Raw genomic sequence first — 56298 nt, 5'->3', positions numbered from 1 at the left:
CGTGGCCCGAGGACCGGTGCGAGGTCGGCGGCGACGGTCAGCTCGCCCCGGCCTGCCGCGGCGTTCGCGAGGGTGGCGCGGTAGACGACATTGCGGATGCTGTCGGTGAGGTAGGCGCTGCCGTCGGCGCCGAAGGCGAGGTCGTTGACGAAGCGCGGGCGGTCGTCCGGGACGTCGAACCGGGCGAGCAGGGCACGAGAACCGGTGTCGTACACCATGACTCCCGCGGTCGAGTCGATCACCCACAGTCTGCCGTCGCGGTCCACCCGTAGTCCGTTGGTTGTCTTGCGGCCGTCGGCGCCTGCCGGGAGGAACACCTCGGCCGTCGCCGCGTCCGCTCCCGCGCGGAAGACGGTGCCGTCGGCGTAGGAGCCGACGTAGCTGGTTCCGGTGCGTGGATCGAGCGCGATGCCCTCGGGGTAGACGGCCGCGCCGGGCAGTCCATATGCGGTGCTCAGGACCGGTGACGGGGCCGGGTCGTCGGTGCCGCAGGCGGTGAGGGCGAGGCAGGCGACGGCCATCGCGAGGGTCCTGATCATGATTTAGCCTCTCGTTCATGTAACGCAACACCTCATAGAACGAGCAGAAATGTAGATTAGAGTTCTAATGTTCGTCAAGGGTGATACTTCGAAATGGGCGGATACCATGCAGCCATGACGTCCATGCCCTCGACCGAGAGGCTGGGCACGTTTCTCAAGCGTGCCGAGCAAGCCATGATCGCGGCGAAAACAGCCGCGCTCAAACCGGTCGGGCTGACGGTTCCACAGTTCAGCGCACTGATGTACCTCGCCGAGAACCCAGGCATCTCGGCTGCCGCCCTTGCCCGGCTGGCGGGGGTGACGCCGCCGACGATGAACACCGTCCTGACCAATCTGGTGGACCGTGGCCTGGTCGAACGCTCACCGCACGAGTGGCACAGGAATGTCCTCGAGACGCGGCTGACCGAGGCGGGCCGGGAAGTCACCCAGGCGGCCGACGCACGCGCGATCGCGGTGGAACGCGCCGCGGCCGCCCACTTCACCGCCGAGGAGTTCGCCACGCTGACCGCGTTGCTGACCCGCACGGCACAGGCTTTCGAGGAAGCCCGCCAGGATCTTTCGTAGCAAACGCGGAGAGCCCGCCGGAGGGGTCCGGCGGGCTCTCTGGGGCGAGCGGGTCAGCGTTCGGCCGCGGCCTTGATCTTGCGCAACGTCTCGTGCATACCCGAGACGAGATCGGCCTCGAACTTCTCCTCGCCGCCGGCGAGCTTGATCACCGGGCCCATCCAGCCGGGAATTCCCTTGGGGTCGAGGGTGCGTCGCTCCACGAGGCGGGTGCCCGCGGCGGTCGGCGCGAGCTCGTAGCTCCACACGGTGTGGTTCTCGTTCATCCGGAACGCCAGCGCGGTGTTGGGGACGAACCGCACGATGCGCGAACTGGTCGGCCAGACCTTCCAGCCGTCGCGGTTGAAGTTGATGGTGCGCGCCCCTTCGCGAACCCCGCCGATCGCCAGCATCTTGACCGTGGTCGGGCTGAACTCCGACATCCGGTTCAGGTCCGCGAGAATCGACCAGACCTTCTCCGGCGATGCGGCGATGTCGATACTTGCTTCGAGATTGTTCGGCAACGGTGCCTCCGGGGTGTGCGTGACGTACGGTCACACCGAGCATAGGGTCGCCACCCCGCCAGAGCCCTCCGCCCACAGTCGGATTTTCCGCCGCCCTGGTTTTCGGGGGCTTGTGGGTTCTCACAGAAAAGTGGGGGAAATTCCTTTAAAACACCTCCTATTCACATTCTCCTTCGGTATCGTCCGAGACGGCAAATCGCCAGTGACAGAAGGTCACAGAGTGTCAACTTGGAGTGCACCATGCTTTACAACATCACCGAGTCCAACTCCGGCAGCAGCGGCGACGGCGGCATCCTCGCCCTGCTGATGAGTCTGCTCACCAGCTCGATGAGCACCGGTTCGGCCCAGACCTCCGGTAACTGAGCGCATCTGAAGCAAACTTCCGGCTAACGCGCGGTAAGCCGGGAGGGCTGTCGTTGGGCCCGATCCATGACGAGGGGATCGGGCCCTTCGGTATTGTCAGCGACAATGTCACAGGATGCGAATACGGGACGAATGTATGCCGGGCAGCCCGTAGAGGACCGGCAACGCCAGCGGCGTGCGCGTTTTCTGGAGTCAGGCCTGACGGTCTTCGCGCGCGACGGGTACGCCAACAGCTCGGTCGGTGCCATCTGTAAGGACGCCGGACTGTCGTCGCGGCAGTTCTACGAGGAGTTCACCGGCCGCGAATCGCTGCTACTCGAGCTGTACGAGCAGATCGACCGCGAATCCCGCGAGGCGGTGGCTACCGCCCTCGCGGCGAAGAGCGACGCCAGCGCGATCGACCAGATCGACGCGGCCGTACGCGCTTACGTCGAGACCATCGGCACCGATCCGCGCAAGGCGCGGGTGGCGCTGGTCGAGGTGGTCGGCGCCGGGCCCAAGGTCGAGAAGTTCCGCCTCGAGCTACGCCGCGTGTGGGGTTCGCTGCTGGCAGGCGCCGCCGAGGACGCGGCCATGCACGGCGAAATACCTTCGGGCGATTACGAGTTGCGGGTGCTGGCCATCATCGGCGCGGTGAACTATGTGGTCGACGGTTGGAGCGGTGCCGATCCGCGTCCGCCGCTCGACGATGTGATCCAGGTGCTGAGCCGGGTGATTCTCGGCGCGGTCGGGGCTTGATGGCGCGGGTCGAGACCGTCCCGATCCAGGTGCCCGACGGCACCACCCTGCCCGTGCGGCTGATTCCGGCGCGCGGGCCGCACCGTCATCCGGTAACCCCCGACGCCCCGCGTCCGGTGATCGTGATCGTGCCCGGTCTCGCCGTGCCCGGTGAGTTCTACGAATACTTCGCCCACCAGCTGGCCGGGCGCGGATTCGATGTGGCCATCGGCGAATTGCGTGGTCAGGGCGGTAGTACTCACCGTCCCGGTGCCGAAAGTACCTACGGTTACCACGAATTGGTCGCCGTGGATTTTCCGGCGATGCTGCAGGTGGTGCGTCACCGTTTTCCCAGCAGCACCCCGTACCTGCTCGGGCACAGCATGGGCGGCCAGCTGTCGGTGCTGTACGCGGCCCGGGTGCGCGGCAGGCTCGGCGGACTGATCCTGATCGCCTCCGGCACACCGTATTACCGCGGCTACCGCGGCGTGCTCGGCCCGGGGATGCTCGTCGGCACGGCCGCGGTGGCGGTCGCGTCGAATCTCGCCGGTTTCTGGCCGGGTGACATGCTGGGCAAACGGGCATACGGCCGCCAGTCCAAGGTGCTCATGTCGGACTGGGCCCGCCTGGCCCGGACCGGCCGCTTCGTTCCGGTCGGCGCCGATATCGATTACGAGGAACGCGTCGCGCGGCTGAAGTTCCCGGTGCTGTCGATCACCATCGAGGGCGACGAGATGACCCCGCAGACCTCCGCCGACCATCTGCTGAGCAAGATGCCCGCCGCCGAGATCACCCGCTGGTTCGAGCCGGAACCGCTGGGCCACAACGGCTGGATCACCAACCCGGACTCCACCGTCGACGCCGTCGAGAAGTGGCTACGCGACCGCTGAGACGCGGACACAGACGATCGAATCGTGCGGGAACAAAACCGGTTCGCTGAATACATATATTCGTCATACTGGTCCATATGCGACGAATGGAGAATCGGTGACCGACCCGGGTTCGGCGGTGCTCGTGCGTGCGCTGGCGGCCGACGCCTCGCACACATCCGAATCGGTGCGGGCGGTGACGGCGCGGCTCATCCGCGACGGTTCCCTCGCCGAGGGGATCCGGTTGCCGACCATCCGGGAACTGGCCCAGCACTGCGGTCTGAGTACCCGCACGGTCGTCGCGGCCTGGGGTGAGCTGCGCAAAGAGGGGCTCATCGCCACCAATCGCCGGGGCGGCACCGTGGTGGCCGCGGCCGGGGGAGTCCCGCTGGGGCGCCCGCTCGCCGAGCGCGACCTGCTCACCGGCAGCCCCGACTACGCCCTACAGCCCGACCTGGCGCCCGCCATGCTCGCCGGGCTGCACTCCCACGACCTGAACCGTCCCGGCCGCGACTACATCACCCACCGTTTGCGCACGGCGGTATGTGACGGCTGGCCTTTCCCCGCCGAGGCGTTCGTCGCGGCGGGTGGCGGCTCGGAGGGTTTGTTCCTCGCCGTGGACGCGGCGGCCCCGGACGGTGCGCTCGTCGCGGTGGAGGAACCGGTGATGCCAGGTTTCCTGGATACGCTCACCGAGGTCGGGTATCGGGTGGTCGGGATCGCCGCCGACGGGCAAGGGGCGCTGCCGGATTCGCTGGCCGAGGCCTTGCGCCGGAATCCGGCGGTGGTGGTGTTGCAGCCCGAGGGCGCGTACGCGACCGGCGGTTCGCTCTCGCAGCAACGGGCCGGGGAACTGGCCGAGGTGTTCGCGGCGGCGGAGGTGGAGCCGTGGATCGTCGAGGACGATGCGGTGGGACCGCTCGCCGCGGCGCAGGCGCCCTCCCTGGGGAGCTGGTACCCGGAGCGCTGTGTGCGAGTGCGCAGCTACTGCAAGGCCTTCGGCATGGATATCCGCACCTGCGTGATCGGTGGCAGTGCCGAACTGGTCGACCGTGCCATCCGGGCCAGGGTGCACGGTATCGCCGCGAACAGCCGCATCCTGCAGAACGCCCTCGCGCATTTGATCACCGATCCGGGCGCGGCCGCGCTCATCGACACGGCCCGCGAACGCTACGCCGCGCGGCGGGCCGGTTTGATCGCGGCACTGGCCGAACGCGGGGTGGCCGCCGAGGCCGGGACGAACAGCCTGGTGGTGTGGGTGGAGGTCGCCGACGAACAAGGTGCGCTGCTCCGCTGCGCACGGCACGGGGTCGTCGTCGGGTCGGCCACACGATCGCATGTCGCGCCGGCACGCGCTGCCATCCGGGTGGCGGTTCCCCAATTGCCCGACGATCCGCGACGGCTCGCCGAACTCGCGGCCCTGCTGGCGGACGCGGCTGCGTCGACCCACCGCGAATTCCTCGACTGACCTGGCCGCAGACGGCCGGGCATCCGCCGTCATGCAGCGCTCGATCGCGTCACCGAGGGCTCGCGGACTACTCGGGTCTCAGGCCGTCCTGATCGCCTGGTTCGTCGACAGGGCCGCGATCCGGGTCAGGCAGTCGAGGTATCGGGGGTGGTGGACGGCGAGCGGCACGTAGTAGAGCACGTCAGTGGCGACGGGTCGGTCCGGGTCCTCGGTGAGCCGGGCGGTGATCTGCTCGTTCGAGCCGATGAGGATCCTGTTGTCCGTCAGATACTTTCGCAGGTCCGTGGGCTGCGGGTAGTAGCGTGGGCTCAGTGCGATGTCTGCCTCGAGGAGCGCGAGGGAATCGCGCTCGCTGTCGCCGGGGAGGACCGCCACATTCGTTCCGATCCGTGGCGTTCCCCGGGAGGAATCGAGGTAGGCGTCGACCAGTTCGGTGACACTGCCACCCGCACGTGCTTGTGAATTGCCGTGCGGCAGCAGCCCGTCGCCTGCCGCCGCTATCCGGCGGGCCGTGTCGATGTTCCCGGTGGACTGCCAGATCCGGGACCGGAGGGTGCCGGGCGGTGGGTAGAGGGCGATGTCGTCGCCGACCTGTCCGCTGTCGAGGATACGGTGGAGTTCGGCGACCCGCCGGGTGTAGATCGTCTCCCGTTCGGCATCGGACACACCGAATCCCGCGTAACTGGTGGCGGAATGCCCGAAACCGAGCCCCTTGCCGAGGCCGAGTTCGAGCCGTCCGCCGCTGAGCGCGTCGGTGACGGCCGCGTCCTCGGCGAGACGGACCGGGTGCTCGAAAGGCACTGTCACCACACCGGTTCCGAGCCGGACGCGATCGGTGTGCTGAGCGGCGGCGGCCACGAACGGGAACACCGAGGGCAGCGCCGCGTGATGGGCCTCGAAGTGCCGTGCGGCGAACCAGACGGTGCCGAAACCGAGGCGTTCCGCGTGCACCGTGATCTCGATGGTGCGGCGGTACACCTCGGCAACCGGTGGACCGCTGCGCAATTGGACGAACAGGGCGCGATTCACAGGCCGTAGTGCCCTCTCAGCGTCGTGGTCTCGTACTCGGTGCGGAACAGTCCACGTGCTTGCAATTGCGGGACGACATGGTCGACGAAAACATCCAGCCCACCGGGCAATTCGTCGAGCATCAAATTGAAGCCGTCGGCGGCGCCCTCGGTGAACCAGTCGGTGATGAAGTCGGCCACCTGCTCGGGCGTGCCGACGACCTTGGCATGCACGCTCCCGGAGGCGAGAAGCCGTGCGGCGCCCCGCGTATCGGCGTCCGCTGCGCGCACATTGTCGAGCAGGACCGCGCGCTGGCCGCGTGAGCCGGCGTCGCTGTTCTCGTCGGGGATCTTGTCCCACGGGAACGGGCCGTTCAGGTCGAGGGCGTCGGGGGAGATGCCGAGACGGTCGGCCAGGTTGGTCAGCTGCACGTCGTCGGGGATCAGGTCGATGAGGTCGCGTTCGCGTTGCTTTGCCGCGGCTTCGGTCTCGGCGAGCACGATGATCAGGCCGGGCAGCAGTTTCACGCTGTCCGGATCGCGGCCCGCCGCGGCGGCGTGCTGTCGCAGTTCGGTGCGTCGCGTGGCGGCGGAGACGGGGTCGACATGCGCGGAGTAGATCGCGTCGGCGGTCCTGGCGCCGAGCTCGACGCCGTGGCTCGACGCGCCCGCCTGGATCAGCACCGGTTTGCCGTGCGTCAGCGGCGGCGACTTCAGCGGGCCCGCCACCCGGAAGAACTTGCCCACATGGTCGATCGGACGGACCACCTCGGGATCGAGGTAGCGTCCCGTCGCCTTGTCACCGACGAGTGCGTCCGCCGGGACCGAATCCCACAGCGCCGTGACGACCTCGAGGAATTCGGCGGCCCTGGCATACCTCTCGGCCTTCGGCAGCGCTTGGTCGAGGGAGTAGTTGCGGGCGGCGTTGTCACCGCCGGTGACCACGAAGTTCCAGCCGACCCGCCCGCCCGACACCGACGAGAGCGCGGCGAACGAGCGCGCCAGGTTGTAGGGATCGTTGTAGGAGGTGGTCGCGGTGACGATCACCCCGATCCGGCTGGTGTGCGCGGCCAGCACGGCATGGGCGACGAACGGTTCGAGCAGGCGGCTCGGCGCGGTCCAGTCCTTGGCCTGGATATCGGGGGAATCGGCGAGGAACACCGCGTCGAGCAGGCCGCGCTCGGCGGTGCGCGCCACGTCGAGGTAGTGCTCGATCTCGACGAAATGGGCCGCCGGTTCCGGTGCGCGTCGCCAGGGGCTGCCGATGGCGCCGCCGGGAATCAGATTCGCGTTGAGAATGACATGTCTCGGCATGAGGGTTCCTAGGATTTCGTCAGGGCGACAGAGGGTTCCGTTGCGAGCGGACGGGCGGGATCGGCGACCCACTGCGACAGGGAGCCGGGATAGAGAGCGATCTCGATGCCGAGCGTCGCCAACACGAACACCTGTAGAGCCGCCGCCATCGCGCTGCCGCAGTAGCTGGCAGCCGGGGTCCCGGCGTCGAGACCTAGGCGGTGGTAGCGGGCGCGCAGCGTTGCCTCGTCGAGAAGCAGTCCGTCGTCGTCGAAGTCGTCGAAGACCGGGGCGCTGAGGGCGCCGGGGATATGGCCCGGATACTCGCCCCCGCCGTGAAAATGGGTCCGGGGACGCGCGTCGAGGAGAGTGCCGCGGCTGGGAAGGCCGGCGACAGTGAAGGTTTCGACCACGGGCAGGGATCCCGGCCGGGCAACGGCCGCGCAGGGAGGACCTGACGTGACGGGCGTGCCGGATGGACGTGGTGCGTCAGACGTCCCAGACGTGCTGGACACGGTGCATGCGCTGGACGTGCTACGACTCCCGGCCTCGTCGGGTTCGTCGACGCTATCGCCCACGCGAGCGTCGGGCTGGCTGCGACCTCTGCGCCGCGGCACCTCGAGCCGATCCGCGGTGAGTCCGCCGCCCGCCGCCTGCCAGGCGCGTAATCCGCCGTCGAGGATGCGGACGTCGGTCAGGCCGGCCCAGCGCAACACCCACCAGGCGCGGGCGGCGGCCACCGAGCGGGCGTCGTCGTAGACCACCACCGTGCTGTCGTCGTGAATTCCCCAGCGGCGCAGTGCTTCGGTGAGGGCCTCCGCGTCGGGTAAGGGGCGGGCGCCGGAGTCGGCGGTCGGGGTACCGGACAGATCGGTGTCGACATCGGCGAACTGCGCGCCGGGGAGGTGTTCGCGCTGGTAGTTCGCGCGCTCCCCGGTCGTGCGGACGTCGAGCAGCACGAGCCGCGCGGGCGGGGCGTCGCGCAGGTCGACCGCGGAGACGAGGTGGGCGGCACGGTCGCCGGGCATCGGGGTCCTTTCGCCGATTCGGTGTGTTCGACCGGCCGAGAATATGTAGTCCGAGGGTGGGAACACATATTTGGAGTCCGCCTGACTTTTTGTGTTCCCGTGGGTGTTTGGCCGACTTATGTTTCTCCCGCCGGGTCGTCGGAACCCGGGAGATGGGAGGTCGGCCGTGACCAGCCGGATCGTCGACGCGCAGTGGGTACGGGATCGCCGTGCGGACGCCGTCGTCATCGAGGTGACCAATGCTCGCGGGCCTGCCTCCATCCCGGGTGCCCGCTCGGTCTACTGGAAGGACCTCCTCTGGGACCGGTCCCGTCGAGAGTTCCCTACCGCCCGCGAGCTGGCCGACCGTCTTCACTCACTTGGCGCCCACGCCGACGCCCCGCTCGTCTTCGCCGGGGACCCACCGCAATTCGCGGCCTACGCACTCTGGGTCGCCGCAGCGGTCGGGATCGGAGGCGACCTGCGCTACCTCGATGGATGCACCGCCGCGTGGCCGCACGACGGGCCGGTGATCGGCATCGCCCGGTCTGTCGGCGCTGGTAGCCGCAACCGAGTGGGTGCCGATGCCGCTGGTCAGCGGTGGGCACTGGACGTTGTGAGCGAGGGAACCGCTTCTCGAACGGCCGATGTCTCGCGCACACCGCTTCCCCTGGCGTCGCCGCGGTTCGCCGAGGTGGTCGTGGACAGGGAGCAGGTTCGCGCCGCGATCGACTCGCCAACCGTGCTGCTGGACCTGCGCTCTCCCGAAGAGTTCGCGGGACTCCGTGTTTCACCGTCGTCGGAGCCGGTCGACCACGGCGCCGAGCGGCACGGACACATTCCCGGAGCGTTGAACCTGCCCGCACAAGACCTGCTCGACCCTGCGGGCCTGCTCCGACCGGCCGACGAAATCGCGGCGCGCATAGCCGAACTCGGCATCGCCGATGCCGACGACATCGTCGCCTACTGCCGGCTGTCCCACCGAGCCGCACTCGGCTGGCTGGTCTTCACCTACCTCCTCGGCGACCACCGCGTCCGCGTCTACGACGGCTCTTGGACCGAATGGGGCAGCCTCGTCGGTGCCCCGGTGCACAACCCTGCCGATACCGGGGTGCTGACCTCATGACGACACGATCGAACACCGAGTCATTGTTGGGAACAATGGTTTCGCCGACGGTGACACCTCGCGCCCCCGAGGATGCGACGGCAGCACCGGTAGTTGCGGCACCACACGCAGCGGGCACGACCGAGTCCGGAGCGGAATCGGTGCCGGTCGCGTCGAGTTCCCCGGATACCACGTCGAATCGCCGGCATGCCGAACCGACCAACGGGGCCGCCGCGCAACGGCGTGCGGGTTTCATCAGGCGTGGGAGCTGCGGCTCGGCGAGATCGAAGATTGTGGCTCTGCGCATAGTCGGGGTGTTCCTGTCGGCCGCCGGAATGATGTGGGCAGCAGTCACTTTGGCGTTCCTGGCGGTGCACGTCGCACCGGGTGATCCGGTGACCGCGATCATGGGCGAGTCGAGTGATCCGGCCCTGCGGGAGCGGATCGAGCGGGACTGGGGTCTGGATCGTCCGCTGATCGTGCAGTACGGCCTTCATCTGAGCCGGTTGTCGCACGGTGATCTCGGCTATTCGTATGTGCGCGGTGAACCCGTGGCCGACATCCTGTTCGGCGAGCAGTTGGTGACCAGTGCGCAGCTGGCGGGGTTCGCGCTCCTGATCGCGGTGGTGCTCGCGCCGTTGCTCGCCGTGCTCACCGCGGGTCGGCGTGATGTGTTCAGCCGGGCGACCGCCACGCTGGAGGTGGTCGTCGCCTCGGCGCCCCCGTTCTGGACCGGTCTGGTGCTGATCTGGGTGTTCGCGTTCACGCTGAAAGTTCTTCCGGTTACTGCGGGCAACGAATTCCAGCGACTCATCCTTCCCGCCGTCACCCTGGCCTTGCCGATCGCCGCTGTCCTCGCGCAGGTGATGCGGGAGGGGATCGAGCGGGCGCTGGAACAGCCGTTCGCACTCACCGCCCGGTCGCGTGGGATCACCGCCACGCAGTTGCGGCTGCGGCACGGGCTGCGGCATTCGCTGATCCCCGCCGCCACGCTGGCGGGCTGGGCAGTGAGCGGGCTGCTCACCGGGACGGTCGTGATCGAGGAGGTCTTCGGGCGGGCCGGTATCGGCCGGGAGACCATCGCCGCCGTCACCCACTCGGATGTGCCGGTAGTCCTCGGCGTCGCCCTGCTCACCGCCGCCATCTACCTCACCGTCACGGTCCTCGTAGACCTCGCCTACCTGTGGATCGACCCCCGCCTCCAGGAGCCGACCCCATGACCGACACCGCACCCGCCTTGAAATGGCCGCTCAGCGTCGCGGTTTCGTCGGCTGTGCTCGCCTCGGCTGCCGTCGCCGCACTCGCACCGGACCTGCTGTCGGGCAGCGACCCACTGCACACCGACCTGCTCGCTGCCCACGAATCACCCTCTCTCGCACACCCCTTCGGCACCGACCAGCTCGGCCGTGACGTGCTCACCCGCGTTGTGCACGGCGCTCGGCTGTCACTGTTCATCGGGGTGACGGCGACGGCGTTGGCGGTGGCGATCGGGGTGACGCTCGGATTGATCGCCGGGATCGGTAATCGGCTCGTCGATGCTGTCGCGTCGCGGGCGTTCGACCTGCTCGGGGCGTTTCCGGAGATCCTGCTCGCCCTGGTGCTCATCACGTTCACCGGTACCGGCACCGCGAACCTCATCCTCGCGATCGGTATCGCCGCCGCCCCTCGGTTCGCGCGGGTGATGCGGGCCGAGACCCGGGCGGTGCGTGGCAGCGAGTTCGTGGCGCAGGCGGGGCTGCTCACGCGATCACGGGCGCGGATCGTGGTCCGTCACATCCTGCCCAACGCGCTGCGCTCGCTGCCGGTGGTGGTGACCCTCGGGCTCGGCACGAGCATCCTCGGCGCCGCCGCGCTGAGCTTCCTCGGCTTCGGACCGGAACCACCTGTCCCGGAGTGGGGTTCGATGCTGGCCGAAGCGCACGGTGATCTGCGGATCGCCTGGTGGTCGGTCGTCTTCCCCGGTGCCGCCGTCACCGTCGTCGTCCTGGCGACGACCGTCCTCGGCCGCTACGCCGGCCACCGTTTCGAGCGAAGGGCGCAGCTGTGACCGACACCCTGATCCAGGTCCGGAACCTGCGCGTCGAATTCGATGGGCGTGCGGTGGTGCGCGGCGTCGATCTCGAGCTGCGCCGCGGCGAAATCCTGGCCATCGTCGGTGAATCCGGGTCCGGAAAGTCGGTGACCACCCGCAGTCTCGTCGGTCTCGCGGGTGGCCGGGTCAGCGCCGACCGCCTCGACCTCTTCGGCGCCTCGGCCCTCGACCTCTCCGAACGGCAGTGGCGTGGAATACGCGGTGCCCGGGTGGGTTTGGTGTTTCAGGACGCCCTGGTCGCGCTCGACCCGTTGCGCACCATCGCCGACGAGATCGGCGAGTCGCTGAGCGCGGTCCCACGCGACGAGCGCAGCGACCGCATCGACGGGCTGCTGCGTTCCGTCGGCATCGCCGACCCGCAGGTCCGCAAGCGGCAGCGCCCGTTTCAGCTCTCCGGCGGACAACGTCAGCGCGCCCTGATCGCCTCGGCGCTCGCGGCGGGCCCGGACGTGATCATCGCCGACGAACCGACCACCGCCCTCGACGTGACGGTCCAGAAGCAGGTGCTCGAGCTGCTGGCCGAACAGGTCGCGGGTGGTCGGGCCATGATCCTGGTCAGCCACGACCTGGCCGTCGTCGCCTCGATCGCGGATCGCGTCCTGGTGATGCGGGCAGGCGAGATCGTCGAGGCGGGGTCCACCCGCGAGGTCATCGAGCGACCCCGGCACGAGTACACCCGCGCGCTGCTCGCGGCCGTACCGCACGGCAGTGCCCGCGCGCGGGTCACCGTGCCGGTCTTCACCGCGGCGGGGCTCACGAAGTCGTACCGGGGAATTCCGGCGATCTCCGATATCTCCTTCGAAGTCGGTGCGGGTGAAGTGCTCGGGGTGGTCGGCGAATCCGGCTCGGGTAAGTCGACCGTGGCCAAGATCGTCACCGGCCTGATCGAGCCCGACAGCGGCGAGATGCGCTTCGGCACAGAGTCGTTGACGCGCAAGACCCGCAAGCCGGGTGAGCTGGGGCTGGTCGCGCAGGACTCCGTCGGTTCCTTCGACCCGCGCTACCGGGTCGGCGAGATCATCGCCGAGAGTGTCGCGCTGCGTGTGCCGCGCACCGAACGTCGAGCCGAGGTGCTGCGCCTGCTCGACGCCGTGCACCTGCCCGCCGACACCATCGACCGCCACCCACGCGAACTGTCCGGCGGGCAACGTCAGCGGGTCAATATCGCCCGCGCGCTCGGTGCCCGCCCGCGCCTGATCGTCTGCGACGAACCGGTGTCGGCCCTCGACATCTCGGTGCAAGCCCAAATCCTCGACCTCGTCGCCGAACTCGCCGCAACCGAAGACGTGGCGATCGTGTTCATCTCGCACGATCTGGCCGTCATCCGGCAGATCTGTCACCGCGTGCTCGTCCTGAATCACGGCGTGGTCGTCGAATCAGGCACGGCGGACGACGTTTTCCACCACCCCCGCTCGCCCTACACCCAAGCCCTGCTCGATGCCGTCCCGCGACTGGCGGTCCCGGCTCCCACAGAAAGCTCCTCGCGTGCGTAATCGCCTCACCCGACTGTTCACCGCGCTGCTGCTGGCCACCGCGCTGGCCGCGAGCGCCTGCGCCGCCGACCCCGAACCCGGCGGCGGCGGTGGTGGCCCGACCACTCCGCCGCAGGCAGGCGGCACCTTCACCATCGCCTTGCCCGCCTATCCGTCGCGCGGCCTCAGCCCGCACTACGGCGCGGCCTTCGATGCCTCCCAGGTGCTGCGCAACAGCTTCGACAGCTTGATCGCCGAGGACCGTGACGAACAGTTCCACCCCTGGCTGGCCACGGAGTGGACCATCTCGCCGGACGGCCTGGTCTACGAATTCGCCCTGCGCAAGGACGTCACCTTCCACAACGGCGAGAAATTCGACGCCGCGGCGGTGAAGGCCAATATCGACGCCTTGCGCAACCCCGACTACCCGTCCTGGACGGTGCTCGGTCTGCTGCAGTACTCGAGTGTGAGCGCGGTAGACGTGCTCGACCCATACAAGGTGCGCATCACCCTGAGCACCCCGCGCGCCGATTTCCTGTCCACCCTCGGCGGGCTCAGCGGCGCCATCGTCGCCCCGAGCAGCCTGCAGGCCGACAAGCAGGCGCTGACCAGCGGTGCGGGTTTCGTCGGTTCCGGCCCGTTCGTGCTCGACAAGGTGGTGCAGGGCCAGGAACTGCGGTACCGGAAGAACCCCGCCTACAACTGGGCTCCCGCCACCGCGAAACACCAGGGCGCCGCCTACGTCGACGAACTGGTCGTGAAGTTCGTCCCCGAGGCGGCCACCCGGGCCGGATTGCTGCGCAGTGGTGAGGTGAACGCCATCGGCACCGTGAAGGCCACCGATATCGGATTGTTCGACGGGGTCGGCGGATTCCAGTACGAGCAGATCGGTTCGGCGGCCTCGCCGTGGGTCATCATGCTCAACCTCACCCACGGCGCCACCACCGATGTGCGCGTGCGCCGCGCCATCGCCAAGGGTGTCGACATCGCCGCTGTCACCAAGAGCCTCACCAAGGACACCCAGCAGCGCGCGTGGAGCCTGATCTCCCCGGACAGCGCCTACTACGACCCCCAGTTCGAGAACAAGGGCGGCCCCGATCTCGACGCCGCGAAAGCGCTCCTCGCAGAGGCAGGTTGGACCGGCACCGATGCCGAGGGCTACCGCACCGACAGCACCGGCAAGCGGTTGACCGTCCGGCTGGTCGCCACGAACCCCACCTACCCCGAGGACGATTTCCTGAAGGCCTGGCAGGCCGAATTGCGCCAGAACCTCGGCATTCAGGTGGAACTGCAATTCGTCGACAACGCCCAGATCTACGACCTGCTGGCCCGCAACGACTACGAGGCCTTCCCCCGTCAGGTCGGCGGCCTCGACCTGTCGCTGCAGTTCAACCGCGCCTACGGGTCGACCACTCCCGACCTGAAATACGGCCAGATCGACGGCATCACCATCGGCTCCATCGTCGGCGGCTCGAAACTGGCCGACCCGCAGGTGGACCGGTGGCTCGTCGACGCGACCAAAGCCACCGATCGCGAACAGCGCAAACAACTGTTCAACCGCATCACCGCCCACCTTCTCGACAATGCCGTCGCGATCCCCCTCTACACCGACCGCAACAGCGTCGCCGCCGACGCGACCGTGCACAACCCGACCTCGCTGTTCGATGCCCCTCGCAACAGCGTCAACGGCTGGGCTTACGACATCGCCGTCCGCTGACCAGCATCCACCTCCCGGAAGGCTCGATCATGACCGTCGCCACCCCCACCCTCACCTTCGACCGCAATATCCCGCGCGGACTCGTGCACCGCGAATCCATCGCCGAGGTATTCCTCACCGACGCCCAACCCACCCCGGACGGCGCGATATTCGCCGCCCAACTACCGCGCAACCATTCCTACTTCAGCGATCATCGCGGCACCGCCACCACCTATGACCCGCTGCTGCTGATCGAAGTGTTCCGTCAGGTCGCCATCTATTACGCGCATTCCTTCGTCGGGGTGGCGCGCTCGGAGAAGTTCATCTTCGGGTCCGCCGATTTCACCATCGCCGACGCCGACACCCTGCGCATCGGCCAGTGCCCCGGGCACTGCGTCATCGAGGCGCGCGTGATCGCCGACAAACGACGCGACGACCAGGTCATCGGGCTCACCCTGGAAATGGTCGCCGAGATCGAGGGTCACGAGGCGGCCAGGGAGATCATGGTCTACCAGTGGATGCCCGCGGCGGTGTGGAACCGGATCCGGGTGCGTGGGCGTGAATCGCTCGGCCTGCCCGCCGAGCCGAGTATTCCGCCCCAGCCGCCGGTCGCCCGGATGCGCCCGGGTTCGGTGGGCAGGCACAACCCGCGCAACGCCATCCTCGCCAACCCGGTGCTCACCGGGGAGGAGCTGACCGCGCTCACCATCATCGACACCGATCATCCGTCGCTGTTCGACCACGCCCTCGACCACGTGCCCGGCATGCTGCAGTTCGAGGCGGCCCGGCAGGTGGCGATGGCGGCCGCCAACGCCGTTCTCGGCCTGGACACCAGCCGCATGGTGATGCACCGGCTCGGCATCGAATTCACCAAATTCGGGGAATTCGAACGGGATACGATCGCCCGCGCCACCGTCACCGGTGACACCGACGGCGCCCGCGCCCGCGTCAGCCTCACCCAGGGCGCCGATGTGATCGCCGCCGGTGACGTGGAACTGCGTTTCCGTCCCGCCGACATCAGGACGATGGTCCAGTGAGCGCGCCGTTCGTCTGGTTCGATTTCGGCGGCGTGCTCTCCCCACCGCTCGACGAGCTGTTCCAGCGCTACGAACAGGTGGCGGGCATCCCCGTCGACCTGTTCAAACACGCGATCGCCGAGGTGGGCGCCCAGTACGGGCTGGCACCCCTGGCCCCGATCGAACTGGCCCTGCTCGACGAACGCACCTGGGTGGCGAAGCTGCACGCGGTGCTCCGGGCCAAGGCACCCGAGCTCGACTTGTCGCGCAGCGAACCGGATTTCGGCAGGCAGTGGTTCGCCGGGCACGAGGTGAACCACGCCGTCCGCGATTTCGCCATCGAGCTGGCGGGCGACGGCGTCCGCGTCGGCGTGCTGAGCAACAACGTCGTCGAATGGGAGCCGTACTGGCGCACCATGATCGACCTCGACGACCACCTCAGCGCCCTGATCGATTCGTGCAAGGTCGGCTTCCGCAAACCCGACCCGGAGATCTTCGCCCTCGCCGCGGAGACCGCCGGTGTCTCGCCGGAAGACTGCGTCCTCGTCGACGACTTGGCCGAAAACTGCGCGGCTGCAAAGGAAGTCGGATGGATCGCTGTGCAATACCGCGACGCCGACCAAGCCGTCGGCGAGGTGCGCAAGGCCTTACGCGAGGGCTGGTGAGTCCACCACAACGCCGGATCACCACCACGGCCCTCGCCCTGATCCTGCGCAGGAGCAGCGCGGGCCGGATCGACCGAGCCTGGTGGTCGATCCGGTGGGATGGTGCACGCGGCGAGGTCGGACCGGCGGAGCGGTTCGGCGGCGCGCGCAGGGCGGAATCCGTTCGGCTCGAATGGGTATCGCGCGGTAGCTCGTTCGTCCCGGCTGGTTTCGACTCGGCGTTGCGCTCACAGGGCGCTCGCGAGGTAGCCGTCGGGGCGGATCACCGCCGAGGTCCAGGGCTGATCCGGGGTCACTTTCGCGGTGACGAGCAGCGCGTCGTCGGGTGCGTTCGGGACAGGGGTGTGTTCGTCGGGCCGGATCGCGACGAACCGGCCCCCGTGCAGCAGTTCCGCGAGAGTGCTCACCTTCCCGTTGTTTTCGGTGAGGACGAGGTCGTGCTGGAAGCCGGGCTGGAATTGCCCGCTGATGAGGCCGGCGATCCCGTCGTGGACGGCGGGCACCGCGAGCATCGCCAGCACGGCGTCGCGGACCTGCGGGTTCGCGGGGTTCATCATCCGCGATTGCAGGACGGTGTTGCCGACGATCGCGGCGGCGTGCGCGACGCGTTCGCGGGAGTAGTCGGCCAGGACGGTGGGTCGCGCGCGTACGGTGAGGACGCGGGCGAGCCGCCAGCCGAGGGCGAAGGCGTCCTGCATGCCGGAGTTGAGTCCTTGGCCGCCGAGCGGGTAGTGGCTATGGGCGGCGTCGCCCGCCAGCAGCAGCCGCCCGTCCCACATGCTGGTGCGGTAGCGGCCGTGGTCGCTGAACCGGGTGAGGTGGCTGACCCGGCTCAGCGCGGGCTCGGCACCGAGTACGTAGGCGAGGCGTTGCCGGTACTCGGCTTCGGTCGGTTCGGGGCGATGCTCGAGGGGTCCGCTGAAGTCCATCGCGATGATGCGCGCCTGGCCGCCGGGGTTCGGGTTGTGCATGGTCCAGCCGGTCGGCGTCGGATTCCAGCCCGGCGGGATCTGGCCGGGTACATCCGAAACAGCCAGCCCAGCAATCGCATTCATCGTCGCCGGGTACACCTCGGCAGGGAAGTTCCCGGTGCGTGCGACAAGACTGCGCGCACCGTCCGCACCGACCACGTACTTCGCCCGAATCGAGAACCCGGCATCGACCTGAGCCGCGACCTCATGTTCTCCGACATCCAATCGGTTAACCCTGTGCCCCCGCAGGATTCGAGCACCCAGCGACCGCGCCCGGTCCTCGAACGCCGCCTCCAACCGAGCCTGCGGGATCCCGGCAATGGGCGCGGGCTCCACGCTCGGCGAACTCAACGTGAGCACCGGTTGCGCTGCGAACTGGAAGGGGCTGCGGTGCACACCCACCGGATTACGGGCGATGGCATCGGGCGGGACCGACGGGATGTACCCGCGCCGGGCCAGCAGCGACAGCGTGCGGGCGTGCACGGTCCCGGCGCGCGGGCGCAGGTCGAGCTCGGTGCGCGACTCCACGACAACCACGTTCACCTGCTGCAAGGCCAGCTCCGCGGCGACGAGCATGCCCACCGGACCGCCGCCGACCACCAGGACATCGGTCTCGATCGCGTGCGGTTCGGTGCTCATCGGCTGCTCCTGGGGCGGGTAAGCCGCATCCGCGACTTCCGGTTGTACGAGAACTGTCGTAGCTACTAATATCATCGTACCTACCGATCGGGTAGTACCTAATTCGCGTACCGGAGCCCACCGAGGGAGATCCATGTCGACCGCAACCGAAACCCAAGCTCCACCCAGTTCCGCCACGCTGCCCGTGGTCCTGGCCGCGCAGTTCGTCACCCCGATGGCGATCGCGGGCACCGCCATCGCGCTACCGCTCATCTCCCGTGATCTCGGCTCGAATCCCACTGCGCTGCAATGGGTTGTCAACGGGTTCAACATCGCCTTCGCGCTCACCACCCTGCTGTGGGGTGCGGTCAGCGACCGGATCGGGCACCGCCGTACCTTCGGCATCGGCACCGCGCTGGTGGTCGTCGGCAGTGTCGGCAGCGTCGTGGCGCCCGCGCTGATCGTGCTCGACCTCGCCCGGGTGATCGCCGGCGTCGGTGCGGCGGCCATCCTCACCGGCTCCACCGCACTGCTGTCCAGTGCTTACGAAGGTGCGCGCCGCACCAAGGCTTTCGCCATCTTCGGGACGGTCAACGGGCTCGGCCTCGCCCTCGGGCCCACCATCTCCGGCCTGCTCATCGCGGTGGTCGATTGGCGCGGAGTGTTCGTGGTGCACGCGGTGATCCTCGCGGCCGCGGGCCTCGGGACGCGCCTGCTACCCGCCGCCGAACCCGGCACCGCCGAACACGGCCCGGTCCTGGACCTCGGACTCCTGCGCAACCGCGAATTCCTGGCGATGTGCCTGGTTCCGGTGGCCGGGTCGATCGGTTTCGTCACCCTGCTCACCTACCTGCCCTCGGCGCTGAGCGGCATCACCGACCTCTCGCCCGGCACGTCCGGGCTGCTGATGCTCGCGATGACCATTCCCGTGTTCATCGCGCCGGTAGCCATCGGTCATCTGGTCACCCGGTTCCCCGCCCTCACCATCGGCCGGGTCGTCTACCTCAGCCTCGCGGCGCTGATTCTCGGCAATATCGGCGTGCTCGCGCTGGACGAGGGCCGGTCGGTGCTGTGGATCGTCGTGCCGATGGTGCTGCTCGGCCTCGGTTTCGGGCTGCCCATCGGACTCGTCGACGGGCACGCGCTGTCGGTCGTTCCTCCTGAGCGCGGTGGTACGGCGGCCGGTGTCCTGAACTTCTTCCGCATCGGGAGCGAGGCCGTGTTCGTCGCGGGCTACGCGATCGTGCTGTCCGCGGTGGTCGGCAGGCAGCTCAGTGGAGCCGCCGCGCACGACACCGCCGCGGGCCAGTTCGGTCACCCCGACGTCTACCGCACCGCGTTCACCACCACCGTCGGCGTGCTCATCGCCCTGCTCGTCGCACTCACCCTCGCCATCATCGTGGTCCGCCGACAGGCGCGCCCGGAAGGAGTCACCTCATGACACACGCCATCGACGCCGTCCGGGTCGATCTCGACGGCATCGCGAACATCAGCCCACGCACCATGATCGAGCCGGTGGCCGAACGCTCGCGCGGCGGGTTACCGCAGGTCGTGCTGCCCAGCGGCCACACGGTCGTCCACGTGACCAGCTACCGCGACGTGCACGCGGTGCTCACCGACCTCAGCTTCGCCCGTGCGGAGACCAACGTCGAGGACGGACCGACCTTCCTGCCGACGATCATGCCGACGGAGATGCTGCTCAACCTCGATCACCCCGGGCACGGCAGGCTCAAGGGCTTCGTCGCCTCGGCCTACAGCGCCGCGACGATCGCCCGCCGCGCACCCGCGGTGCAGCGCGTCCTCGACGGGACCGTCGCGAATCTGCGGGCCCAGAAGGCAGGTGCCACAGCCGATCTCGTGCAGACACTGCTGGACCCGGTGACCATCGGCGTGAACGTCGACTACCTCGGCATCCCGACCACCGACATCGCCTACTTCCGGCACCTCTCGCGGCAGATGCAGCTGGCCCACGACACCGACGTGCCCGCCCTGCTCGCCGACTTCTGGACCCTCTACCACTACATCGAAGACCTGGTGGCCCGGCGCCGCGACCTCGAACCGGGCCTCATCCTCGACCTGCTCGACGCCCGCGACTCGGTCTCACCCCCGGTCACCGACGCCGAGTACGCGGCGATCCTGCTCGGCTCGATCGTCGGCGGCGATCAGAACATCCTGTCCGTCATCACCAAGATCGCCTACGTGGCCCTGGCCCGGCCCGAATTGTGGGACCACCTGGTGCGCAACCCCGACACCATCCCCACGGCGATCGAGGAATTCCTGCGGCTGCTGCCGCTGGGGCGCATCTCCACCTTCCCTCGGGTCACCACCCGGGAGATCACGCTGTCACAGGGCGTGCTGCACCCCGGCGACATCGTGTACGCCGACGCACACTCGGCCAACCGCGACCCCGACGTGTACCCGGACCCGTCGGTGCTCGACCTCGGCCGCGACGGAAAACGGCACCTGCAATTCGGGTACGGCATGCATCACTGCATGGGCGCGGCGCTGGCCCGGATGGAGATCATCGAGGTGATCCGGCGGCTCGTCACCGAGTTCCCCACCTTGCGGCTCGCTGTACCGGAACACGAGATCGTCTGGGAGACAGGAGTTCTCGTGCACCGGCCGGTATCGCTTCCGGTCAGCTGGTAGCCGGGGCGGCCGGATGACGGTCCGCTGCGAGGATGGCGGCAAGGAGCCCCGGAAACGCGGTTTCCATGTCGTCGCGCCGCAGCTTCGTCATCCGGCCGTTGCCCACATCGCGCTGCCAGATGAGCCCGGCCTTGCGCAGCACCCGGAAATGGTGGGTGCGGGTGGACGGCGCCCAGGGCATCCCGAACACGCTGCAGAACTGTTCGGCGCCCTCGGGCTCGGCGTAGAGCTGGGCGATCACGCTGCGCCGGTTGTCGTCGGCGAGAGCGGCGAGCACGGTCGACAGGTCGAACTCCTCGATATCGGGATGACCATCGGCATCGGCCACGATGCACTCCTTCCGCTCGAACCTACGACAACCATAGTACCTATCTAGCGCCCGCGACCCTCCATCAGCATCTGCGTGAAGAACTCGTACACCAGCGCCGACAGGTACGCCGATTGTTTGTTGTCGGCCGCGCCGCCGTGTCCGCCCTCGATGTTCTCGTAGTACCAGACGGTGCGGTCCTGGGACTCCAGCAGTGCGGCCATCTTTCGCGCATGCCCCGGGTGGACCCGGTCGTCGCGGGTGGAGGTGGCTAGCAGGATCGGCGGGTACTGCTTGTCCGGGTCGGTGTTCTGGTACGGCGAGTACTCGCTGATGAACGCCCACTCCTCGGGCTTGTCCGGGTCGCCGTACTCCGCGATCCAGGAGGCGCCTGCCAGCAGCAGGTGGTAGCGCTTCATGTCCAGCAACGGCACCTGGCACACGATGGCGCCGAACAGCTCCGGGTAGCGGGTGAGCATCACGCCCATCAGCAGACCACCGTTGCTGCCGCCGATCGCACCGAGCCGGTCGGCGGTGGTGATGTCACGGGTCACCAGGTCGCGGGCCACGGCGGCGAAGTCCTCGAAGGCGCGGTGGCGGTGCTCTTTCAGTGCGGCCGTGTGCCATTCGGGGCCGTACTCGCCGCCGCCACGGATATTGGCCAACACGTAGGTGCCGCCCTTCTCGAGCCAGCCCATGCCTGCCGAGCCCAGATACACCGGTGTTCTGGATACCTCGAAACCGCCGTAGCCGTTCATGATTGTCGGGCCGGGCGTTCCGCGACGGTCGCGGTGGCGGATTACGAAGTAGGGGACCGCGGTTCCGTCGTCGGAGGTGGCGAAGAACTGCTCGGTTTCGATGCCGTCGGCGTCGAAGTACGCGGGTGCCTGCTTCAACAGCGCGGGAGTTTCGCCGACCGCGCTGTTCAGGAGGGTAGTCGGGGTGGTGAAACCGGTGGTGGTGAGCATGAATTCGTCGCCGCCTTCCAGCGGGTCGAGATTGCTCACGGAGGTGCTCGACATCGCGGGGGTATCGGGAAGGTCGGCGCTCGCCCAACCGTCGGGGCCCGGGGTGAGGACGCGCAAGCCCGTCTGCACATCGCGCAGGGTGGTGAGGATCAGATGGTTCTCCGTCCAGCCCCACGATTCCAGCGAGGTGTGCGGATCGGGGGCGAACAGTACCTCGAATTGCCTTCCACCCGCGAGGAAGTCATTGATATCGGTGACCAGCAAGCTGCCCGCCGGGAAGGTGGTGTCGGCGGGTGCCCACTCGGTCTTCAACCGCACCAGCAGCCAGTCGCGGTACCAGTCGACGTCGGCGTCGGTCGGCGTTTCCACCAGCCGCCATTCGCCGTCGATGAGCAGGGAGACCTCGGAATTGAAGAAGTCGGTCGATCGATGCAGATAGTGCCGTTCGTAACCGGGGTGCCTGTCGTATCCGGCGCCGATCGACACATCACTCGGCTTGCCCTCGAAAACCGTTTCGGCGGCGGCTAGTTCGGTGCCGCGCCGCCAGCGCTTCGCGATGCGGGGGTAGCCCGAATCGGTGAGTGACCCCGGTCCGAAATCGGTGCCGACGTAGACGGTGTCGGCGTCGATCCAGCCGACCCGTGACTTGGCCTCGGGCAGGAAGAACCCGCCGTCCTCGGGGGCGACGAATTCTCGTGTGGTCATGTCGAATTCGCGTTCGACCGTGGCATCGGCACCACCCCGCGACAGGTGGATGATGGCGCGTTCCTGCGACGGCCGAAGCACCGCGGCCCCACCCCACACCCAGTTCTCCCCATCGGCCTCGGCGAGCGCATCCACATCGATCAGCACATCCCACTCGGGATTCTCCGTCGCATACGACTCGAACGTCGTCCGCCGCCACAACCCGCGCGGGTGCTCGGCGTCACGCCAGAAGTTGTACAGCCACGGTCCGCGTCGCGCGGGATAGGCGATCTTGGTGTCGTCGTCGAGCATCGCGAGGATGCGCTGCTCGAGGTCGGCGAACCGTTCGGTGTTCGCGAATCGGTCCGCGACCACCTCGTTGCGGGCACGGGCCCAGTCCAGCGCCGGTTCGGCGGTTACGTCTTCGAGCCAGAGGTAGGGATCGGTCACATTCTGCTCAACGCCGCTCATCCCCACATTGTTGCCGACCCGGCTCACCAATAGTGCGCGACGTCTATCACCACGCGTGCCGGGCCTTCGAGGGTGAACACACGGAACGGCAGCCGGGCGCGTACGCCGAGCCCGAGGGTGGTCTGCCCCTCGAACGAACCGGCCCAGGCGACCTGACGGAAGGTCTGGTAGCCGTTCACGTTCACCAGGTCGCTGCGGCTACTCGGCAGGTAGGTGCTCGCGCCCGCGTCGTCGTGTGCGGGGGCCAGCACGGTGACCTGCAGGAACGCGCCACCGCGCAGCGGGACGCTCGCACCGGAACCGTCCTGGGTGACGGTGCCGACGTAGCCCACCCGGTAACCGGACACCGGCCCGGCGAGGTCGATCACGAGACGGTCGTAGCAATCGTGCCGGCCCGCGCGCACATCGCGCACGACACCCGACGAGTAGTTCGGACTCGACTTGTCCAGCGAGCCCCACGCGAGACCGCAGTAGGAGGGGATCGCCGCGGCGGGCAGTGTCGACAGGCCGACAGCCGCCGCGAGACAAGCGAGCAGGACGAGGAAGCGACGCATGTCGCACCGCCTTCGGGCAGGGGGACGCAGTACTGATTAATCGGACGAATCAGACATCGCGTTAGCGTCGGTCCGGTGCCGATAGCGTTGCGAAACGTAGGATCGCAGGTCACGGATAACGATGGGGAGGTGTGTCCATGCTCTGGGAGCAGCATTGCTGTCTGCCGTTGTTGCCGACGGCGCGGGTCGCGGATCTGGCGCGCTACCCGCTCGGGTCGTATCTGTCGGTGAATGTCGGGTATTCGGGGGAGACCAAGGCCGACTCGCTCGCCCTGCTGCGGTTGTTCCGTGAGCAGGCCGCCGACGACCCACGGTTCCGGCTGGTCGATCGGGTGAGTGATATCGGTGCGCCCGAAGTGATTTCACTGGCATTCGATCTCGAGGACTCGGCACCGCTCGACGGCGACCTCGACAACGTCGCGGTGTTCTACGAACTCGGCGTGCGCTCCCTGCTGCCCACCTACAACCACGCCAACGCGGCAGGCTGCGGCTGCCTCGACACGGTCGACACCGGACTCACCGCGTACGGAAAAGACCTGGTGCGCAAGCTCAACGAAGTCGGCATGTTCGTCGACGGCTCGCACTGCTCCCGCCGCACCGGCCTCGACCTGGCCACCCACACCGCCGCCCCGATGATCTACAGCCACTCCAATTTCGCCGCCCTGTGGGCACATCCGCGCAATATCACCGACGACCAGGCTCGCGCCTGTGCCGCGACGGGCGGGGTGATCGGCATCAACGGTGTCGGCATCTTCCTCGGTGAGAACGCCCCCGATGCGCGAGCCGAGCGCCTCGCCGCCATGGCCGACCACATCCGCTACGGCGTCGACCTGGTCGGCATCGACCACATCGGCATCGGCTCCGACTACTCCTTCGACGGCGACCAGTTCAACGCCGAGATCCACGAGAACCCCGCCGCGTTCTCGGCGGACTACACCGCCTGGGGCCCTTTGCAATGGACCCCGCCCGAAGACCTCCTCGGCGAGACCCCCGGCATCCCGAGCCTCGACGACCTCCTCGCCGACCGTGGCTTCACCCCCACCGAGCGCGCCGCCCTCTTCAGCGGCAACTTCACCCGCGTTGCCACCCAGGTCTGGCGCTGACCTGGACAGTCGATCACCACGCTCCGGTGGCGGACGGCACTCGGCCGATGCCGCCACCAGCGCGTGGTGATCTTGGTCCTCACGCGAGGTGGACGAGCATCTTGCCGGTGTTGGCGCCGGTGAGGACGCCGAGGAGGGCGGCGGGGGCTTGGTCGAGGCCCTCGTAGGTGGTTTCGGCGGTGCGGAGGGTGCCGTCGGCGAGCCAGGCAGCGGCCTTCGGGATGTACTCGGCGAACAGGGGGAGGTAGCTGGTCACGAGCATGCCCCGCAGGGTGAGTTCCTTGGTCGCCGCGAGGTAGAGGTCGGGGCTGGAATGGGTGGTCGTGCCGTTGTAGCCGCTGATGGCGCCGACCAGGGCGATGCGGCCGTGCTGATTGAGCGCCTCGATCGCGACCTTCAGGTGTTCACCGCCGACGCTGTCGAGGTACACGTCGATGCCGTCCGGTGCGGCTTCGGCGAGCTGCGCGGCGAGGTCACCGGCGCGGTAGTCGATCGCCGCGTCGAAACCGAACTCCTCGAGCACCTTTCGCGTCTTGACCGGGCCGCCCGCGGAACCGATCACCCGCTTCGCCCCGAGTGCCCTGGCGATCTGTCCCGCGACGCTGCCGACCGCGCCCGCTGCGGCCGAGATGAACACGGTGTCGCCTGGTTCCACCTTCGCCACGTCGGTCAGGGCGGCGTAGGCAGTGAGGCCGGTGGTGCCGAGAGCGCCCAGGAAGCGCTGTGGGGCAGCGAGTTCGGGATCGATGGGAGTGGCCGATGCCGCATCGACGACGGAGTGTTCGCGCCATCCTGCGAAGTGCGTCACCGTGGTCCCGACCGCGATCTCCGCTTTCGACGCGATCACCTCACCGACCGCCGAACCTTCCAGTGCCGCACCGATTTCGAACGGCGCGATGTAGGACGGCTTGTCGTCCATCCGGCCGCGCATGTACGGGTCGACCGACATCCAGGTGTTGCGCACCAGGATCTGACCCTCGGCGAGTTCGGGCAGCTCCCGCTCCACGAGGGCGAAGTCGGTGGCGACCGGCGCACCGTTCGGGCGGGCGGCGAGGTGGATTTCGCGGGTATGCGTCGGAATGGTCATGATCTAGCCTTCTTTCGAGGTCAGCCGGTGTTTTCTGACCGGTGAAGACCACGTTATGGCGGTCCGATCGCCGTTCCCAGGTCCGCGCACGCCACCACCCGGTCCTTACGCGCCAGGACCTGACAGGCCGGGTGCCGCGGGTCGCCGCACCAGGCGAGCGAGAGGATTCGCACCGACGAGTTCCGTGCGCTCGGCACGTCTGTATCGATGACAACCGTTTCGCCGGTGGGCGTCCCCGTTGTCGTCGTCACCCATCACGCCCCCGACGACGCCGCGCAGCGTTGGCCGAACATCACATTCGTCGGGGGCGTGGCCACCGCCGTCACCGAGGCCAAGCGGATCGCGGGGGACAAGAACGTCACCATCGCCAGTTCGACAAATCATTCAGCAGGCTCTCGACCTCGGCCTGAGCTACAAGGTCCGTCGCTGAACGACCACCGCCCGGCCCCTGCGCGACAGGACCGGGCGGTGGCGATCCGGGCTAGTCGGCCACGGGTGCGGGCACGAACTGTGCGGGCTTCTTTCGGGCCGCGAACTTCTCGTAGAGGAAGAAATATCCCTTCACGTATTGCCCCACGAGAATCGCGTTGATGATCGTTCCTTCGCGGATGAAATGTGGTGCGCCGAGGAACACCAGACCGATACCTGCCGAAAGCGCGAGCAGGGTGCAGTCGAAGACCGTCTTGATATTGCCCCATTTGCGGCCGGTCATCTGCTGGATGGTGTTCACGAACAGATCGATCGGCATCAGGATCAGATTCGCGCGGATCATCAGGAACAGGCCGAGCGCAAGCATCGCATCGGCGAAGACCAGCAGGACCAGGTTGGCCGTGTACGGCTCGAGATGGATCCATTCGGTGAGCCACAGATTGAGATCGAGGAGCAGGGCCAGGACCAGCGCCGGGATCATCGAGAGCAGATAGCTCGCCTTGAAGGCCTTCGGGCGGACCAGGAAGGTCAGCACGAGCATGATGACTTCGAGGATGAGGTTGTAATTGCCCTGACTCAGCGGTGTGAAGACCAGCGTCATGGTGCGGGTGAGGCTGCTCTGCGGGGAAATGCCGATCGCCGCCCTGATGGCCAGGCTGAGGCCGAGGGTGAGGATGTATATCCCGGCCACGTAGGTGATCCAGCGGCGCACCTTGTTCCCGTTGTCGATGACTGCCGCGTCTTTGTCGTGTTGCATAACGGTGGATCCCTTGCTCTGCGGTAGCCGAGGCTATTTCATGAAGCCGAAGCGGTCGAGCGAGATGAACAAAGTCAGCAGTTTGTTGACCACCGGTTCACCTTCGTTCTTGTTGCCGAGAACGGCCAGGGCGTTGTCGATCGCGCGGGTGGCTTCGACGAGTTCGGCGAGGTCCATATCGGCCATCACGCCGTAGAAGTCGAGCGGCAGCACAGCTTTCACCGCACCACCCTCGGTGACGACGCAACCGCCGACGAGACCGTCCAGGTGCTGGACGCTGCCGCACATCTCGGCGCTGTCGGCACCGACGACCACGAAATAGGCCTTCGGCGCGGGCCAGAACGTAGCGACCGCGCCGCCCTCGATCGAGACGCCTTTGAACAGTCCATTCACGATGTGCCGCTCCCCGTCGGCATAGCGCTGCACGACGGAGATCCGGTTGAGCCGCACACCCTCGTGCTCGGGCACGATCGAACCGTCGCGCACAGGCATCCAGACTTCCTGGGCGAACTTGAGGTGCCCGCGCCCGTAGACGTCGAAGAGCAGGACTTTCGCCCGCGTGCCGTCGTCGGAGACCTCGAGCGGTGTGAGGTCGAGCTGCTCGGGAAGCAGGTCGTCGAGACCGGGACGCGGTTGTTTGGCCAGCACCGAATAGTCGATGCGGACCGGATCGAGCAGCCGGCGGTCCTTCGCCATCAGCTTGCCGCCCTTGAAGACATAGCGCGGATTGATGCGCGAAAGGCTGTCGGTGAGCACGATGTCGGCGAACCGTCCCGGGCTCAGCGAACCGAGATCGCGATCCTTGTGGAAGGAGCGCGCGGCATACAGGGTGCCCATCTTGATCGCCTGAATCGGCGGCATCCCCATTTCGACGGCCAGCGAGATCACCCAGTCGATATGGCCCTGCCGCAACACCCGGTCCACCGAGATATTGTCGGCGCAGAGCTGGAAATTCTCGGCGGGCCAGCGACGTTTGACGATGGCGCGCAACATGGTTCGAATCACCTCCGGACTGCCGACCCCGAATTTGATCTGGGTGTTCAGGCCGTAGCGGATGCTTTTCTCGATATCGTCTTCGTTCCACACATCGTGGTTGTTGTCGACGCCGATGGCGGGCATGTAATTCAGCAGGGTGTCCGACAGCGCCGTCACGCCCCAGTGGCAGTTCACGAATCCCGCGTTGGCCCGGCCGAGTGCGGACTTGCGGAAATCCTCGGCATTGCCGGTCATATACGACAGGTGGGCGAGTTCACCCAGGCCGATGACCGGATCCATCTCCAGCATCGCCTCGGTGACTTCCGGTGTGGTCTTCTTCCCCGGTGCGAACGCGTAGAGCCGGTACGGGAGCTTGTCGTGGTCGGCGAACAGTGCCCGTGCCGCGTCGACGGCTTCCTTGCCCGCCGCACTGGCGAAGTCGAGCGTCTCCCCGAAAACCGTCGTGGTTCCGCTCGGCACGATCGCCTCGCCGAACGCCGCCGGATGTGCGAGCTGGGACTCGAAGTGCAGATGCACATCGATCAGGCCGGGTATCGCGTAAAGGCCACCACCGTCGAAGGATTCGCGGTAACGAATGGTGTCGTCGGGATTCAGCGCGATGATGCGTTCGCCGTGCACCAGCAGGGAACCGGGATAAACGGTTTCGCTGTGCACGTCGAGTATGTGCAGATTGTGGAGCAGCAGGTCGGCTTCCCGCCTGCCCTCCAGGATGTCGAAAATCGTTCGGACATGGGTTTCCTGATCGGCGACCGCGGCGGTTCCGGTGAAGGAGTCGGTTGTCGAATTCGATTGGGGCATCGGCGTCCTCATCTCGATATGTGTGCCTGTATTGATTGGACGCGACCGGCACTGTTGCCCACAAGCATTCGTTTTCGCACGACGTGTACTCAATTCTCGTACACTCTGCCGAGGAGGTGCGTGATGCTCCATTCACGATTGCTGCACTACATCGACGAGGTGGCTCGGCTCGGGTCCATTCGTGCGGCAGGCGCCCGGCTGCACGTCGCGCCCTCGGCGATCAACCGGCAGATCCTGCTGCTCGAGGCGGAGCTGGAACAGCCGCTGTTCGAGCGGTTGCCTCGCGGTATGCGCCTCACCCCGGCCGGCGAGGCGCTGGTCGCCCATATCCGGCAGACGCTGCGCCAATACCGGGAAACGGTCACCGATATCCGGGACCTGCGCGCCCTCGGCAGCGGCGAGGTGGTCATCGCCACCATGACGGGCCTGGCCAGCAGCGTCGTCGCCACCGCCGCCGCGAGCTTCCGGGCTCGGCACCCGCAGATCCGGATCTCGATCCGCACCATGTCGACCCTCGACATCGTCGGGGCCATCGAGAACAGCGAAGCCGACCTGGGCCTCGGCTTCAATATCCCCGCCTCGGCCCAGCTGGAGGTCTGCTGGCAGATGAACACCCGGCTGGGAGTTGTTGTCTCACCCCATCATCCGCTCGCGCCGATGGACACCGTCCCGCTCGCCCAGTGCACGCCGTTTCCGTTGATCTTCGCCGACCGGTCCATGGTGATCCACGGCATCGTCGCCGAAGCATTCACCAATGCGGGCCTCGATATCCAACCGGCTTTCCACACCAATTCCATCGAAACGATGAAGCGGCTCGCCATGTCCGGCGACGCCATAGCCTTCCTCAGCGAATTCGACATCGCCGAGGAACTCCGCGACGGGCGGCTGCTCTTCCGTCAGGTTCGAGACGCGTTCAGCCTCAACATCATCTCCCTCGTGCGCCGCGAGAAGCACGCGCACGGGCTGGCCGGCTTTCTGCTCGCCGACGAGATCGGGAAGACCTTGCGGCCGGGTGCGTCAGCGCGCGACGGTGGGCGGGGTTCCGGTCCAGCGGTGGAAGGCTTTGCGGAGGGCGCGGTCGTCGGTGAAGGCCAAGTGGCGGGCGATGGTTGAGGTGGTGAGGCCCTGGGAGAGCATGGTTTTCGCGCGCTCGTAGCGGAGGCGGTCCAGTTCGTCGCGCCAGGTGGTGCCCTGTTCGGCGAGGTGGCGTTGCAGGGAGCGTTCGCTCATGGCCAGGGCCTTCGCGACGCGGGCGAGGGTGGGGTCGGCGGCGTCCAAGGCAGACGCGAGGGCGATGCGGAACGCGTCGAGGGGGTCGGCGACGGTGCGTGCGGACGCGAGGACGAGGTCGGCGTGGCTGCGCATCAGGTCGGCGAGCATCGGGTCGGCGCGGGGGAGTGGGGCGTTGGCATCGTCGGCGTGGAACGTGATCGAGTCGGCGTCGGCACCGAATTCGATGGTGCGCGTACCGAATACGTCGATCAGGTGATGGTGGTCCGGTGGCGCCGGATGGCCGAAGGTCACCTTCGCCGGGACAAGCGGGCGGCCGGTCGCCTCGCGGGCGCGGCGCAGGTAATAAGCCAGAACGTATTCGTTGACCGTCGACGCGACCACCGGGTCGCTCGCCGATGTGCGATAGCCGATGGTGAGATCGGCTTCGCCGGACAGGTCGAAACCTTCGGCAGCCGCGGTAACCAGGCGGTGGTACGGCTGGGCAGCGCGCAACGAATCCACCAGTGTCGCACCGGTTGTCACCAGGTAATCCCAGGTGTTCAAAGTGCCGAGCGGTGCGGCCTCGGCTACCGCGGCGCCCGCGCCGGGCCGCGCGATGAGCTCCCACAGCTGAAGCAGCGAACTCATCGGCAGCCGATTCAGCTCACCACGCAACACCACGTCGTCGGTGCCGGGTACGCGCACCAGCTGTTCCTCGGCCACCCCGAACCGCCGCGCCGACTGAACCAGCAGACGCACCAGATGGACCGAAACGGTGCCGTCGACCCGGCTGCCGATCTCCGCTCGGCCCCCTGATCCCGCGCCGCTCACCCCGCCGACAGTACCGTTCGGTCCGCCTCGATCGAGGTCGGGCGCGGCCAGTTGTGGCCCGCCGAACGCTCGAGCGCAACCCGCGCCACCACGTTCGCCGAGGTCACGTGGAGTCCGCGGTCAGTCTTTGGAGTGTCGACCCCCGTCAGGGACGGGCGGCGCACCGGGTTCACGAAAGGTCAAGCGTGGCGGCTTGTAGATGCGGGATACATACGCGTAGCGCATGTCTCGTCCTCCCGGACGGGACACGACTCCATACTTGGCCGGATCACCGGCGAACCAGATCTCGCGAGTGCCATGGTTGACCAGTTTTCCCCGGTCCCACGCCCACGTGCTGAGCAGGAGTGTGCTCACTGTTTCGCCGTGCGGGCCGAGCAGGTCCACCCACTCGTAGCGGGTACCGGACACGTACCGGATCCGCCACACAGTCCACGGGTTCCGCAGGGCTTTGCGGCGGCGCCGATTGATCCACAGGAAGCACCCACCGAACATCGTCCCGATGATGAAGTACTGCGAGACCAAGATCGCCACGTCATTGTCTTTGCTGATCAATACGACGGTCAGTGGTCCGCTGGCCAGCGCGGTGAGTAGCAACGGCCACCGAATCCACCAATTGTGGCGCAACGCTCGCCTGGTCGGTGGAAACTTCCGAGCCGGTCCTGGGGGCGGTGGAACGTCCATCGCGGGTGGCCGGTTCACAGGTCAAGACTCGGGGTCGTCGAAGAGGCTACGAATTCGAGACTCGCCGCCATTCCGAACAGCATGGGTCGTACTTCTGTGCGTGCCGATACCGCAGTACACGGCACTGCGCCCGGCAAGCGCCTCCAGCATGAATTCGAGTGTGCCGAGAGTTTCGGCTCGACCATTTTCGCCCCGCCCCGTCCGATGTCTCGCAGCACGATATAGCCGGTCCGGGCGCCCGGCAAACCTCCAGCCCGGCACCTGGCCTCGCTCGCCCGTGCGTATGTGGGCGCCCGGCATCCGCACGAGAGCCGCACTCGCACCTGCCGATGGCGGGACAACCGGTGCGCGGGTGATCCGGTTGCGGCCGATCGTCGGCGGTCCCCGGTACCGCTCGGTCTGCTCGGGCGGGTGAGTGCGCGAGCGCATCTCACCGAAGTGGGGGACGGGTGGGTGAACTCCCCGAAACAGAGTTAGGCTCGGTGACGTGACTTCCCACTACGATGTCGTCGTTCTCGGCGCTGGTCCCGGCGGATATGTCGCCGCGATCCGTGCCGCTCAACTCGGCCTGCGAACAGCGATTGTCGAGCAGAAATACTGGGGTGGCGTGTGCCTGAACGTGGGCTGCATCCCGTCCAAGGCACTGCTGCGCAACGCCGAACTGGCCCACATTTTCCACAAGGAAGCCAAGACCTTCGGCATCTCCGGTGAGGTCAGCTTCGACTTCGGCGCCGCCTTCGACCGCAGCCGCAAGGTGGCCGACGGTCGCGTCAAGGGCGTGCACTTCCTGATGAAGAAGAACAAGATCGACGAGTTCGACGGTCTCGGCACCTTCACCGGCCCGAACTCGCTCGACGTCGCCCTCACCAAGGGCGGCAACGAGTCGATCAGCTTCGACAACGTCATCATCGCCACCGGCACCACGACCAAGCTGCTACCCGGCACCCAGCTGTCGGAGAACGTGGTCACCTACGAGGAGCAGATCCTCACCCGCGACCTGCCGGGTTCGATCCTCATCGTCGGCGCGGGCGCCATCGGCATGGAGTTCGCCTACGTCCTGAAGAACTACGGCGTCGACGTGCGGATCGTCGAATTCCTCGACCGGGCCCTGCCCAACGAGGACGTCGACGTGTCCAAGGAGATCACCAAGCAGTACAAGAAGCTCGGCATCACCATCACCACCGGTGCGGCCGTGCAGTCGATCGACGACGACGGGTCCAAGGTCACCGTCCAGATCAAGGACAACAAGTCCGGCAACGTCGAGACCGTCACCGTCGACAAGGTGCTGCAGGCCGTCGGCTTCGCGCCGCGGGTGGAGGGCTACGGCCTCGAGACCACCGGCGTGCAGCTCACCGACCGCGGCGCCATCGCGATCGACGACTACATGCGCACCAACGTGGGGCACATCTACGCCATCGGTGACGTCACCGCCAAGCTGCAGCTGGCCCACGTGGCCGAGGCGCAGGGCGTGGTCGCGGCCGAGACCATCGGCGGCGCCGAGACCATGCCGCTGGGCGACTACCGGATGATGCCGCGCGCCACCTTCTGCCAGCCGCAGGTCGCCAGCTTCGGCCTCACCGAGCAGCAGGCCCGCGACGAAGGCTACGACGTGAAGGTGGCGACCTTCCCGTTCACCGCCAACGGCAAGGCCCACGGCCTGGCCGACCCGACCGGCTTCGTGAAGCTGATCGCCGACAACACGCACGGCGAACTCATCGGCGGCCACCTCATCGGCCCCGATGTCTCCGAGCTGCTGCCGGAACTCACGCTGGCCCAGAAGTGGGACCTCACGGTCAACGAGCTGGCCCGCAACGTACACACCCATCCCACGCTCAGCGAGGCGTTGCAGGAAGCGATCCATGGCCTCGCCGGCCACATGATCAACTTCTGAGTAGCAGATCCCGAGGGGCGGTTCGCGCAGCGGCCGCCCCTCGCTCATGCCCGGAACTACCGGGTTTCTATTTCTTTTCGGCCAAATCGCGGAGTTTGATTTGGTGAATCTTCTTTTGTGGTCGATGATGCGTTAGCACCTTCTGGTGGTTGTTCCTGGCTCGTGTTCGAACTGTTCGTGTTCCATGAGATGGTCCCCTCGCCCCGGTCGACACGCGGGTGGCGGGCACGGTTGAGAGGCAACTGAGAACCCATGAGCAAGCGCATTCTCGGATGGATGGCACGTGTGGCGGCTCTGGTCGCGGCGGCTGGATCGGTTGCCGTGGCTCCCGCAGCGGCGGAACCTCTTTTCCCTGGTGGACCCGATATTCCGGGTGTCCCCTCCGTGATTCCGACGGCGTCGCCCTGCCCGGTGGTCGAGGCGAGGGCGTGCATGCGGCTGTCGACGAACGAGGCATGGCTGGTCGACAACGGGCGGGTGGTCTTCGGGCCGACACCGATCTCGCACGGAATGGCGGGCTTCGAAACTCCGCCCGCGGTGACCCGCATTTCCTTCAAGCGGGAATTCCACTGGAGCACCATGCACGACGCACCGATGCGGTGGGCGACATTCTTCAACGGCGACATGGCTTTCCACGTCGGCCCGGTCACCTCGAAGTCGCACGGTTGCGTCCGCATGACCGAAGACGGCGCTCACCGATTCTTCGACTACTTGAACCCCGGCGACATCACGCAAGTAATCCCCTGATCAACGCACGAACATGGGCAACTCACCGGGTACGGGCTAACCTGACCCGGTGAGTTTCCGTCGGCCGCCGACCCCATCCGCCCCGTCCTCCAGTCGGGCCAAAATACGCGGAGGGGCGGTACGGAAATGGTTGACGGGTGCGGCCGCGGTGCTTGTCGTCGTGGTCGCGGTGGTGGCGGGGCTTTATGTGCTGATGAATTCGCGCACCTACCAGCTCACCGGCGAACTCGTGAACCGCGTCGAAACCCAGGACAAGGTCGTCGCCCTCACCTTCGACGACGGACCGACCGAACGCACGCCGGAAATCCTGCGGACGCTGGCCGAATTGCAGGTGCCCGCCACGTTCTATCTCGTCGGTGACGATCTCGCCGCGCGTCCCGAATGGGGGCAGGCGATCGCGGCGGCGGGACACGAAATCGGCAATCACACCTACACGCATCGCCGCATGGTGCTGGTTTCGGGCGACACCGTGCGTGACGAGATCGAACGCACCGACACCGAGATCCGGCGCACCGGCTATCAGGGGCCGATCACCTTCCGCCCGCCCTACGGCAAGAAGCTCTACGGGCTGCCGAAATACCTCGCCGACCACGACCGCACCACGGTGACCTGGGATGTCGAACCCGATTCCGCGGGCGGCGTCGACCGTGACACCGTGCTCGCCACGACCCTCGAACAGACCCGGCCCGGTTCCATCGTGCTGCTGCACGTCATGCACGGCACCGAATCGGCGGCCGCCCTGCCGGGCATCGTCACCGGCTTGCGCGCACAGGGATACCGGTTCGCCACCGTCTCCGAACTGCTGGCGAAGAACTAGCCGTTGCCGCGGTAGCCGGAGCGCGCCGCCTGCACCGTGTCGATATTGGTTTCGAGGACCTCGATCAGCGCGTGCAGCCGGTCGGCCACCTGCGTGCCCAGCTCGGTGAGGGTGTATTCCACGCGCGGCGGAATGGCCTCGAGGACTTCGCGATGCACCATGCCGTCACGCTCGAGGGCCTGCAGGGTCTGCGACAGCATGCGCTCGCTCACCCCGTCGACCCGCCTGCGTAGCGCGCTGAAGCGGAAAGGGCCCTCCCGCAGCGCCACCAGGGCGAGCACACCCCACCGGCTCGCGACGTTCTGCAGCACCGACCTGGACGCGCAGTCGCGCGCGAAGACGTCGGCTTCCAGCGTCTGATCGTCGTCGAGGTGCTGCTCACTCATACCGGTGATCTTACCCTCCTTGACGACAGCGCCTACTGAATGCATAGTGCTTACTAATAGTTAGTGCATGTCGATCAGTTCGGAGGAAGTCATGACTGTTGCGGTGGCCGGAGCGAGTGGACAGCTGGGCAGGCTCGTCGTCGAGGCGTTGGTGGCGGCGGGTGAGCGGCCGGTGGCGATCGTGCGGGATCCGGCGAAGGCGGCCGATCTCGATGTCGAAGTACGCCGGGCGTCCTATGACGACGCGGCAGCACTCGATGCCGCGCTGGTCGGTGTCGACCGGTTGCTGCTCATCTCGGGCAACGAGTTCGGTGCGCGGGTCGCCCAGCACACCACCGTGATTCGAGCGGCCGAACGCGCGGGCGTCGAGCTGCTGGCCTACACGAGCATCCCGCAGGCCGAGGTGAACCCGATGATCCTGGCCGCCGAACATCGCGGCACCGAAGAGGTGCTCGCGGGTGCGTCGGTGCCGACGGTGCTGCTGCGCAACAGCTGGTACTGGGAGAACTACAGCCAGGCCGCGGCCCTCGCCGCGCGGACCGGCGTGCTGCACGGCGCGATGGACGAGGGTCGCGTCTCGGGTGCGGCCCGGGCCGACTACGCCGAGGCCGCCGCCCGCGTCCTCACCGGCGACGGGCACGCGGGCCGCGTCTACGAGCTGGGTGGCGACGAGGCCCTGTCCGGCCCCGACCTGGCCGCCGCGATCGGTGCCGCCACCGGCGCGACTGTGCGCTACGAGAACCTGCCGGTCAGCGACTACGCTGCCACGCTGCACGCCGGGGGCGTGGACGAGCAGTTCGCCACGGTCCTCGCCGACTCGGACGCAGGCATCGCACAGGGCTTCCTCGAGGTGCGCACCGGCGACCTCGCCAAGCTCCTCGGCCGCCCGGCCACCCCGGCAGCCTCGGTCTTCGCGCCCGCCTGAGCCCCGGGCCCCCGAGGTTTCCATCGGCTTCAACCGGACCCTGTGCGGTCCCCGTCCAGCAAAGCTCAGTGCCGACGGGGACCGGCGGCGCACCCGTTAGAAGGTGACCGGCGTCCGGGGGCGGCCCAAGTGCCCGGTGACGTCCCCGGTCCGCACCGCTACAGTGCGGAGCGTGGCTCATGAAACTCCCCGTCGACGCGCGCACACCTACCTGAGCGGTTTGTTGTTCGTGGTCGGTGTCCTGCATTTCGTCGCGCCGAAGCTGTTCGACGGCATCGTTCCCAAGCAGTTGCCCGGCGAACCCCGGGCCTATACCTACGGCTCCGGGGTCGCCGAGCTCGGGGTGGCGACGGCGCTGGCGGTGCCGAGGACCAGGCGTTTCGGCGGGTGGCTCGCCGCCGGCCTGTTCGTCGCCGTCTTCCCCGCCAATGTGCAGATGACCGTCGACGTGCTCGGCAACCCCAAGTCCTCGCCCGCTTTCAAGGCCGGGGTGATCGCGCGGTTGCCGCTGCAGATTCCGCTGATCGTGGCCGCGTTGCGGGTCGCGCGCCGCTGATCACACCCACTGCACGAGCTGGATGACCACCCCGTTGGGGTCGGTCATCTGGAAGTAGCGCTCGCCCCATTCCTCGGTTTCGATGGGCGTCTCGATCGGGACGCCCGCGCCGCGCAATCGCTCGTATTCGCTGTCGATGTCGTCGACCACGAAGACCACGAGCACACCCTCGCCCGCGCTGCCCGCGATGCGCGCCGGCTTGAACGACTTCAAGCCGGTGCGCAGGTAGATGACGTCCATGCCCGCGTCGGGCCGCCCGACGCTGACGAACCCGTCGGCGGCCATGTTCTCGGTGAAACCGAGGTGGTCGATGAGGAACTGGGCCGACGCCTGCGGGTCGTCCACATTGAGCGAGACGGCGGAAGCGGTGATCTGCATGGACTCTCCTCGATGACGTTATTCCGTACTTTGTACGCTTTTAGTCTGCGAAGAATGACCACGCACCGCTCTATGAGCTGGATCACACCTTGAAGATGTCGCGTTCGATCCGCAGCGTGGTGATGGTCGACGCCAGGCCCTCGTACTGGTTGACGAGCAACACGATCTCGATGAGCAACCGCTCGTCGTAGTGCGCGGCCAGCTCCGCCCACGCCGCGTCGTCGATATCGCGGGTGGTCACCAGCCGGTCGGTCGCGGTGAGCAGCGCCCGCTGACGCGGCGTCCACCCCTCCGCCTCCGGCCCCGCCGCCACGCGGTCCACCTCGACCGCCGTGAGTCCGGCCTTGCGCCCGAGCCGGCGATGATGGTCGGCCTCGTAACCGCAGTCGCGCAGATGCGCCACCCGCAGAATCACCAATTCGGCCTCCGCGCGCGGCAATCGCCCACCGGGCATGAGCTTGCCGGAGAAATGCAGCCAACCCCGGAACAGCCCACGTGTGCGACCGAGCGTGCTGAAAAGGTGGGCGTCCGCCGTGCCCGCCGCGCGAGAAAGTACCTGCCAGACAACCCAGTTGATCGGTCCGAGTTCGCCCAACCGGCCGGGGGAAATGCGTGGTAGGGGCGTTGCGGCCATCGTCGTCCACCTCGTCTTATCGCTCGGTTCCGTCGGAATCGACAGCGTACTCGGCGGTACGCGCGCACGGTGGCGAGTCGGTTTTTCTTTGGTTTCCAGTGGTTTTCGGAACAGTTGCGCGTCATGATTTGGGTACCGCAGCGCGCAGCGGCGGTGAGGTCGCAGCAGTGGTAGGGGAACATCGCAATGCTGGTTCGGATCAGGCCGGGCGCGGAACTCACCGGCGCCGAGCGGGAGTTCGTCGAATGCCTGAGCGCCTATCCGAGCCCGGGGCTCGCCCTGATCGACCCACAGGTGGGGGATCGGCGCCTCGACGCGGTGGTGGTGACGCCACGGGGGATCACGGTGCTCGACGTGTTGGGATTCCGGCGACGGCAGAGCGGTTTGCTTGCCCTGTCGAATACGGGGGCGTGGACGATCAGTGACAGTCCGCTGGAGTTGGAGGCCGGACCGTCGAGCGGGCTGACCGACCGGCTCGAACACGGTGTGCACGCGGTGCGGGTGGCGCTGGAACACGCGCTGCAGGAGAGCAGGCATGTGTGCGGCGCGGTGGTGCTCGTGCCGTACCGGGGTGTGGTGGTTCGACCGGCGCGCACCGCCTTACGTCCGGGCCTCGACGTGCTGGTCGCCAATACCGTAGACGCGCACGAACTGCGCGTCTACCTGGAGAACTTCTCGGTCGGCCCGCGCGAATGGACCGTCGAGCGGGTGCTAAACACTTGCGCCGCCCTCGGCTTGGCCGACCTCGCCCCCACCCGTACCGAGCTCACCGACGACGGCTTCCCGGCCAAACGCCCCGACCCGGCACCGCGCGCCCCACGCCCCCGTCGTGTCGAACCGCCCGCCCCGCCGACCGAACCGGCCAAGGAGGGCAAACTGGCAGGTTTGATCGTGTTCGGACTGGCTGTGCTCGGCATGCTGATCGTGCTGGTGATGGTGATCCTGGCCCTGCTCACCGACTCACCGTCCCCACGAACGGTCTCCGACATCACCGAGTCGACCACACCCGCCCCGGTCACCGTCACGCATCGTCCCGCCCACTGTTGGCCGTTCCAGTCCGACTGCTGACTCCCGTCCGACACCGCCGCACCATCGTGGCTCGGGCCGAGCTACGACCTGCCCGGTTGGCATCGACATCGCGACGCAACCGTCAATCACGCACAGTCCCACCGAGTTTCGTGAAGGCGATAGCCTGCTCGGCCCGCGCCCGCACATGCACACAGGATGCGGTGATGTGGGTGACGAGGGTGTGCATGGCGCGCTCGCGGCGTCCCGCCAGCACGTGCTCGGCGATGGCGATGTGCTCGGTGGTCATCGCCGCGACCCGGTCGGTGGTCGGCACGTCCATCGTGCGCACGGGGCGGACCCGGATGTAGACGGCACTCAGCGCTTCGGCGAGGGCCGAATTGCCCGCTGCCCGAAGCAGTTCGGTGTGGAACTGCTCATCGGCGGCGACCAGCTCTGGGCCCGGGCGAGGCGGCGTGTCCCTGAATTCCTGCCAGCGCGTGAGTTCCGTGCGGACGGCGGCCAGGTCGTGTCCGGCCGGGGCCGCCGCCGAACCGAGCACCAAACGTTGAAACCCGCGTGTCTCCAGCACCATTCGCAACTCGAACAGCTCGTCGAGTTCGGCCAGCCGTGGCCGGTACAGGTACAGCCCCTCCGGATGCCGCTGCACCAGCCCGTCGGCCTGCAACCGGGCCAGCGCCTCGCGCACCGGAGTGCGCGAGACGCCGTAGCGCCGGGCCAGCCGTTCGGCGCGCAACCGCTCGGCCGGTGCGAGCCGACCGGTCGCCAGGTCGTCACGCAGCGATTCGTACACGCGGTCGGCCAGCGAAACCCGCCCACCCCTGCCCATGGCGCGGCCTGCGTTCAGATCGCCATCGCCGCGCGCACAGCCGATTCCGCACCCGCCCCGCCCGGTCCAGTGGAACCGACGTGCCCCGAGTGCAGCACGTAGTACTGCTGGGCGGCCTGCAACGCGAAACCGATGTGCTGCTCCACCAGCAGCACGCTCAACCCGCCGCGCTGCGTCAATTCGATGATGGTCCGCTCGATCTCGGCGACGACCGAGGGTTGGATGCCCTCGGTCGGCTCGTCGAGGATGAGCAGTTTCGGTTCGGTGATGAGAGCGCGGGCGATGGCGAGTTGCTGCCGCTGACCACCCGAGAGCAACCCGGCCTTGCGGGTGAGCAGCTCGCGCAGGGCGGGGAACAGATCCAGCGATTCGTCGATCAGCGCCTTGCCGCGCTTGCGACCGTCGGCCACCACCTGCAGGTTCTCGGCTGTGGAGAGCTGGGGAAAACTCTGCTGACCCTGCGGAACATAGGCGATGCCCCGTTTCACCCGTTGCGACGGCGAGAGCTTGCTGATCTTCTCGCCGTCGAAGGTGATGGTGCCCGACTTTGTCGGCAGCAGTCCGACGGCGGTGCGCAGCAGGGTGGTCTTGCCCGCGCCGTTGTGGCCCATGATGGCGACCACGCTGTCGTCGGGGACGGTCAGGCTCACGCCGTGGACCACTTCGGTGCGCCCGTATCCCGAACGGACCTCGTCTAGTTCAAGCATCGGCGGCTTCCTTGTCTGTGGTTGCCATGGCCGCGGTGCCGAGGTAGACCTCCTGCACGCGCGGGTCGGCCTGCACCTGTTCCACGCTGCCCTCGCTGAGCACCTTGCCGCCCGCGAGCACCGTCACCGAGGTGGCGAAGGACCGCATGAAGTCCATGTCGTGCTCCACGACCAGGACCACGCGGTCACTACCGATGCGGCGCAACAGGTTTCCGGTCTCCTCGCGTTCCTCCGCGCTCATGCCCGCGACGGGTTCGTCGAGCAGCAGCACCGAGGCGTTCTGCACCAGCAGCATGCCGATCTCGAGCCACTGCTTCTGCCCGTGCGCGAGCACACCGGCGGGTTTGTCGCGCAGTGCGGTGAGACCCGTTGTCTCCAAGGCCTCTTCGATGGCGGGCAGCACGGATTTGCGCGCACGCAGCAGCGACAGCGCCGAGCGGCCCGCGCCCGCCGCGATGTCGAGGTTCTGCAGCACCGTGAGCTGCTCGAACACACTCGCCGTCTGGAAGGTGCGCCCCACACCGAGCCGGGCGATCTGGTGCACCTTCTTGCCGAGCAGCTCGGTGCCCGACTTCTGCGCCGACCCGGTCGCGGGGACCAGGCCGGTGATCGCGTCGATGAGAGTGGTCTTGCCCGCGCCATTGGGGCCGATGAGGAACCGCAGGTCGCCCTGCAGGACAGTCAGGTCGACATCGGTGACCGCCTTGAAACCGTCGAAACTCACCGACAGACCCCGGATTTCGAGGTAGTCGCTGTTCATGCCCGCATTGCCGCCGGGCTTGGGTTCGTGTGAAGTCATCGGGCCAGCACCTTCTCCTCGGTGACCACGGCGGGTGTTTCCGGTTTGCGACTGGCGCGCCATCCCTTGACCATCGGCCACAGTCCGGCGAGACCGGCGGGGATGAACCCGACGACCACGATGAACAGCACGCCCTGCAGGTAGGTCCAGCCCGACGGGAACGACTCCGACAGCGAGGTCTGCGCCCAGGCGACACCGATCGCGCCGAGTACCGGACCGAGCAGGGTGGTGCGGCCACCGATGGCGACCCCGATCAGGAACGCGATCGACGGGACAACACCGATATCGGCGGGCGAGATGATGCCGACGATCGGCGTGAACAGCGCACCGGCGATACCGGCGAGGAACGCCGCGACCACGTACGCGACGATCTTGATATTCGCGGGGTCGTACCCGAGGAAACGCACCCGCTCCTCGGCGTCACGCACCGCGATCAGCAGCTCGCCGTAGCGGCTGCGGTTGAGCTGACGGATCAGCGCGACCACCACGAGCAGCGTGCCCGCCGCGATGAAGAACAGCATCTGCCGGTTGGCCGGGTCCGAGAGGCGGAACCCGAAGAACGCCCGGAAATCCGACAGCCCGGTGAAGCCGCCGATGGCCTGCTGACCGGTCAGCAGAATCGCCAGCGCCGCCGCGAGCGCCTGGCTCAGAATGGCGAAGTACGCGCCGCGCACCCGCCGCTTGAACACGCCGTACCCGAGCACGGCCGCGACCAGCGCGGGCAGCACGAGGATGGCCAGGATCGCGACCGACGCGGATTCGAATGGCTGCCAGAAGCCCGGCAGTTCGCTGATGCCGGAGATCTCCATGAACTCCGGCACCTCGTTGCCCAGGCGCGCGGCGTCGGCGAGCTGCATGTGCATGGCCATGATGTAGGCGCCGATGCCGAAGAACACACCCTGCCCGAGGGTGAGCATTCCGCCACGGCCCCAAGCCAATCCGATGCCCGCGGCCACGATCGCGAAGCACAGGAATTTGGCCAGCAGGTTCAGCCGGAAGTCGCTCAGCACCGCCGGGGCGACGGCGAACAGGATTATCGCCGCGACCGCGAACCCGGCCAGTGGACTGAGCCGGGGATAGGCGCGTAGGCGTTCAGTCAGTGCGTTCATGCCAGGCTCCTCGTCCGCACGGTGAACAGACCCTGCGGGCGGACCTGCAGGAAGATGACGATCAGCACGAACACGATCACCTTCGCGATCGACGCGGTGGTGGAGTATTCGATGAAGGAATTGAGCAGACCGAGCGCGAACGCCGCGATCACCGTGCCCTTGATCTGGCCGAGCCCACCGATCACCACCACGAGGAAGGCGTCGATCAGATAGCTCTGCCCGATGGTCGGGCTGGTCGAACCGATGAGCGTGAGCGCGACACCGGCCACACCCGCCAGGCCCGAGCCGATGAAGAACGTGCTGATATCGGTGAATCTGCTGGATATACCGCTGGTTTCGGCGAGACCACGGTTTTGCACGACCGCGCGGATGCGACGGCCCATCGGGGTCGTCTTGAGGACGGCGGCCAGCGCGGTCACCGCGACGATGGCGAGCACCAGAATGAAGATGCGCGTCTTGGGCACCACCGCACCGGCGATGGTGATTCCGCCACTGAGCCATTCGGGCACCAGCACGTTCTTGGCGGGCGCGCCGAAGATGTCACGTGCGGCCTGCTGCAACACCAGGCCGACACCGAAGGTGACGAGCAGAGTGTCGAGCGGGCGGTCGTACATGTAGCGGATGAGCCCCATTTCCAGGACGGCACCGAGCAGGCCACCGATCAGGAAACCGGCGATCAGCGAGACGGCCAGCGACACACCGGCCGAGGAGAAGACCTGCTGCACAACATAGGTGGTGTAGCAACCGGCCATGATGAACTCGCCGTGCGCCATATTGATGACGCCCATCTGACCGAAGGTCAGCGACAAACCGAGCGCGGCGAGCAGAAGAATGGATCCCAGACTCAGCCCTGTGAAGAGCTGGCCGATCAGCACGTCCATGGTGGTGGACTCCTAGCGAAAGCGGTGTGGGACGCGCGCGGCGCGTCCCACACCTGTCGGCTGTTACTTGAGGCCCTTGGCCCACTCGTAGGACTTCAGGTACGGGTCGGGCGTGATCGCCTTGCCGGAGTCCCACACCGTGTAGATCAGGCCGTCGGGGCGGATCTCACCGATGCGGGCGACCTTGGTGACGTGGTGGTTGGAGCCGTCGATGGTGACGGTGCCCTCGGGCGCCTCGAAGCTCACACCGTCGGCCGCGGCCTGGATGTCGGCCACCGCGAACGACTTCGCCTTCTCCACCGTGTTCTTCCACAGGAACACCGAGGCGTACGCGGCTTCCATCGGATCGGAGGTGGGCTTGTCGGCGCCGAAGGCGGCCTTGTAGTCGGCGACGAACTTCTTGTTCGCCGGGGAATCGACGGTCTGGTAGTAGTTCCAGGCGGTCAGCTGGCCGGCGAGGCGATCCGCGCCGATACCCACGACCTCTTCCTCGGCGATCGACACCGAGACCACCGGCATCTCGGCGGCCTTCAGACCCGCGTTGGAGTACTCACGGAAGAACGCCACGTTGGAGTCGCCGTTGAGGGTGTTGAACACCGCGCCCGCCTTGGCGGTGCGCACCTTGTTGACGATGGTGGAGAAGTCGGTGGAACCGAGCGGGGTGTAGTCCTCGCCCTTGATCTCGATGCCGTTGGCGGCGGCGTAGGCCCTGATCTCGCGGTTGGCGGTCTGCGGGAAGACGTAGTCCGAACCGACCAGGTAGAGGGAGGTGATGCCCTTCTGCTTCAGGTAGTCCAGGGCCGGGACGATCTGCTGATTGGTGGTGGCGCCGGTGTAGAAGATGTTCTTGGAATCTTCCAGACCCTCGTACTGCACCGGGTAGTAGAGCAGCGAGTTCAGGCTCTCGAACTTGGGCTTCATGGCCTTGCGGCTCGACGAGGTCCAGCCGCCGAACACCGCGGCGACACAGTCGGAGCTGATGAGTTTCTCGGCCTTCTCGGCGAAGGTCTTCGGGTCGGACGCGCCGTCCTCGGGAACGATCTCGATCTTCTTGCCGAGCACCCCGCCCGCCGCGTTGATCTGGTCGACCGCCAGCTTGGTCGAATTGGCAACGGTGACTTCGGAAATCGCCATCGTGCCCGAGAGCGAGTGCAGCGAACCGACCTTGATGGTGTCTTTGGTTGTGTCGACGCAGGACGCCGCGGTGGAACCGGTCGAGGCGTCGTCGCGGGCGCCGCAGCCGGTGAGCAACAGGCCGGCCAGGGCTACCGCCGTGGGGACGGCCAGTGCCCTGAGCACACGGGAATCAGACATGGGGCGTTCTCCTCATCAGGTGTAACGGCGGCGCACGCGCGCCACAACGAACACACCGCTGCCTGGCTGTACACCGGGTTGTATACAGCGGCTGTATTCGTGAGCGGAACAGTAGATGGAACATGTTGCAGCGGAATATCTCCCGATCACGTGCCCGTTTCGTCTGTTTCGTCCGTGTGAATTGTTCGGCGGGGAGCTACGGCGTGGCTACGGTTGCGTAGCCACGCGCCCGTGCGGCACGCTGGCGATTCGTACGACGTCGAACAGCCGGAATCTCGCGGCGCTCGGGCCGCGGGGTGGTCAGTCGAGGAGGAGCCCAGTGGGGCACTACAAGGCCAACGTGCGTGACATCGAATTCAATCTCTTCGAGGTACTCGGGCTCGACAAGCTCCTCGACACCGGCGCCTACGGCGACCTGGACTCCGACACGGTGCGTCACATCCTCGACGAGGTGCGCCGGCTGGCCGAGGGGCCGATCGCGGAGACCTTCGCCGAGGCCGACCGCAACCCGGTCACCTACAACCCCGACACCTTCGACATCACCGTGCCCGAGCCGCTGCGCAAGACCGTGGCCGCCGTGCACGAGGCGCAGTGGTACCGGCTCGGCATGCCCGAGGGCATGGACGGCACGCCCGCGCCCAATGTGCTGCTGTGGGCCATCAACGAGCTCATCATCTGTGCCAACCCCTCGGCCAGCTTCTTCAACATGGGCCCGCTCATGGGCTCGGTGCTCTACGAGATCGGTACCGAGGAGCAGAAGCGCTGGGCGCGTGGGGGTTTCGAGCGCGGTTGGCAGGGCACGATGGTGCTCACCGAACCGGACGCGGGCTCCGACGTCGGCGCAGGCCGCACCAAGGCGATCCCGCAGCCCGACGGGTCCTGGCATATCGAAGGGGTGAAGCGGTTCATCTCCGGTGGCGATGTGGGCGAGGCGGCCGAGAATATCTTCCACCTGGTGCTGGCCAGGCCCGAAGGCGCGGGGCCGGGTACCAAGGGTCTGTCGCTGTTCTACGTGCCGAAGTTCCTCTTCGACCCCGACACCATGGAGATCGGCGACCGCAACGGTGTGTACGTCACCGGGCTCGAGCACAAGATGGGCATCAAATCCTCGCCCACCTGCGAACTCACCTTCGGCGCCACCGGTGTGCCCGCCAAGGGGTGGCTGGTCGGTGAGGTGCACAACGGGATCGCGCAGATGTTCAAGGTGATCGAGAACGCGCGCATGACCGTCGGGGTGAAGTCGTCGGGCACGTTGTCGACCGGGTATCTGAACGCGCTCGAATACGCCAAGACGCGGGTGCAGGGCGCTGATCTCACGCAGATGACCGACAAGACGGCGCCGCGCGTGACCATCACCCATCATCCCGATGTGCGCCGGTCGCTGGCCATGCAGAAGGCGTACGCGGAGGGGCTGCGGGCGGTGTACCTCTACACGGCCGCGCATCAGAATGTGGATGTGGCGCAGCTGGTTTCGGGCGCCGACCCGGAGATGGCGCACCGGATCGACGATCTGCTGCTGCCGATCGTCAAGGGTGTCGGGTCCGAGCGGGCGTATCAGCTGCTCACCGAATCGCTGCAGACCTTCGGCGGGTCCGGGTATCTGCAGGACTACCCGATCGAGCAGTACATCCGCGACGCGAAGATCGACTCGCTGTACGAGGGCACCACCGCCATCCAGGCCCAGGACTTCTTCTTCCGCAAGATCATTCGCGACGGCGGCGCCGCGATGGGCCACCTCAACGCTCAGATCACCGCGTTCCTGGCCAACGATTCCGGCCGCTTCGCCACCGAACGCGCCCTGCTGCGCACCGCCCAGTCCGACGTCGCCGCCATGGCCGCCACCCTCACCGGCTACGCCATGGCAGGCCAACAGGACCCGGCCGAGCTCTACAAGGTCGGCCTGGGCTCGGTCCGCTTCCTGATGGCCGTCGGCGACCTGCTCATCGGCTGGCGCCTGCTCGCCCAGGCCGAGATCGCCGCCGCCGCCCTCACCGGCGAATCCTCCGCCAAGGACCGCCCCTTCTACCAGGGCAAAGTAGCCGTAGCCTCCTTCTTCGCCAAGAACGTCCTCCCCGAACTCACCGCGACCCGCTCCGTCCTGGCCGCCCTCGACACCGACATCATGGCCATCCCGGAAGAAGCCTTCTGACCGCTACTTGATGAGGTAGGGGGAGACGGAGCTGCGGTGTTCGCTGATGTCCAGGGACTTGCCCAGTGGGGGGAAGGCGCGTTGGGGGCAGTTGGAGCGGACGCAGACTCGACAGCCCGCGCCGATGGGGGTGGCGGTGGCTTCGCCCAGGTCGATGCCGTCGGCGTAGACGACGCGGGAGGCGTGGCGGAGTTCGCAGCCGAGGCCGATGGCGAAGGTCTTGCTCGGTTGGCCGTAGCGGGTGGCGCGACGTTCCACGGTGCGCGCGACCCAGAGGTATTTGCGGCCGTCGGGCATCTGGGCGATCTGGGTCATGATCTTGCCGGGATAGGCGAAGGTTTCGTAGACGTTCCACAGCGGGCAGGTGCCGCCGCTGGCGGAGAAGTGGAAACCCGTGGCGGACTGGCGTTTCGACATATTGCCCGCGCGGTCCACGCGGACGAAGGAGAACGGCACACCGCGCAGCGACGGGCGTTGCAGGGTGGACAGGCGGTGGCAGATGGTTTCGTAACTCTGCGAGAAGAACGCCGACAACCGTTCGATGTCGTACCGGAAGTCCTCGGCCACCTCGTGAAAGTGGGTGTAGGGCAACACTGTTGCCGCGGCGAAGTAGTTGGCGAGGCCGAGCATGGCCAGCTTGCGTGACGCGTCGGAGGCGAAATTGCCCTCCTCGACCAGCTTTTCGAGCAGTCCGCCGCATTCCAGATAGGCCAGTTCGGCGGCCAGTTTGAAGGTGCGCTGCCCGCCGGACAGGTGCGGGGAGATCTCGAGCTGCTTGGTCTGCGGGTCGTAGGTGTGCAGCACGCCCTCGCCGAGGTCGATACGCTCGCTGATCCGCACACCGTGCGAGCGGAGCAGCCGGGCGATCTCGGTGCTCACCTCGCCGCCGTGGAAACGGATGCGGGCGGTGAGATCCTCTGCGGCGGTGTCCAACTCGTGGATGTAGTTCTGGCGCTGATAGAAGTAGTCGCGCACTTCCTCGTGCGGTTTGCTGATCGCGGCACTGCCCGAGCCGTCGGCGAAACGGTCCTCGGTGGCGGCGGCCAGCTGGGCGCTGGTGTTGCGGTACCGGTTGTGCATGGCGACCAGGGCCCGCGCCATCGACGGATGCGCCGACACCATGTCGGCGATCTCTTTGGTGTCGGCCTCGATGCCCAGCTCGGCATCCATCACGACTTCCTGCAGTTCGGCGATGAGCCGGGTGTCGTCCTGGGCGGAGAAGAAGGTGGGGTCGACGCCGAAGACCTCGTTGATGCGGGTGAGCACCGGGACCGTCAGCGGCCGCACATCGTGCTCGATCTGGTTGAGGTAGCTGGCCGAGATCTCCAGTTTCTGGGCCAGCGTCACCTGGCTCAGCCCACGCTCGGTACGCAGCTGGCGCAGCCGCGCACCGACATAGGTTTTGGCCATATGTCCAGTTTATGGGCGGTTTCGCAGGGTTGCCAACCAGTTCTTAGCAGCGTGTGCTGAGCGATGTGTCACACCGGCACGCTACGGTCGAACGGTGCTGTTCAGCGATGTCGTCGCGACCTCGGAGCAGGTTCGGGCCACCAGGTCGCGCAAGGAGAAGACCGCCGCCCTCGCCGCGTTGCTCTCGGCCGCGGGCCCGGCGGAGATCGGCACTGTGGTCGCCTGGTTGTCGGGTGAACTCACCCAGGGCCGGATCGGCGTGGGGTGGCGAACGGTCACCGGGCTGGGCGCGGCGGCGAGCGACCAGAACCGACTCACGGTCGAACAGGTCGACGGCTACTTCACCCGGCTCAAGAGCGTGAGTTCCACCAACAGCCGCCGCGAAATACTCACCGAGCTGTTCACGACTGCGACCGAAGAGGAACAGTCTTTCCTGATCCGGCTGCTCACCGGCGAACTGCGCCAGGGCGCGCTCACCGCGCAGGTGGTGGAGGGGCTGGCCCGATCCACCGGCATCGGCGTCGACGTGATCCGCCGCGCGCACATGCTGTCCGGGAACCTGCCCGCCACCGCCGTCGCCGCGATCACCGGCGGCGAGGACGCGCTGCGGGAGTTCCGTCTCGAGGTGGGCAGGCCGGTCGCGCCGATGCTCGCCTCCCCGGGCGGCTCGCTGGACGAGGCACTGGCCGAACTCGGCCCGCAGGTGAGCGTCGAACACAAACTCGACGGCGCCCGCATCCAGGTGCACCGGGCGGGGGAGCAGGTGTGGGTGTTCACCCGCACCCTGCGCGACATCACCGCGGGCGTGCCGGAACTGGTCGAACTGGTTCGTGGCCTGGACTGCACGAGCGTGGTGCTCGACGGCGAGACCCTCGCGCTCACCGACGCCGGTCGCCCGCGCCCGTTCCAGGAGACGATGAGCCGCTTCGCCACCATCGGCGACACGCGCGAACTGCTGCTGCACCCGTACTTCTTCGACTGCCTGCACCTGGACGGCGAAGACCTGCTCGACGAACCCCTGCGGGTGCGCCGCCGAGCGCTGGCCCGGGTGGCCGGACCACACGCCATCCCGGCACTGGTCGCGCCCGACGCCGAGGCGGCCGCCGAGTGCTACGACGACGCGCTCGCCGTCGGCAACGAGGGCGTGATGGTGAGTCGCTCGAAGCGCCGTACGCGGCGGGCAGGCGCGGCAAGGCCTGGCAGAAGGTCAAACCCGCGCACACCCTCGACCTGCTGGTCATCGGTGCCGAATGGGGTTACGGCCGCCGCACCGGATTCCTGTCGAACCTGCACCTGGCCGCGCTCGACCCGGACACCGGCGAACCGGTGATGGTCGGCAAGACCTTCAAGGGCCTCACCGACGAACTGCTGCGCTGGCAGACCGAGGAATTCCCCGCCCACGCCACCCACCGCGACGCCCAGACGGTGTACCTGCGCCCCGATCTGGTGGTCGAGATCGCGCTCGACGGCGTGCAGACCAGTACCCGATATCCCGGCGGCGTCGCACTGCGTTTCGCCCGGGTGCTGCGGTACCGCCCGGACAAGGAACCCGCGCAGGCCGACACCATCGACACCGTGCGTGCGCTGGGCGGACGCTGACCCGGACGACTTTCGGGGCAACACTGCGGCAATCCGGCAACCCCATACGACACACTGTTCGGGTGAGCGCCGAACTTGTGGTCCTGTTGATCGTCATCGTCACAGCTCTCGTCTTCGATTTCACCAACGGCTTCCACGACACGGCCAACGCCATGGCGACCTCCATCGCCACCGGTGCGTTGAAGCCGAAGACGGCCGTGGCGATCTCGGGTGCGCTGAACCTGATCGGCGCGTTCCTCTCGGTGGCCGTCGCCGCGACCGTCGCCAAGGGGATCGTGCGGCTCGACGAGGTGCAGGGCCAGGATCTGCTGGTGATCGTGTTCGCGGGGCTCGTCGGCGGCATCCTGTGGAATCTGTTCACCTGGTTGCTCGGTCTGCCGTCGAGTTCCTCGCACGCCCTGTTCGGCGGGCTGATCGGCGCCACGCTCGCCGCGCTCGGCTGGAGCGGCGTGATCTGGGTGTCGGGCACCGAGGGCGTGCTGGTGAAGATCGTGCTGCCCGCGGTGCTCGCGCCGGTGGTCGCCGCGCTGGTCGCCGCGATCGGCACCTACCTGGTGTACCGCATCACCCGTGGGGTGAGCCGGGACAAGACCGACGAGGGCTTCCGGTGGGGCCAGATCGGGTCGGCGTCGCTGGTCTCGCTCGCCCACGGCACCAACGACGCGCAGAAGACGATGGGCGTCATCTTCCTCGCGCTGGTGGCCTACGGCTCGATCGACGCCGATGACCACATGCCGCTGTGGGTGATGGCCTCCTGTGCCTTCGCCATCGCGCTGGGCACCTACCTCGGCGGGTGGCGCATCATCCGGACCCTCGGCAAGGGCCTCGTCGAGATCGAGTCGCCGCAGGGCCTCGCGGCCGAATCCACCTCGGCAGCGATCATCCTCACCTCCGCGCACTTCGGGTTGCCGCTGTCGACCACCCAGACCGCGACCGGCGCCATCCTCGGCACCGGCATCGGTAAGGGCGCCGAGGTGCGCTGGGGGGTGATGGGCCGCATGGTTGTCGCATGGATGCTCACCCTGCCCGCGGCAGGCGTGGTCGGCGCGATCTGCTGGCTGGTGGCGCACCTGATCGGCGGACTGGCCGGCGTGCTCGTGGTGTTCGCGATACTGGTCTTCGGAGCGCTGGCGATCTACCTGCGCTCGCGCCGCGACCCGGTCGACCACCACAACGTCAACGAGGAATGGGCCTCGGCCGAACCCGACCACCCGCGGCCGGAATAGGAGGACACCGGGATGCACACACTCTGGCTGAATCTGCGTGAACTGTGGGATGTGCTGATCGCCGCCCTCGTTCTCGGCGCGGGCGTGCCCGCCGTCTTCGCGTTCGCGGTGCGCTGGTGGGCCAACGGCGAAACGGTCGACGCCGACGGGCGGGTGCGGCGCAACCATCTCGCCCTGGCGGGCGCACTGATCTGCGTCGTTCTCATCGTCGGGCTGGTGATCTGCGGAATCCTGTTCACGGCAAAGGCTTTCATCGCCCACCAGTTCGGCATCCACCTGTTCGGACAATCCTGAGCGAGGACCAATGACCGACTCGTCATCCACCCCACCGGTACGGCCGGGCCTGATGTCGCGGGTGCTCGGTTGGCTGCGCGCCGGCTACCCGCAGGGCATTCCGCAATCGGACTATGTCGCGCTGTTCGCGGTGCTGCACCGCAACCTCACCGATTACGAGGTGGTGGCCATCGGCGAACAGCTGATCGCGGCCAATCCGAACCGCGAGTCCATCAGCCATGCCGAGATCGCGGCCGCGGTCGCCGATTTCGCGAAACAGCAGCCCGCCGCCGAGGACGTGTCGCGGGTCGCTTCGCATCTGGCGGCCGGTGGCTGGCCGCTGGCCGAACCGATCGACGACTCCGAGTAATTCGCCGTGTGCCAATAGAATTGGTGGCTGACGATTCCACCGGATTCGTGCCGTTCGCGCGCTAGCATGCACGGGTGGTACGGCGTGCGGCAGAAGTCGAGAGTGGTCGAAGTTATGGTGGATTGTCGCGCGAGCAGCGAATTGCCCTACGCCGGAGCCGTTTGACCGATGCGGCACTGGAATTGTTCGGAACCCGTGGTTATTCGTCGACCTCCATCGAACGATTGTGTGCCACTGCGAATGTGTCGACGCGCAGTTTCTACGAAGACATCGGCAGCCGCGAAGCGCTGCTGATCGCGCTGGTCGACCGGCTCAATTCCGCCGCGCTGCAACGACTCGACGAAGCCCTCGACCGCACCCGGGAACAGCCGCTCGTGGTGCGCGTGGTGGAGAGTTTCCGCGCGTTTCTCTCGGTGACCTGCCGGGACCGGCGGGCCGCACGGGTTTTCTATGTGGAGATCGTCGGGGTGAGCCCGGCGGTGGAGGAATGGCGGCGCGCGCAGCGGCGTTCGATTTCGGCGCTGCTAACCCGCGAGGCGCAACGCGCCGCCGAGCGCGGTGAGGCGCCCTCGCGCAGTTTTCACCTGTTCACCCTCGCGCTGATCGGCGCGGTCACCTCGCTCGCCCAGGAAATGGTGCACGCCACCGTGCCGGGCGATGCGATCTCGGTCGACGAGATCTGCGACCAGATCGCCTACTTCATCCGTTCCGGCCTGCCCGCGCGCACGGCCTGAGAAACGAGAACGGGAGGCGCCCGAAGGACGCCTCCCGTTTCGATGCTTACCGCGAATCAGATACCCATACCCTGGGCGAGCAGCGGCCACGAATCGTGCAGCGCCTGCTCCCAGTAGGGCCAGTAGTGGGTGCCCATCGGGGTGAACTGGTAGGTCGCCGGGATGTTCAGCGAGTCCAGCTTGGCCTTCAGGTTCTGGCTGCAGGCGTTGGTCGCCGCCTCGATGCCGACACCGAGGCCGAGGTTGATCGCACCCATCGGGCCGGGCGCGTTGCTGAGGTAGTACTCGACATCGGCGTTGGACGGCATGCCGCTACCGCTGGAGATGTAGAGGTTGGTGCCGCGCAGCTTCTCGGCGTTGATGACCGGGTCGTTCTCCACCCAGGCCGGATCGTTGTCGGCGCCGTACATGTTGGCGGTCTTGCCGCCCGCCCAGGTCTCCACCGAGAACTTGACGGCCTGCTTGCCCAGCGGGTCGGCGATCTGCGCGCAACCGCTGTAGGCGGCCACCGACTTGAACAGGCCCGGCTTGGCCTCGGCCAGCTGCAGCACCGAGGTGCCGGAGGTGGACAGGCCGGCCAGCGCGTTCAGGCCGGTCGAGTTGAGGGTGCTGTCGAGCAGCGGGGGGAGCTCTTCGGTGAAGAAGGTCTTCCACTTGTTCAGACCCAGCTTGGGGTCTTCCTGCTTCCAGTCGGTGTAGTAGCTGCCGCGACCACCGATGGGCTGGATGACATTGACCTGCTTGTCGGCCAGGAACCCGAGCGCGTTGGTCTGCGCGGCCCAGCTCGCGGTGCCCTCACCGGCGTCGAGGCCGTTGAGCATGTAGAAGTTGGGCGCGGGCTGCGACTCGTCGACGGGGCGCTGCACGTCGATGGTGATGTCTTTCTTCATCGCCGCCGAGTACACCTTCAGGTGCCAGGTGCGTCCTTCCTTGACGACCGAGGTCACCGAGGATGCCTTCTCCGGCTGGGCCGAGGCGCCACCGGCGAGCGCCGCCACCGACATGGCGGCGGTCAGGGCCACGGCCGTCGTGCGCAGCGCGGCGACATTTCGTAGTGCAGAAAGTTTCATCGAACAGTCGGTTCCAGTCCACGGGCCGTGTCGGCGCCGTCATCGCAGTTGGTCCCCGCGCACCAGGTATACGCCCGGTGGCGACGAGGCTGTCAGATCCTCCGGTATCTTATGTCCTCCCCGAGAGTGAAACTGTTACGAGTCCCAATCTGTGGACTTAACGGTCGCGCAATAACCGCCGGTGAATCGGAAATATCGGGGAAACCGGGCGCTCTTAGGGTGACGCCATGGGTATAGAGGTCAGCGGATTATCCAAGTCGTTCCGGGTGGGACGCGACACCGTGCACGCGTTGGATTCGGTCGACCTGCACACCGCCGACGGCGCGTTCCTGTCGTTGCTCGGGCCGTCGGGCTGCGGGAAGTCGACAGTGCTGCGAATCCTGGCCGGCCTCGACGAACCGAGCGCGGGGACCGCGCGGATCAACGGCCGGACCCCGGCGCAGTTGCGCGGTTCACACGAACTGGGAATCGCGTTCCAGGATTCGGCGCTGCTGCCGTGGCGCAGTGTCGTGTCGAATATCGCATTGCCCTTGCAGGTGGCGGGGCTGCCCGTGGACCGGGAATGGATCGCGGAACTGGTCGCGCTGGTCGGGCTGGAGGGGTTCGAGAAGGCCAAGCCCGCGCAGTTGTCGGGTGGGATGCGTCAGCGGGTATCGATCGCGCGGGCGCTGGTGGTCGAACCGTCGGTGCTGCTGCTCGACGAACCGTTCGGCGCGCTGGACGACATGACCCGGCAGCGGCTGAACCTGGAACTGCTGCGGATCTGGACCGAGAAGCCCGCGACGACGCTGATGGTGACCCACGGCATCGGCGAGGCGGTGTTCCTGTCCGATGTGGTCGCGGTGCTGAGCCCGCGACCGGGGCGGGTGCTCGAGCTGGTAGAGATCGATCTGCCGCGGCCACGCACGCCGGAGATGATGCGCACGCCCGAATTCCACAAGCTGCACGACTACCTCTCGGAGCTGCTGTTCGGGCGGGCGGGTGTGGCATGACGGCCTCGGCTACCGGTGTGCGCACGGCGCTAGGCGGGCCCCTGTGGGTCGGCGGTGCGCGGTTCGCCGGGGCGCTCGGTGTGACGGCGTTGATCGTGTGCTGGTGGGCGCTCGCCGCCGCGGGCGTCGCGGGGGGAACGGTGCCGACGCCGTGGCAGGTGCTCTCCACCATGTGGTCGGACGGGTGGGCGTTGTACGGGCCGAACTTCCAGGTCACCGCGGGTGGTGCGCTGCGCGGCTTCCTCTGGGGCAACGCCCTCGCGATCGGGATCGCGGTGGCGATCATGCTGGTGCCGCGCGTCGAACCGCTGGCCACCCAGCTCGCCATTCTGAGTTACTGCACGCCGCTGGTCGCGCTCGGTCCGATCATCCTCGTGGTGTTCGGCGGGCGCACGCCGACGGTGTTCCTGGCCGCGATGTACTGCTTCTTCACCACGATGGTCGGTGCGGTGAGCGGGTTGCGCTCGGCCGACCCGGCGAGCCTGGACCTGGTGCGCGCCTACGGCGGCGGTCGCTGGCAGCAGCTCTACCGCGTGCAAGCCGTTGCGGCACTGCCGAATACGTTCGCCGCGTTGAAGATCGCGGCACCCTCGGCGGTGCTCGGCGCGATCATCGGTGAGTACCTCGGCGGCGTGGACAGCGGGATCGGGGTGGCGCTCACCGCGGCGCAGACCGCCTACAACGTGCCGCGCACCTGGGGGATGGCCTTGGCCGCGGCGGCTCTTGCCGGGCTCGGCTATGTGCTGATCGCGCTGCTGGCCCGGGTGGTCGCACCGTGGACGAGTGCGGAGGAGAAACGATGACGGTGTTGCGCGGCCTCGGGCGGTTCCTGTTCCCGCTGGTCACCTCGCTGCTTCTGCTGCTCGTGATCTGGACGTTGTTCCTTCGGGCGTTCCCGCAGATCGGCCCGCGGGTCGGCAAGACGCCCTCGGACATCTGGGCATACCTGCTCACCTCGCCGGGTGCGCCGACGGCCCGGCAGGCGATCCTCGACGATCTCGCGATCACCCTGGCCGACGCCGCGGTCGGGTTCACCGTCGGCATGGTCGGTGCGATGGGAGTCGCGGCGCTGTTCGTGCTGTATTCGGCTGTGCGACAGACCTTCATGCCGGTGGCGATGCTGCTGCGGTCGGTGCCGTTGGTGGCGCTGAGCCCCATCGTGGTGCTGGTGTTCGGCCGCGGGGCGACGGGCGTGACGGTGCTGACGGCCATCGTCGTGTTCTTCCCCGCGCTGGTGATGATCATGACCGGCCTGCGTGAAGCACCGAGGCAGGCAATGGAATTGGTGACGGTATACGGCGGCTCGCGGTGGACCGGACTGCGGATGGTCGCGGTGCCCGCCGCGCTGCCGTCGATCTTCGCCGCCGCGCGAGTGTCGGTGCCCGGCGCCCTGATCGGTGCACTGCTCGGTGAATGGCTCGGCAGCGGAACGGGTTTGGGTGCCGCCCTGGTGCGTGCCATTCCGATGTTCCAGTACAACCGGCTGTGGGCGTCGATCGTGGTCGTCACCGTGGTGTCGGTGGTGCTGTACGCGCTGGTCGGGGTGATCGAGAACCTGGTGCTCGCCCGATTCGGGGTAAGGCGGAAAGAATAGTCGCGGAACCTGGCGGCAAAGAAAACGAAACGCGGCGAATCTAGCGTCTGCGTATGAACAGTATCGACCGCCGTAGTTTCCTTCGCTTTTCCGCGCTCACCGGCGCCGCAATCGGCGGTGCGAGCGTGCTCGCCGCATGCGGGGACGGTTCGGCGACTTCCGGTTCCACCGACGACGGCTCGAAATACGGCAAGGTCGCGGTGCAGCTGTCCTGGATCAAGAACATCGAATTCGCGGGCGAGTATTTCGCCGATTCGCGCGGGTATTTCAAGGAAGCGGGATTCGGAACGGTAGATCTCATCGCGGGTGGTGCGGCGAGTACCTCCGTGGAGGCCGGTCTCGACACCGGGAAGGTGTGGATCGGCCTGTCTGCCCCGCAGACCACCGCGC

56 protein-coding genes and 1 pseudogene (2 of these 57 running past the window's edge) are annotated in these 56298 nt (G+C 67.4%); 32 read left to right on the top strand and 25 right to left on the bottom strand.

The window, feature by feature from the left end; genetic code table 11:
* Positions 1-539 carry the 5' portion of a superoxide dismutase gene (locus tag AB0I19_RS18750; RefSeq protein WP_357150296.1) on the bottom strand. It extends 421 nt beyond the left edge of the window, so only the first 539 of its 960 coding nucleotides appear in the window; it begins with the start codon at positions 537-539; its stop codon lies beyond the left edge, outside the window.
* A 114-nt stretch (positions 540-653) separates the two neighbouring features.
* Between AB0I19_RS18750 and AB0I19_RS18745 the strand changes: the two genes are divergently transcribed.
* On the top strand, positions 654-1103 hold the full coding sequence (locus tag AB0I19_RS18745; protein ID WP_357150295.1) for a MarR family transcriptional regulator: 450 nt from the start codon (positions 654-656) through the stop codon (positions 1101-1103).
* 53 nt (positions 1104-1156) lie between these two features.
* Here the strand turns inward: AB0I19_RS18745 and AB0I19_RS18740 are convergent, their stop codons facing one another.
* Positions 1157-1606 carry an SRPBCC family protein gene (locus AB0I19_RS18740; protein ID WP_067484645.1) on the bottom strand — a complete coding sequence of 150 codons (450 nt, stop codon included), beginning with the start codon at positions 1604-1606 and terminating at the stop codon, positions 1157-1159.
* Positions 1607-1846: 240 nt separating this feature from the next.
* Here AB0I19_RS18740 and AB0I19_RS18735 point away from each other — a divergent pair, with 240 nt between their 5' ends.
* From AB0I19_RS18735 to AB0I19_RS18720, 4 genes are all read left to right on the top strand, one after another.
* Positions 1847-1969 (top strand): hypothetical protein, encoded by a 123-nt coding sequence (locus AB0I19_RS18735; protein WP_255283991.1) that lies wholly within the window; start codon positions 1847-1849, stop codon positions 1967-1969.
* 105 nt (positions 1970-2074) lie between these two features.
* Positions 2075-2707, top strand: a complete 633-nt coding sequence (locus tag AB0I19_RS18730; RefSeq protein ID WP_225278400.1) for a TetR/AcrR family transcriptional regulator — start codon at positions 2075-2077, stop codon at positions 2705-2707.
* On the top strand, positions 2707-3576 hold the full coding sequence (locus tag AB0I19_RS18725; protein ID WP_357150294.1) for an alpha/beta fold hydrolase: 870 nt from the start codon (positions 2707-2709) through the stop codon (positions 3574-3576). Before AB0I19_RS18730 ends, AB0I19_RS18725 begins: the two co-directional genes overlap by 1 nt.
* A 97-nt stretch (positions 3577-3673) precedes the next feature.
* Positions 3674-5023 carry an aminotransferase class I/II-fold pyridoxal phosphate-dependent enzyme gene (locus tag AB0I19_RS18720; RefSeq protein ID WP_357150293.1) on the top strand — a complete coding sequence of 450 codons (1350 nt, stop codon included), beginning with the start codon at positions 3674-3676 and terminating at the stop codon, positions 5021-5023.
* A gap of 78 nt (positions 5024-5101) precedes the next feature.
* Here the strand turns inward: AB0I19_RS18720 and AB0I19_RS18715 are convergent, their stop codons facing one another.
* From AB0I19_RS18715 to AB0I19_RS18705, 3 genes are read right to left on the bottom strand one after another with little or no spacing between them, the layout of a single operon-like run.
* Positions 5102-6052, bottom strand: coding sequence for an LLM class flavin-dependent oxidoreductase (locus AB0I19_RS18715; RefSeq protein WP_357150292.1), 951 nt, complete (start codon positions 6050-6052; stop codon positions 5102-5104).
* Positions 6049-7344 carry an NtaA/DmoA family FMN-dependent monooxygenase gene (locus AB0I19_RS18710; protein ID WP_357150291.1) on the bottom strand — a complete coding sequence of 432 codons (1296 nt, stop codon included), beginning with the start codon at positions 7342-7344 and terminating at the stop codon, positions 6049-6051. Before AB0I19_RS18710 ends, AB0I19_RS18715 begins: the two co-directional genes overlap by 4 nt.
* Positions 7345-7352: 8 nt before the next feature.
* A complete protein-coding gene (locus AB0I19_RS18705; protein WP_357150290.1) occupies positions 7353-8351 on the bottom strand; it encodes a rhodanese-like domain-containing protein in 999 nt (332 codons plus the stop codon).
* Positions 8352-8517: 166 nt separating this feature from the next.
* Between AB0I19_RS18705 and AB0I19_RS18700 the strand changes: the two genes are divergently transcribed.
* The 7 genes from AB0I19_RS18700 to AB0I19_RS18670 all read left to right on the top strand — a co-directional run bounded on the left by AB0I19_RS18700 (position 8518) and on the right by AB0I19_RS18670 (position 16376).
* Complete coding sequence (locus AB0I19_RS18700; protein ID WP_357150289.1) at positions 8518-9456, top strand: rhodanese-like domain-containing protein; 939 nt, start codon at positions 8518-8520, stop codon at positions 9454-9456.
* 272 nt (positions 9457-9728) lie between these two features.
* Positions 9729-10655 (top strand): ABC transporter permease, encoded by a 927-nt coding sequence (locus AB0I19_RS18695; RefSeq protein ID WP_357150288.1) that lies wholly within the window; start codon positions 9729-9731, stop codon positions 10653-10655.
* The gene (locus AB0I19_RS18690) at positions 10652-11482 is read left to right on the top strand and encodes an ABC transporter permease (RefSeq protein ID WP_357150287.1); all 831 of its coding nucleotides are present in this window, start codon (positions 10652-10654) and stop codon (positions 11480-11482) included. The genes AB0I19_RS18695 and AB0I19_RS18690 overlap by 4 nt, the downstream gene beginning before the upstream one ends.
* Complete coding sequence (locus tag AB0I19_RS18685; RefSeq protein ID WP_357150286.1) at positions 11479-13020, top strand: ABC transporter ATP-binding protein; 1542 nt, start codon at positions 11479-11481, stop codon at positions 13018-13020. Before AB0I19_RS18690 ends, AB0I19_RS18685 begins: the two co-directional genes overlap by 4 nt.
* Positions 13013-14716, top strand: coding sequence for an ABC transporter substrate-binding protein (locus AB0I19_RS18680; protein ID WP_357150285.1), 1704 nt, complete (start codon positions 13013-13015; stop codon positions 14714-14716). The genes AB0I19_RS18685 and AB0I19_RS18680 overlap by 8 nt, the downstream gene beginning before the upstream one ends.
* Before the next feature lie 29 nt (positions 14717-14745).
* On the top strand, positions 14746-15732 hold the full coding sequence (locus AB0I19_RS18675) for an AfsA-related hotdog domain-containing protein (RefSeq protein WP_357150284.1): 987 nt from the start codon (positions 14746-14748) through the stop codon (positions 15730-15732).
* Positions 15729-16376, top strand: coding sequence for an HAD family phosphatase (locus AB0I19_RS18670; RefSeq protein WP_357150283.1), 648 nt, complete (start codon positions 15729-15731; stop codon positions 16374-16376). Before AB0I19_RS18675 ends, AB0I19_RS18670 begins: the two co-directional genes overlap by 4 nt.
* 227 nt (positions 16377-16603) lie before the next feature.
* Here the strand turns inward: AB0I19_RS18670 and AB0I19_RS18665 are convergent, their stop codons facing one another.
* Positions 16604-17986: an FAD-dependent monooxygenase gene (locus AB0I19_RS18665; RefSeq protein ID WP_357150282.1), complete on the bottom strand. Its 1383-nt coding sequence runs from the start codon at positions 17984-17986 to the stop codon at positions 16604-16606.
* Positions 17987-18119: 133 nt separating this feature from the next.
* On the opposite strand from AB0I19_RS18665, the gene AB0I19_RS18660 reads away from it, so the two are divergent.
* Both AB0I19_RS18660 and AB0I19_RS18655 read left to right on the top strand, forming a co-directional pair.
* Positions 18120-19406, top strand: coding sequence for an MFS transporter (locus tag AB0I19_RS18660; protein WP_357150281.1), 1287 nt, complete (start codon positions 18120-18122; stop codon positions 19404-19406).
* Positions 19403-20614 (top strand): cytochrome P450, encoded by a 1212-nt coding sequence (locus AB0I19_RS18655; RefSeq protein WP_357150280.1) that lies wholly within the window; start codon positions 19403-19405, stop codon positions 20612-20614. Before AB0I19_RS18660 ends, AB0I19_RS18655 begins: the two co-directional genes overlap by 4 nt.
* Here AB0I19_RS18655 and AB0I19_RS18650 read toward each other — a convergent pair.
* Genes AB0I19_RS18650 through AB0I19_RS18640 form a run of 3 tightly spaced genes read right to left on the bottom strand, consistent with a single transcriptional unit; the run spans position 20604 to position 23598 of the window.
* Positions 20604-20942, bottom strand: a complete 339-nt coding sequence (locus AB0I19_RS18650; RefSeq protein WP_225278416.1) for a helix-turn-helix transcriptional regulator — start codon at positions 20940-20942, stop codon at positions 20604-20606. The two genes, AB0I19_RS18655 and AB0I19_RS18650, sit on opposite strands and share 11 nt — an antisense overlap.
* 44 nt (positions 20943-20986) lie before the next feature.
* On the bottom strand, positions 20987-23044 hold the full coding sequence (locus AB0I19_RS18645; protein ID WP_357150279.1) for a prolyl oligopeptidase family serine peptidase: 2058 nt from the start codon (positions 23042-23044) through the stop codon (positions 20987-20989).
* Positions 23045-23067: 23 nt separating this feature from the next.
* Positions 23068-23598, bottom strand: coding sequence for a hypothetical protein (locus AB0I19_RS18640; RefSeq protein WP_357150278.1), 531 nt, complete (start codon positions 23596-23598; stop codon positions 23068-23070).
* A 137-nt stretch (positions 23599-23735) separates the two neighbouring features.
* Here AB0I19_RS18640 and AB0I19_RS18635 point away from each other — a divergent pair, with 137 nt between their 5' ends.
* The gene (locus AB0I19_RS18635; protein ID WP_357150277.1) at positions 23736-24701 is read left to right on the top strand and encodes a membrane dipeptidase; all 966 of its coding nucleotides are present in this window, start codon (positions 23736-23738) and stop codon (positions 24699-24701) included.
* A gap of 79 nt (positions 24702-24780) precedes the next feature.
* Here the strand turns inward: AB0I19_RS18635 and AB0I19_RS18630 are convergent, their stop codons facing one another.
* The 3 genes from AB0I19_RS18630 to AB0I19_RS18620 form a co-directional block, all read right to left on the bottom strand.
* Positions 24781-25788: an NADP-dependent oxidoreductase gene (locus AB0I19_RS18630; RefSeq protein WP_357150276.1), complete on the bottom strand. Its 1008-nt coding sequence runs from the start codon at positions 25786-25788 to the stop codon at positions 24781-24783.
* A 481-nt stretch (positions 25789-26269) separates the two neighbouring features.
* The gene (locus AB0I19_RS18625; protein WP_357150275.1) at positions 26270-26974 is read right to left on the bottom strand and encodes a DUF6198 family protein; all 705 of its coding nucleotides are present in this window, start codon (positions 26972-26974) and stop codon (positions 26270-26272) included.
* Between the two features lie 33 nt (positions 26975-27007).
* On the bottom strand, positions 27008-28768 hold the full coding sequence (locus AB0I19_RS18620; RefSeq protein WP_357150274.1) for an adenine deaminase C-terminal domain-containing protein: 1761 nt from the start codon (positions 28766-28768) through the stop codon (positions 27008-27010).
* A 123-nt stretch (positions 28769-28891) separates the two neighbouring features.
* On the opposite strand from AB0I19_RS18620, the gene AB0I19_RS18615 reads away from it, so the two are divergent.
* Positions 28892-29881 (top strand): LysR family transcriptional regulator, encoded by a 990-nt coding sequence (locus tag AB0I19_RS18615; RefSeq protein WP_357150273.1) that lies wholly within the window; start codon positions 28892-28894, stop codon positions 29879-29881.
* On the opposite strand, the gene AB0I19_RS18610 is transcribed toward AB0I19_RS18615, so the two are convergent.
* Together AB0I19_RS18610 and AB0I19_RS18605 are read right to left on the bottom strand one after the other, a co-directional pair.
* Positions 29786-30811, bottom strand: a complete 1026-nt coding sequence (locus tag AB0I19_RS18610) for an AraC family transcriptional regulator ligand-binding domain-containing protein (protein ID WP_357150272.1) — start codon at positions 30809-30811, stop codon at positions 29786-29788. The genes AB0I19_RS18615 and AB0I19_RS18610 overlap by 96 nt on opposite strands.
* Before the next feature lie 120 nt (positions 30812-30931).
* Positions 30932-31342, bottom strand: coding sequence for a hypothetical protein (locus tag AB0I19_RS18605; RefSeq protein WP_357150271.1), 411 nt, complete (start codon positions 31340-31342; stop codon positions 30932-30934).
* 637 nt (positions 31343-31979) lie between these two features.
* On the opposite strand from AB0I19_RS18605, the gene lpdA reads away from it, so the two are divergent.
* From lpdA to AB0I19_RS18590, 3 genes are all read left to right on the top strand, one after another.
* The gene (gene lpdA, locus AB0I19_RS18600; RefSeq protein WP_357150270.1) at positions 31980-33383 is read left to right on the top strand and encodes a dihydrolipoyl dehydrogenase; all 1404 of its coding nucleotides are present in this window, start codon (positions 31980-31982) and stop codon (positions 33381-33383) included.
* Positions 33384-33815: 432 nt separating this feature from the next.
* Entirely contained in the window at positions 33816-34130 is a 315-nt protein-coding gene (locus AB0I19_RS18595; protein WP_225278427.1) for a L,D-transpeptidase, read from the top strand.
* 130 nt (positions 34131-34260) lie between these two features.
* Positions 34261-34947 (top strand): polysaccharide deacetylase family protein, encoded by a 687-nt coding sequence (locus tag AB0I19_RS18590; protein WP_357150269.1) that lies wholly within the window; start codon positions 34261-34263, stop codon positions 34945-34947.
* On the opposite strand, the gene AB0I19_RS18585 is transcribed toward AB0I19_RS18590, so the two are convergent.
* Positions 34944-35333: a helix-turn-helix domain-containing protein gene (locus AB0I19_RS18585; protein WP_357150268.1), complete on the bottom strand. Its 390-nt coding sequence runs from the start codon at positions 35331-35333 to the stop codon at positions 34944-34946. The genes AB0I19_RS18590 and AB0I19_RS18585 overlap by 4 nt on opposite strands.
* A 91-nt stretch (positions 35334-35424) precedes the next feature.
* On the opposite strand from AB0I19_RS18585, the gene AB0I19_RS18580 reads away from it, so the two are divergent.
* Both AB0I19_RS18580 and AB0I19_RS18575 read left to right on the top strand, forming a co-directional pair.
* Entirely contained in the window at positions 35425-36258 is an 834-nt protein-coding gene (locus AB0I19_RS18580; RefSeq protein WP_357150421.1) for an NmrA family NAD(P)-binding protein, read from the top strand.
* Between the two features lie 172 nt (positions 36259-36430).
* The gene (locus AB0I19_RS18575) at positions 36431-36814 is read left to right on the top strand and encodes a hypothetical protein (protein ID WP_084457356.1); all 384 of its coding nucleotides are present in this window, start codon (positions 36431-36433) and stop codon (positions 36812-36814) included.
* Here the strand turns inward: AB0I19_RS18575 and AB0I19_RS18570 are convergent, their stop codons facing one another.
* Both AB0I19_RS18570 and AB0I19_RS18565 read right to left on the bottom strand, forming a co-directional pair.
* Positions 36815-37192, bottom strand: a complete 378-nt coding sequence (locus AB0I19_RS18570) for a VOC family protein (protein ID WP_067641979.1) — start codon at positions 37190-37192, stop codon at positions 36815-36817.
* Between the two features lie 82 nt (positions 37193-37274).
* Positions 37275-37826, bottom strand: a complete 552-nt coding sequence (locus AB0I19_RS18565) for a carboxymuconolactone decarboxylase family protein (protein ID WP_357150267.1) — start codon at positions 37824-37826, stop codon at positions 37275-37277.
* Positions 37827-38012: 186 nt separating this feature from the next.
* On the opposite strand from AB0I19_RS18565, the gene AB0I19_RS18560 reads away from it, so the two are divergent.
* The gene (locus AB0I19_RS18560) at positions 38013-38894 is read left to right on the top strand and encodes an NERD domain-containing protein (RefSeq protein WP_357150266.1); all 882 of its coding nucleotides are present in this window, start codon (positions 38013-38015) and stop codon (positions 38892-38894) included.
* A gap of 82 nt (positions 38895-38976) precedes the next feature.
* Here the strand turns inward: AB0I19_RS18560 and AB0I19_RS18555 are convergent, their stop codons facing one another.
* From AB0I19_RS18555 to urtA, 6 genes are all read right to left on the bottom strand, one after another.
* Positions 38977-39681: a GntR family transcriptional regulator gene (locus AB0I19_RS18555; RefSeq protein WP_357150265.1), complete on the bottom strand. Its 705-nt coding sequence runs from the start codon at positions 39679-39681 to the stop codon at positions 38977-38979.
* 14 nt (positions 39682-39695) lie between these two features.
* Entirely contained in the window at positions 39696-40388 is a 693-nt protein-coding gene (gene urtE, locus AB0I19_RS18550; RefSeq protein WP_067641975.1) for an urea ABC transporter ATP-binding subunit UrtE, read from the bottom strand.
* Positions 40381-41187: an urea ABC transporter ATP-binding protein UrtD gene (urtD, locus tag AB0I19_RS18545; protein ID WP_357150264.1), complete on the bottom strand. Its 807-nt coding sequence runs from the start codon at positions 41185-41187 to the stop codon at positions 40381-40383. Before urtD ends, urtE begins: the two co-directional genes overlap by 8 nt.
* The gene (urtC, locus tag AB0I19_RS18540) at positions 41184-42296 is read right to left on the bottom strand and encodes an urea ABC transporter permease subunit UrtC (protein ID WP_357150263.1); all 1113 of its coding nucleotides are present in this window, start codon (positions 42294-42296) and stop codon (positions 41184-41186) included. The genes urtD and urtC overlap by 4 nt, the downstream gene beginning before the upstream one ends.
* Entirely contained in the window at positions 42293-43177 is an 885-nt protein-coding gene (gene urtB / locus AB0I19_RS18535; RefSeq protein ID WP_357150262.1) for an urea ABC transporter permease subunit UrtB, read from the bottom strand. The genes urtC and urtB overlap by 4 nt, the downstream gene beginning before the upstream one ends.
* A gap of 63 nt (positions 43178-43240) precedes the next feature.
* Positions 43241-44491, bottom strand: a complete 1251-nt coding sequence (gene urtA, locus AB0I19_RS18530; protein ID WP_067641972.1) for an urea ABC transporter substrate-binding protein — start codon at positions 44489-44491, stop codon at positions 43241-43243.
* A 319-nt stretch (positions 44492-44810) separates the two neighbouring features.
* Between urtA and AB0I19_RS18525 the strand changes: the two genes are divergently transcribed.
* Entirely contained in the window at positions 44811-46640 is a 1830-nt protein-coding gene (locus tag AB0I19_RS18525; RefSeq protein WP_357150261.1) for an acyl-CoA dehydrogenase, read from the top strand.
* A gap of 3 nt (positions 46641-46643) precedes the next feature.
* Here AB0I19_RS18525 and ramB read toward each other — a convergent pair whose 3' ends face one another.
* Positions 46644-48050, bottom strand: coding sequence for an acetate metabolism transcriptional regulator RamB (gene ramB, locus AB0I19_RS18520; protein ID WP_067641970.1), 1407 nt, complete (start codon positions 48048-48050; stop codon positions 46644-46646).
* Positions 48051-48144: 94 nt separating this feature from the next.
* On the opposite strand from ramB, the pseudogene AB0I19_RS18515 reads away from it, so the two are divergent.
* From AB0I19_RS18515 to AB0I19_RS18495, 5 genes and pseudogenes are all read left to right on the top strand, one after another.
* Positions 48145-49649, top strand: a pseudogene (locus tag AB0I19_RS18515) (ATP-dependent DNA ligase).
* A gap of 62 nt (positions 49650-49711) precedes the next feature.
* The gene (locus AB0I19_RS18510) at positions 49712-50875 is read left to right on the top strand and encodes an inorganic phosphate transporter (protein ID WP_357150260.1); all 1164 of its coding nucleotides are present in this window, start codon (positions 49712-49714) and stop codon (positions 50873-50875) included.
* A gap of 12 nt (positions 50876-50887) precedes the next feature.
* Positions 50888-51169, top strand: a complete 282-nt coding sequence (locus AB0I19_RS18505) for a hypothetical protein (RefSeq protein ID WP_357150259.1) — start codon at positions 50888-50890, stop codon at positions 51167-51169.
* 10 nt (positions 51170-51179) lie between these two features.
* Positions 51180-51518 (top strand): DUF3349 domain-containing protein, encoded by a 339-nt coding sequence (locus AB0I19_RS18500; protein ID WP_067979280.1) that lies wholly within the window; start codon positions 51180-51182, stop codon positions 51516-51518.
* A 74-nt stretch (positions 51519-51592) separates the two neighbouring features.
* Complete coding sequence (locus AB0I19_RS18495) at positions 51593-52252, top strand: TetR/AcrR family transcriptional regulator (RefSeq protein WP_067484741.1); 660 nt, start codon at positions 51593-51595, stop codon at positions 52250-52252.
* 56 nt (positions 52253-52308) lie between these two features.
* Here AB0I19_RS18495 and AB0I19_RS18490 read toward each other — a convergent pair whose 3' ends face one another.
* Entirely contained in the window at positions 52309-53322 is a 1014-nt protein-coding gene (locus AB0I19_RS18490; RefSeq protein ID WP_067979286.1) for an alpha/beta hydrolase family protein, read from the bottom strand.
* A gap of 227 nt (positions 53323-53549) precedes the next feature.
* On the opposite strand from AB0I19_RS18490, the gene AB0I19_RS18485 reads away from it, so the two are divergent.
* The 4 genes in view from AB0I19_RS18485 to AB0I19_RS18470 are tightly spaced (at most 53 nt apart) and all read left to right on the top strand, a layout consistent with a single transcriptional unit that may run on beyond the window.
* A complete protein-coding gene (locus AB0I19_RS18485; protein ID WP_357150258.1) occupies positions 53550-54314 on the top strand; it encodes an ABC transporter ATP-binding protein in 765 nt (254 codons plus the stop codon).
* Entirely contained in the window at positions 54311-55117 is an 807-nt protein-coding gene (locus tag AB0I19_RS18480) for an ABC transporter permease subunit (protein ID WP_357150257.1), read from the top strand. Before AB0I19_RS18485 ends, AB0I19_RS18480 begins: the two co-directional genes overlap by 4 nt.
* Entirely contained in the window at positions 55114-55908 is a 795-nt protein-coding gene (locus AB0I19_RS18475) for an ABC transporter permease subunit (protein ID WP_357150256.1), read from the top strand. The genes AB0I19_RS18480 and AB0I19_RS18475 overlap by 4 nt, the downstream gene beginning before the upstream one ends.
* Before the next feature lie 53 nt (positions 55909-55961).
* Positions 55962-56298, top strand: the 5' end (the start) of a protein-coding gene (locus AB0I19_RS18470; protein WP_357150255.1) for an ABC transporter substrate-binding protein. The gene runs 722 nt beyond the window's last position; 337 of the gene's 1059 nt are visible here — the first part of the coding sequence; the start codon lies at positions 55962-55964; its stop codon lies off the right edge, out of view.

It is taken from the genome of Nocardia sp. NPDC050413 (assembly GCF_040655475.1).
Lineage (GTDB): Bacteria > Actinomycetota > Actinomycetes > Mycobacteriales > Mycobacteriaceae > Nocardia > Nocardia coubleae.
This window is presented reverse-complemented; position numbering and strand designations above follow the sequence as displayed.

Coding starts and splice junctions, on each gene's coding strand:
- urtE (WP_067641975.1), bottom strand. CDS start 40,388: ATGCTTGAACTAGACGAGGTCCGTTCGGGATACGGGCGCACCGAAGTG.
- AB0I19_RS18635 (WP_357150277.1), top strand. CDS start 23,736: ATGCTCTGGGAGCAGCATTGCTGTCTGCCGTTGTTGCCGACGGCGCGG.
- AB0I19_RS18585 (WP_357150268.1), bottom strand. CDS start 35,333: ATGAGTGAGCAGCACCTCGACGACGATCAGACGCTGGAAGCCGACGTC.
- AB0I19_RS18555 (WP_357150265.1), bottom strand. CDS start 39,681: ATGGGCAGGGGTGGGCGGGTTTCGCTGGCCGACCGCGTGTACGAATCG.
- AB0I19_RS18645 (WP_357150279.1), bottom strand. CDS start 23,044: ATGAGCGGCGTTGAGCAGAATGTGACCGATCCCTACCTCTGGCTCGAA.
- AB0I19_RS18485 (WP_357150258.1), top strand. CDS start 53,550: ATGGGTATAGAGGTCAGCGGATTATCCAAGTCGTTCCGGGTGGGACGC.
- AB0I19_RS18625 (WP_357150275.1), bottom strand. CDS start 26,974: ATGCAACACGACAAAGACGCGGCAGTCATCGACAACGGGAACAAGGTG.
- urtA (WP_067641972.1), bottom strand. CDS start 44,491: ATGTCTGATTCCCGTGTGCTCAGGGCACTGGCCGTCCCCACGGCGGTA.
- AB0I19_RS18710 (WP_357150291.1), bottom strand. CDS start 7,344: ATGCCGAGACATGTCATTCTCAACGCGAATCTGATTCCCGGCGGCGCC.
- AB0I19_RS18665 (WP_357150282.1), bottom strand. CDS start 17,986: ATGAGCACCGAACCGCACGCGATCGAGACCGATGTCCTGGTGGTCGGC.
- AB0I19_RS18580 (WP_357150421.1), top strand. CDS start 35,425: ATGACTGTTGCGGTGGCCGGAGCGAGTGGACAGCTGGGCAGGCTCGTC.
- urtC (WP_357150263.1), bottom strand. CDS start 42,296: ATGAACGCACTGACTGAACGCCTACGCGCCTATCCCCGGCTCAGTCCA.
- AB0I19_RS18620 (WP_357150274.1), bottom strand. CDS start 28,768: ATGCCCCAATCGAATTCGACAACCGACTCCTTCACCGGAACCGCCGCG.
- AB0I19_RS18570 (WP_067641979.1), bottom strand. CDS start 37,192: ATGCAGATCACCGCTTCCGCCGTCTCGCTCAATGTGGACGACCCGCAG.
- AB0I19_RS18725 (WP_357150294.1), top strand. CDS start 2,707: ATGGCGCGGGTCGAGACCGTCCCGATCCAGGTGCCCGACGGCACCACC.
- AB0I19_RS18735 (WP_255283991.1), top strand. CDS start 1,847: ATGCTTTACAACATCACCGAGTCCAACTCCGGCAGCAGCGGCGACGGC.
- AB0I19_RS18660 (WP_357150281.1), top strand. CDS start 18,120: ATGTCGACCGCAACCGAAACCCAAGCTCCACCCAGTTCCGCCACGCTG.
- AB0I19_RS18705 (WP_357150290.1), bottom strand. CDS start 8,351: ATGCCCGGCGACCGTGCCGCCCACCTCGTCTCCGCGGTCGACCTGCGC.
- AB0I19_RS18730 (WP_225278400.1), top strand. CDS start 2,075: ATGTCACAGGATGCGAATACGGGACGAATGTATGCCGGGCAGCCCGTA.
- AB0I19_RS18655 (WP_357150280.1), top strand. CDS start 19,403: ATGACACACGCCATCGACGCCGTCCGGGTCGATCTCGACGGCATCGCG.
- AB0I19_RS18690 (WP_357150287.1), top strand. CDS start 10,652: ATGACCGACACCGCACCCGCCTTGAAATGGCCGCTCAGCGTCGCGGTT.
- urtB (WP_357150262.1), bottom strand. CDS start 43,177: ATGGACGTGCTGATCGGCCAGCTCTTCACAGGGCTGAGTCTGGGATCC.
- AB0I19_RS18480 (WP_357150257.1), top strand. CDS start 54,311: ATGACGGCCTCGGCTACCGGTGTGCGCACGGCGCTAGGCGGGCCCCTG.
- AB0I19_RS18675 (WP_357150284.1), top strand. CDS start 14,746: ATGACCGTCGCCACCCCCACCCTCACCTTCGACCGCAATATCCCGCGC.
- AB0I19_RS18745 (WP_357150295.1), top strand. CDS start 654: ATGACGTCCATGCCCTCGACCGAGAGGCTGGGCACGTTTCTCAAGCGT.
- AB0I19_RS18640 (WP_357150278.1), bottom strand. CDS start 23,598: ATGCGTCGCTTCCTCGTCCTGCTCGCTTGTCTCGCGGCGGCTGTCGGC.
- ramB (WP_067641970.1), bottom strand. CDS start 48,050: ATGGCCAAAACCTATGTCGGTGCGCGGCTGCGCCAGCTGCGTACCGAG.
- AB0I19_RS18630 (WP_357150276.1), bottom strand. CDS start 25,788: ATGACCATTCCGACGCATACCCGCGAAATCCACCTCGCCGCCCGCCCG.
- AB0I19_RS18615 (WP_357150273.1), top strand. CDS start 28,892: ATGCTCCATTCACGATTGCTGCACTACATCGACGAGGTGGCTCGGCTC.
- AB0I19_RS18500 (WP_067979280.1), top strand. CDS start 51,180: ATGACCGACTCGTCATCCACCCCACCGGTACGGCCGGGCCTGATGTCG.
- AB0I19_RS18595 (WP_225278427.1), top strand. CDS start 33,816: ATGCGGCTGTCGACGAACGAGGCATGGCTGGTCGACAACGGGCGGGTG.
- AB0I19_RS18560 (WP_357150266.1), top strand. CDS start 38,013: ATGCTGGTTCGGATCAGGCCGGGCGCGGAACTCACCGGCGCCGAGCGG.
- urtD (WP_357150264.1), bottom strand. CDS start 41,187: ATGACTTCACACGAACCCAAGCCCGGCGGCAATGCGGGCATGAACAGC.
- AB0I19_RS18490 (WP_067979286.1), bottom strand. CDS start 53,322: ATGAAACTTTCTGCACTACGAAATGTCGCCGCGCTGCGCACGACGGCC.
- AB0I19_RS18565 (WP_357150267.1), bottom strand. CDS start 37,826: ATGGCCGCAACGCCCCTACCACGCATTTCCCCCGGCCGGTTGGGCGAA.
- AB0I19_RS18505 (WP_357150259.1), top strand. CDS start 50,888: ATGCACACACTCTGGCTGAATCTGCGTGAACTGTGGGATGTGCTGATC.
- AB0I19_RS18475 (WP_357150256.1), top strand. CDS start 55,114: ATGACGGTGTTGCGCGGCCTCGGGCGGTTCCTGTTCCCGCTGGTCACC.